The organism is Nostoc sp. (assembly GCF_036919675.1).
Taxonomy (GTDB): domain Bacteria; phylum Cyanobacteriota; class Cyanobacteriia; order Cyanobacteriales; family Nostocaceae; genus Nostoc.
On the sequence record NZ_JBALCP010000129.1, the window covers coordinates 57672 to 115342 of the forward strand.

General features: G+C 41.4%; 58 protein-coding genes, 2 tRNA genes and 1 pseudogene (2 of these 61 cut by a window edge). 29 read left to right on the forward strand and 32 right to left on the reverse strand.

Annotation, left to right across the window (positions count from 1 at the left end):
* Together V7K49_RS28490 and V7K49_RS28495 are read left to right on the forward strand one after the other, a co-directional pair.
* Window positions 1-308, forward strand: partial view of a PQQ-dependent sugar dehydrogenase gene (locus tag V7K49_RS28490; protein WP_335208615.1) — the end only. The gene continues 1036 nt to the left of window position 1, outside the view; 308 of the gene's 1344 nt are visible here — the last part of the coding sequence; its start codon lies beyond the left edge, outside the window; it ends in the stop codon at window positions 306-308.
* 170 nt (window positions 309-478) lie between these two features.
* On the forward strand, window positions 479-886 hold the full coding sequence (locus V7K49_RS28495) for a phosphomannose isomerase type II C-terminal cupin domain (protein WP_442948702.1): 408 nt from the start codon (window positions 479-481) through the stop codon (window positions 884-886).
* A 233-nt stretch (window positions 887-1119) separates the two neighbouring features.
* Here V7K49_RS28495 and V7K49_RS28500 read toward each other — a convergent pair whose 3' ends face one another.
* From V7K49_RS28500 to dndE, 7 genes are all read right to left on the reverse strand, one after another.
* Entirely contained in the window at window positions 1120-1878 is a 759-nt protein-coding gene (locus V7K49_RS28500; RefSeq protein WP_334725331.1) for a HEAT repeat domain-containing protein, read from the reverse strand.
* Between the two features lie 174 nt (window positions 1879-2052).
* Window positions 2053-2580 (reverse strand): GNAT family N-acetyltransferase, encoded by a 528-nt coding sequence (locus tag V7K49_RS28505; protein WP_335208616.1) that lies wholly within the window; start codon window positions 2578-2580, stop codon window positions 2053-2055.
* Between the two features lie 120 nt (window positions 2581-2700).
* Entirely contained in the window at window positions 2701-2892 is a 192-nt protein-coding gene (locus V7K49_RS28510) for a hypothetical protein (RefSeq protein ID WP_273769310.1), read from the reverse strand.
* Between the two features lie 105 nt (window positions 2893-2997).
* Window positions 2998-3405 carry an ABC transporter permease gene (locus tag V7K49_RS28515; protein WP_335208617.1) on the reverse strand — a complete coding sequence of 136 codons (408 nt, stop codon included), beginning with the start codon at window positions 3403-3405 and terminating at the stop codon, window positions 2998-3000.
* Window positions 3406-3409: 4 nt separating this feature from the next.
* Window positions 3410-4690: an AmpG family muropeptide MFS transporter gene (locus V7K49_RS28520; RefSeq protein ID WP_334872269.1), complete on the reverse strand. Its 1281-nt coding sequence runs from the start codon at window positions 4688-4690 to the stop codon at window positions 3410-3412.
* A 143-nt stretch (window positions 4691-4833) separates the two neighbouring features.
* Entirely contained in the window at window positions 4834-6291 is a 1458-nt protein-coding gene (locus V7K49_RS28525; RefSeq protein ID WP_335208618.1) for a DNA phosphorothioation-associated putative methyltransferase, read from the reverse strand.
* A 51-nt stretch (window positions 6292-6342) separates the two neighbouring features.
* Window positions 6343-6729 carry a DNA sulfur modification protein DndE gene (gene dndE / locus V7K49_RS28530; protein ID WP_334872271.1) on the reverse strand — a complete coding sequence of 129 codons (387 nt, stop codon included), beginning with the start codon at window positions 6727-6729 and terminating at the stop codon, window positions 6343-6345.
* Between the two features lie 447 nt (window positions 6730-7176).
* Here dndE and V7K49_RS28535 point away from each other — a divergent pair, with 447 nt between their 5' ends.
* From V7K49_RS28535 to brxL, 6 genes are read left to right on the forward strand one after another with little or no spacing between them, the layout of a single operon-like run.
* Window positions 7177-8001, forward strand: a complete 825-nt coding sequence (locus tag V7K49_RS28535) for a DUF4007 family protein (protein ID WP_335208619.1) — start codon at window positions 7177-7179, stop codon at window positions 7999-8001.
* Window positions 7991-8431: a hypothetical protein gene (locus tag V7K49_RS28540; RefSeq protein ID WP_335208620.1), complete on the forward strand. Its 441-nt coding sequence runs from the start codon at window positions 7991-7993 to the stop codon at window positions 8429-8431. Before V7K49_RS28535 ends, V7K49_RS28540 begins: the two co-directional genes overlap by 11 nt.
* A 32-nt stretch (window positions 8432-8463) precedes the next feature.
* Window positions 8464-10587: a hypothetical protein gene (locus tag V7K49_RS28545; RefSeq protein ID WP_335208621.1), complete on the forward strand. Its 2124-nt coding sequence runs from the start codon at window positions 8464-8466 to the stop codon at window positions 10585-10587.
* A 21-nt stretch (window positions 10588-10608) separates the two neighbouring features.
* Entirely contained in the window at window positions 10609-11355 is a 747-nt protein-coding gene (locus V7K49_RS28550; RefSeq protein WP_335208623.1) for a hypothetical protein, read from the forward strand.
* A complete protein-coding gene (locus tag V7K49_RS28555) occupies window positions 11356-13074 on the forward strand; it encodes a hypothetical protein (RefSeq protein WP_335208625.1) in 1719 nt (572 codons plus the stop codon).
* On the forward strand, window positions 13046-14494 hold the full coding sequence (brxL, locus tag V7K49_RS28560) for a BREX system Lon protease-like protein BrxL (protein ID WP_335208626.1): 1449 nt from the start codon (window positions 13046-13048) through the stop codon (window positions 14492-14494). The genes V7K49_RS28555 and brxL overlap by 29 nt, the downstream gene beginning before the upstream one ends.
* 22 nt (window positions 14495-14516) lie before the next feature.
* Here brxL and dndD read toward each other — a convergent pair whose 3' ends face one another.
* The 3 genes from dndD to dndC all read right to left on the reverse strand — a co-directional run bounded on the left by dndD (window position 14517) and on the right by dndC (window position 18859).
* Window positions 14517-16505 carry a DNA sulfur modification protein DndD gene (dndD, locus tag V7K49_RS28565; RefSeq protein ID WP_335208627.1) on the reverse strand — a complete coding sequence of 663 codons (1989 nt, stop codon included), beginning with the start codon at window positions 16503-16505 and terminating at the stop codon, window positions 14517-14519.
* 145 nt (window positions 16506-16650) lie between these two features.
* Window positions 16651-17064, reverse strand: coding sequence for an IS200/IS605 family transposase (tnpA, locus tag V7K49_RS28570; RefSeq protein ID WP_335208629.1), 414 nt, complete (start codon window positions 17062-17064; stop codon window positions 16651-16653).
* A gap of 169 nt (window positions 17065-17233) precedes the next feature.
* Window positions 17234-18859: a DNA phosphorothioation system sulfurtransferase DndC gene (gene dndC / locus V7K49_RS28575; RefSeq protein WP_335208631.1), complete on the reverse strand. Its 1626-nt coding sequence runs from the start codon at window positions 18857-18859 to the stop codon at window positions 17234-17236.
* 246 nt (window positions 18860-19105) lie between these two features.
* Here dndC and V7K49_RS28580 point away from each other — a divergent pair, with 246 nt between their 5' ends.
* Together V7K49_RS28580 and V7K49_RS28585 are read left to right on the forward strand one after the other, a co-directional pair.
* Window positions 19106-20707, forward strand: coding sequence for a DGQHR domain-containing protein (locus V7K49_RS28580; RefSeq protein ID WP_335208633.1), 1602 nt, complete (start codon window positions 19106-19108; stop codon window positions 20705-20707).
* Window positions 20708-20812: 105 nt separating this feature from the next.
* Complete coding sequence (locus tag V7K49_RS28585) at window positions 20813-22003, forward strand: DNA sulfur modification protein DndB (protein WP_335208634.1); 1191 nt, start codon at window positions 20813-20815, stop codon at window positions 22001-22003.
* A gap of 29 nt (window positions 22004-22032) precedes the next feature.
* Here the strand turns inward: V7K49_RS28585 and V7K49_RS28590 are convergent, their stop codons facing one another.
* The 8 genes and pseudogenes from V7K49_RS28590 to argF all read right to left on the reverse strand — a co-directional run bounded on the left by V7K49_RS28590 (window position 22033) and on the right by argF (window position 29097).
* A complete protein-coding gene (locus V7K49_RS28590; RefSeq protein ID WP_334971661.1) occupies window positions 22033-22494 on the reverse strand; it encodes a DNA phosphorothioation-associated protein 4 in 462 nt (153 codons plus the stop codon).
* Between the two features lie 98 nt (window positions 22495-22592).
* Complete coding sequence (locus V7K49_RS28595; protein WP_335208636.1) at window positions 22593-22847, reverse strand: hypothetical protein; 255 nt, start codon at window positions 22845-22847, stop codon at window positions 22593-22595.
* A gap of 46 nt (window positions 22848-22893) precedes the next feature.
* Window positions 22894-23136, reverse strand: a pseudogene (locus V7K49_RS28600) (Uma2 family endonuclease); the annotation flags it as partial.
* A gap of 11 nt (window positions 23137-23147) precedes the next feature.
* A complete protein-coding gene (locus tag V7K49_RS28605; RefSeq protein WP_335208638.1) occupies window positions 23148-25220 on the reverse strand; it encodes an AAA family ATPase in 2073 nt (690 codons plus the stop codon).
* Window positions 25217-25390, reverse strand: a complete 174-nt coding sequence (locus V7K49_RS28610; protein ID WP_194198769.1) for a hypothetical protein — start codon at window positions 25388-25390, stop codon at window positions 25217-25219. The genes V7K49_RS28605 and V7K49_RS28610 overlap by 4 nt, the downstream gene beginning before the upstream one ends.
* Before the next feature lie 308 nt (window positions 25391-25698).
* A complete protein-coding gene (locus tag V7K49_RS28615) occupies window positions 25699-27219 on the reverse strand; it encodes a DNA phosphorothioation system restriction enzyme (protein WP_334873858.1) in 1521 nt (506 codons plus the stop codon).
* A 128-nt stretch (window positions 27220-27347) separates the two neighbouring features.
* Window positions 27348-27953, reverse strand: a complete 606-nt coding sequence (gene lexA / locus V7K49_RS28620) for a transcriptional repressor LexA (protein WP_335208640.1) — start codon at window positions 27951-27953, stop codon at window positions 27348-27350.
* A 223-nt stretch (window positions 27954-28176) separates the two neighbouring features.
* Entirely contained in the window at window positions 28177-29097 is a 921-nt protein-coding gene (argF, locus tag V7K49_RS28625) for an ornithine carbamoyltransferase (protein ID WP_334873866.1), read from the reverse strand.
* Window positions 29098-29464: 367 nt separating this feature from the next.
* On the opposite strand from argF, the gene V7K49_RS28630 reads away from it, so the two are divergent.
* Window positions 29465-29536, forward strand: a tRNA-Thr gene (locus V7K49_RS28630).
* A 485-nt stretch (window positions 29537-30021) separates the two neighbouring features.
* Here the strand turns inward: V7K49_RS28630 and pyrE are convergent.
* On the reverse strand, window positions 30022-30642 hold the full coding sequence (gene pyrE / locus V7K49_RS28635; RefSeq protein ID WP_335208641.1) for an orotate phosphoribosyltransferase: 621 nt from the start codon (window positions 30640-30642) through the stop codon (window positions 30022-30024).
* A gap of 106 nt (window positions 30643-30748) precedes the next feature.
* Here pyrE and V7K49_RS28640 point away from each other — a divergent pair, with 106 nt between their 5' ends.
* Window positions 30749-31183 carry a hypothetical protein gene (locus V7K49_RS28640; RefSeq protein WP_335208643.1) on the forward strand — a complete coding sequence of 145 codons (435 nt, stop codon included), beginning with the start codon at window positions 30749-30751 and terminating at the stop codon, window positions 31181-31183.
* A 245-nt stretch (window positions 31184-31428) separates the two neighbouring features.
* On the opposite strand, the gene V7K49_RS28645 is transcribed toward V7K49_RS28640, so the two are convergent.
* Window positions 31429-31501 (reverse strand) — tRNA-Ile (locus tag V7K49_RS28645).
* A gap of 293 nt (window positions 31502-31794) precedes the next feature.
* On the opposite strand from V7K49_RS28645, the gene V7K49_RS28650 reads away from it, so the two are divergent.
* Both V7K49_RS28650 and V7K49_RS28655 read left to right on the forward strand, forming a co-directional pair.
* A complete protein-coding gene (locus tag V7K49_RS28650; RefSeq protein WP_334873849.1) occupies window positions 31795-32496 on the forward strand; it encodes a hypothetical protein in 702 nt (233 codons plus the stop codon).
* A 185-nt stretch (window positions 32497-32681) separates the two neighbouring features.
* Window positions 32682-34076 (forward strand): hemolysin family protein, encoded by a 1395-nt coding sequence (locus tag V7K49_RS28655; RefSeq protein WP_335208645.1) that lies wholly within the window; start codon window positions 32682-32684, stop codon window positions 34074-34076.
* Window positions 34077-34100: 24 nt separating this feature from the next.
* On the opposite strand, the gene queC is transcribed toward V7K49_RS28655, so the two are convergent.
* Complete coding sequence (gene queC, locus V7K49_RS28660) at window positions 34101-34778, reverse strand: 7-cyano-7-deazaguanine synthase QueC (RefSeq protein ID WP_334873847.1); 678 nt, start codon at window positions 34776-34778, stop codon at window positions 34101-34103.
* Between the two features lie 339 nt (window positions 34779-35117).
* On the opposite strand from queC, the gene V7K49_RS28665 reads away from it, so the two are divergent.
* The 5 genes from V7K49_RS28665 to V7K49_RS28685 all read left to right on the forward strand — a co-directional run bounded on the left by V7K49_RS28665 (window position 35118) and on the right by V7K49_RS28685 (window position 40014).
* Window positions 35118-36200, forward strand: a complete 1083-nt coding sequence (locus tag V7K49_RS28665) for a Gfo/Idh/MocA family oxidoreductase (RefSeq protein WP_334722757.1) — start codon at window positions 35118-35120, stop codon at window positions 36198-36200.
* 303 nt (window positions 36201-36503) lie between these two features.
* Window positions 36504-37127, forward strand: coding sequence for a DedA family protein (locus V7K49_RS28670; RefSeq protein ID WP_335208647.1), 624 nt, complete (start codon window positions 36504-36506; stop codon window positions 37125-37127).
* A gap of 239 nt (window positions 37128-37366) precedes the next feature.
* Window positions 37367-38536 carry a ParM/StbA family protein gene (locus V7K49_RS28675; protein WP_335208648.1) on the forward strand — a complete coding sequence of 390 codons (1170 nt, stop codon included), beginning with the start codon at window positions 37367-37369 and terminating at the stop codon, window positions 38534-38536.
* Between the two features lie 5 nt (window positions 38537-38541).
* Window positions 38542-39021, forward strand: a complete 480-nt coding sequence (locus V7K49_RS28680; protein WP_335208650.1) for a plasmid segregation centromere-binding protein ParR — start codon at window positions 38542-38544, stop codon at window positions 39019-39021.
* A 258-nt stretch (window positions 39022-39279) separates the two neighbouring features.
* Window positions 39280-40014, forward strand: coding sequence for a SinI family restriction endonuclease (locus V7K49_RS28685; protein ID WP_335208651.1), 735 nt, complete (start codon window positions 39280-39282; stop codon window positions 40012-40014).
* 33 nt (window positions 40015-40047) lie between these two features.
* Here V7K49_RS28685 and V7K49_RS28690 read toward each other — a convergent pair whose 3' ends face one another.
* A complete protein-coding gene (locus V7K49_RS28690) occupies window positions 40048-41220 on the reverse strand; it encodes a DNA cytosine methyltransferase (RefSeq protein ID WP_335208653.1) in 1173 nt (390 codons plus the stop codon).
* Between the two features lie 443 nt (window positions 41221-41663).
* On the opposite strand from V7K49_RS28690, the gene V7K49_RS28695 reads away from it, so the two are divergent.
* From V7K49_RS28695 to rdgB, 4 genes are all read left to right on the forward strand, one after another.
* Window positions 41664-42059, forward strand: a complete 396-nt coding sequence (locus V7K49_RS28695; protein WP_335208655.1) for a transposase — start codon at window positions 41664-41666, stop codon at window positions 42057-42059.
* A 38-nt stretch (window positions 42060-42097) separates the two neighbouring features.
* Window positions 42098-42622, forward strand: coding sequence for an IS630 family transposase (locus V7K49_RS28700; protein ID WP_335208657.1), 525 nt, complete (start codon window positions 42098-42100; stop codon window positions 42620-42622).
* 129 nt (window positions 42623-42751) lie between these two features.
* Window positions 42752-44188 (forward strand): phosphoglucomutase/phosphomannomutase family protein, encoded by a 1437-nt coding sequence (locus V7K49_RS28705; RefSeq protein WP_335208659.1) that lies wholly within the window; start codon window positions 42752-42754, stop codon window positions 44186-44188.
* Window positions 44189-44267: 79 nt separating this feature from the next.
* Window positions 44268-44852 (forward strand): RdgB/HAM1 family non-canonical purine NTP pyrophosphatase, encoded by a 585-nt coding sequence (gene rdgB / locus V7K49_RS28710; protein WP_334873483.1) that lies wholly within the window; start codon window positions 44268-44270, stop codon window positions 44850-44852.
* 304 nt (window positions 44853-45156) lie between these two features.
* Here the strand turns inward: rdgB and V7K49_RS28715 are convergent, their stop codons facing one another.
* The 6 genes from V7K49_RS28715 to V7K49_RS28740 form a co-directional block, all read right to left on the reverse strand.
* Complete coding sequence (locus tag V7K49_RS28715; RefSeq protein ID WP_334873486.1) at window positions 45157-45351, reverse strand: hypothetical protein; 195 nt, start codon at window positions 45349-45351, stop codon at window positions 45157-45159.
* A gap of 180 nt (window positions 45352-45531) precedes the next feature.
* Entirely contained in the window at window positions 45532-45741 is a 210-nt protein-coding gene (locus tag V7K49_RS28720; protein ID WP_335208660.1) for a ribbon-helix-helix protein, CopG family, read from the reverse strand.
* Between the two features lie 179 nt (window positions 45742-45920).
* Complete coding sequence (locus tag V7K49_RS28725) at window positions 45921-46259, reverse strand: P-II family nitrogen regulator (RefSeq protein WP_012410794.1); 339 nt, start codon at window positions 46257-46259, stop codon at window positions 45921-45923.
* 357 nt (window positions 46260-46616) lie between these two features.
* Window positions 46617-47225, reverse strand: coding sequence for a hypothetical protein (locus tag V7K49_RS28730; RefSeq protein ID WP_335208661.1), 609 nt, complete (start codon window positions 47223-47225; stop codon window positions 46617-46619).
* A gap of 190 nt (window positions 47226-47415) precedes the next feature.
* Window positions 47416-48237, reverse strand: a complete 822-nt coding sequence (thiD, locus tag V7K49_RS28735; protein WP_335208777.1) for a bifunctional hydroxymethylpyrimidine kinase/phosphomethylpyrimidine kinase — start codon at window positions 48235-48237, stop codon at window positions 47416-47418.
* 91 nt (window positions 48238-48328) lie between these two features.
* Window positions 48329-48559 carry a hypothetical protein gene (locus tag V7K49_RS28740; RefSeq protein ID WP_334873492.1) on the reverse strand — a complete coding sequence of 77 codons (231 nt, stop codon included), beginning with the start codon at window positions 48557-48559 and terminating at the stop codon, window positions 48329-48331.
* Between the two features lie 428 nt (window positions 48560-48987).
* Between V7K49_RS28740 and V7K49_RS28745 the strand changes: the two genes are divergently transcribed.
* The 3 genes from V7K49_RS28745 (at window position 48988) to V7K49_RS28755 (ending at window position 52373) form a co-directional block, all read left to right on the forward strand.
* Entirely contained in the window at window positions 48988-49209 is a 222-nt protein-coding gene (locus tag V7K49_RS28745; protein WP_335208662.1) for a hypothetical protein, read from the forward strand.
* 186 nt (window positions 49210-49395) lie between these two features.
* Window positions 49396-51801, forward strand: coding sequence for a choice-of-anchor D domain-containing protein (locus V7K49_RS28750; RefSeq protein ID WP_335208663.1), 2406 nt, complete (start codon window positions 49396-49398; stop codon window positions 51799-51801).
* A gap of 395 nt (window positions 51802-52196) precedes the next feature.
* Window positions 52197-52373, forward strand: coding sequence for a hypothetical protein (locus tag V7K49_RS28755; protein ID WP_335065954.1), 177 nt, complete (start codon window positions 52197-52199; stop codon window positions 52371-52373).
* Between the two features lie 11 nt (window positions 52374-52384).
* Here V7K49_RS28755 and V7K49_RS28760 read toward each other — a convergent pair whose 3' ends face one another.
* Entirely contained in the window at window positions 52385-52819 is a 435-nt protein-coding gene (locus V7K49_RS28760; protein ID WP_335208665.1) for a hypothetical protein, read from the reverse strand.
* 120 nt (window positions 52820-52939) lie between these two features.
* On the opposite strand from V7K49_RS28760, the gene V7K49_RS28765 reads away from it, so the two are divergent.
* Together V7K49_RS28765 and V7K49_RS28770 are read left to right on the forward strand one after the other, a co-directional pair.
* A complete protein-coding gene (locus V7K49_RS28765; protein WP_335208666.1) occupies window positions 52940-54790 on the forward strand; it encodes a S8 family peptidase in 1851 nt (616 codons plus the stop codon).
* A 187-nt stretch (window positions 54791-54977) separates the two neighbouring features.
* Window positions 54978-55211 (forward strand): hypothetical protein, encoded by a 234-nt coding sequence (locus V7K49_RS28770; protein ID WP_334873531.1) that lies wholly within the window; start codon window positions 54978-54980, stop codon window positions 55209-55211.
* Here the strand turns inward: V7K49_RS28770 and V7K49_RS28775 are convergent.
* The 3 genes from V7K49_RS28775 to V7K49_RS28785 form a co-directional block, all read right to left on the reverse strand.
* Window positions 55198-55521 (reverse strand): thioredoxin family protein, encoded by a 324-nt coding sequence (locus V7K49_RS28775; RefSeq protein ID WP_273769266.1) that lies wholly within the window; start codon window positions 55519-55521, stop codon window positions 55198-55200. The two genes, V7K49_RS28770 and V7K49_RS28775, sit on opposite strands and share 14 nt — an antisense overlap.
* A gap of 275 nt (window positions 55522-55796) precedes the next feature.
* Entirely contained in the window at window positions 55797-56318 is a 522-nt protein-coding gene (locus V7K49_RS28780; RefSeq protein WP_335208667.1) for a hypothetical protein, read from the reverse strand.
* Window positions 56319-56417: 99 nt separating this feature from the next.
* A complete protein-coding gene (locus V7K49_RS28785; protein WP_335208668.1) occupies window positions 56418-57155 on the reverse strand; it encodes a group II intron reverse transcriptase in 738 nt (245 codons plus the stop codon).
* 233 nt (window positions 57156-57388) lie between these two features.
* On the opposite strand from V7K49_RS28785, the gene tnpA (V7K49_RS28790) reads away from it, so the two are divergent.
* Window positions 57389-57671, forward strand: partial view of an IS200/IS605 family transposase gene (tnpA, locus tag V7K49_RS28790; RefSeq protein ID WP_335208778.1) — the 5' portion only. 125 nt of this gene lie beyond the right edge of the window; 283 of the gene's 408 nt are visible here — the first part of the coding sequence; its start codon is at window positions 57389-57391; the stop codon falls past the right edge of the window.

Genomic DNA, 57671 nt, shown 5'->3' on the forward strand with positions numbered 1-57671 from the left:
CATTGGGTTTGCAGTTTTATGATGGTAAAACATTTCCAAAAAAATACCGCAACGGTGCCTTTGCTGCTTTTCGTGGTTCTTGGAACCGCGATCGCGGCACCGGTTATAAAATTGTATTTGTTCCTTTCGATGCTAAAGGGCGATCGCAAGGCTACTACGAAGATTTTCTCACAGGATTTTTGCTAAATCCTTCTGTACCAACCACTTGGGGACGACCTGTAGGTTTACTCGTGTTGCCAGATGGCAGTCTACTACTAACAGAAGAAACCAATAATCGGATTTATAGAATTCAGTATACGGGGAGTTAAACAATTCAAAATTCACGCATTCAAAAATTCAGGAGTAAAATCTATTCCCTGGGGGCAACTTAGAGCAGTTGTGATCAATAGAGATGCTGTGACCATTTCCTTCGCAGGTTTATTGCCTTTACGCTAGATTACTTAAAAATACTCATAATCATCTGGTTGAGAAATTAGTTATGATTCAGAATGAAAATAATACTCAGTCAAATATCAACGAATTCTCTCCCCATTCAGGTACACGATACTGGGGTGAGGTGGAGCTGATCGAAGAGGGAGAAACCTATAGAATTAGTCGTGTTGAAATCAAGCCCAGGCACGGCATTAAACCACAAATCCATTATCACCGCAATGAACATTGGGTTGTAGTCTCCGGTGTAGCCAAGGTGACTTGTGGCGATGCGGAAATATTACTGAATCGAAATGAGTCAACTTATGTCCCCGCAGCAACACTACATAAAGTAGAAAATCCTGGACATATTCCGCTAGTTATTCTGGAAATTCAAAATGGTGAGTATTTGGGTGAGGATGATACTGAGCGTCCTTATGACTTAAATTTGGTCAAACCTGGAGCTGAAGGTCAGTAAGAATTTTAGATTTTAGACTTCGGCTCCTTTACCTCGGGTTCTCTACGAGACGCTACGCGTAGCTTGCTTCCCCGAAGGGGTACGCTCGGCACAAGTCGGCAATTCTTAGAGACGCTCTTGCTAGCTTGCTTCCCCGCAGGGGTACGCTCAAGGCAAGTCGCTCAGTCGAACGACTTTGGATTAAAGAATTGAAATTTAATCCAAAATCCAAAATCCAAAATTGAATTGCCCAATCAAAACCACCCTTCTTGTTCCAGGGTTTCAATCAGCTGCAAGCCACGGGGATCACCCACTCCTAACAGTGAGGCTTTCGCGTCTTCCCGGACTCCTAAATCTTGATCTTCAGCAAAGGCTTGAATTAGGGCATCGATCGCTGTGGCATAAACTACATTAGAAGGGAGTTCGCGGCACAGTTGACCAATTGCCCAAGCACTGTTACTCCGCACTGCTGCCACGGGGTCTTGGACTAAGGCTTCAATTAATGGTGGCATTGCCCCTATAACTGCTTCATAACCCACTTCTGCCATCTGTGCTAAGGCGCTAGCAGCCCACAAACGTACTGCGGAAATGTCAGTTCTTAAGGCGTCTGCTAGGGGCGCTAAAGAACGGCGATCGCGACAGTTTCCTAAAGCCCAAACAACGCCTTTACGCACATAGCCATTCCAATCATTGTTTAGTTGAGCAATTAACGGACTCACTGCTTCTGAACTAGGATTGCGTCCAAGGCCGTAGGCTGCACTCACCCGCACTAAGGGACAGGTATCAGTTAACAGGCGAATCAGATGGGGGATAGCCCGCGCATCTTCAATATCAGAAAAAGCACGCGCCGCTAACATTCGTTGCTGGGGCTGGGGATTTGTCAGCAGGGCTAGTATCACTTCTGGATCAGGCTTCGCCACAACTGATTCGGTAGTTAGCGGCTCTATTTTATCTAAGGGGCTTTCTAGTTCCTGCTCAATATCAAGTAGGCTTAGATCGTCTTCGTCATACATAATTTCATTTGAATCCCTTTTTGGGATTAACACATAACGCGATGTGCCAAGAAGTTAAAGCCTTATATATATTAGTTGCGTTATTATCCACTTTCCATTCTCCCTCGTTAAGCTTTATCCAAACGAGAACCGTTATAACTCAGACGCTAAAGTATATTATTGCTATCCTCTAGTTTATTTTTCTGCACTCAGGAATTTTACCATCCACAGGGATTGGGTTTGATAACCTAACTGATTGTAAAGATTTAATGCGGGTTTGTTTGATTGAAACACTTGCAAGCCAATCTGGCGATCGCCTCTTTGAATAGCCCAATTTTCTACATATCGCATTAAGGCTGTACCAATACCTCGCCGCCGATGTTCTGGCACAACGTAGAGGATAAAGATATGAGCATGACGATTACCCTGCACTTGATCTATGGCATTGCCCACCCAAAGGCAGGCTATAGGGGAAGTGGGGGAGTGGGATGAAGGGGACAAGGTAGATGCTCCCTCATTTCCCTTCACTCCCTCACCCAAAAAATCGACCCACCACAAGGGCGTATCACTAGAAAAGTATTGCCTAACTGTTTGTTCTAGGTGAGAAAAATCCTCTTTGGGAAAAAGATCCTGGTAAGTTCGCTGCATAAATTTAAGCAGCAGCGCCCGATCCAAAGCGGAGCCACGGCGAATAATATACCCCGGTAGTAGTTGCTCAGACACTGCTGATGTTTATTGTACTTAGGGACTGACAAAAAATAAATTATCCAAAATTATTTGTACATTTGTAGGGGCGCAAGGCCAAGCGCCCCTACAATGGGATGTTTTTTTACTAGAAGTCCCTTAGCTAGCTGAGTTATATGCTGCTGGTGGCAAATTAGCAGGAGTCGGTTGAGAACTTATCCCCACCTCTTCAATTGGTGCAGGTGCTGCCATATCAGAGGGTAAAAAGATCCGGGCGCTGACTGCCACTAGGGCAAAGAAAAATACTAATACTGCTAGCAAGGGGGCGATGTACTGACGAAATATAGCCATATTTAGATTGCAAACAAGCTCGGCACTTTTATGAGAACCTAGCTGAAGATTTGTGAAGTATTCTTGATTTATTTTAGCGATTTTCCGGGCATGGAAAATAACAGATTATCGGCTATCGCGCTCCAAGTCATCAAGAACTCTTTCGCAATACCAATTCTCCGGCATCCCAGGATAAGTCTCCTTTGCCTGTTCAATTAACCTTTCGGCAGCGACGGTATCACCGGATAACTTAGCGATTAGCCTGTTTTTGAGATAGCTATCAGATGAACCCTCCTCTACCTGGCTTGGTATCCTTTCATTTATAGTTGATGGCCGGGACTGCTCTCTCCGCAACTGCCAAAATAAAACGTAATAAAGTGTACCAAAAATTAAAATTAGGCTGAGTGTTCCGAAAAAAGTTAGGAGGTTAAATGCCAGAAATCCCAGAACTAACTGCGAGAGAACATAGCCAAGTAATAAACCAGTGAGTAAGAGAATAAATGTGCCGACAGCAATAACTACTTGATTCCCCATATATCTATTCTTCTTCCTCAAATCCTGGTCTGGATAATACTACCACTGGCTTTTGATTCCAAGGGGCAAAGAATGGCAATAATAGTAATCCCGGCAAAGCAGCTATTGCTGTCAGTAGAAAGAATGTAGACCAGCCGGTGGCTTGTGCCCATGTACCTGCTGGAGCCGTGAGAATATCTCTACTAAAAGCCTGCAAGCTGGAAAGTAAGGCGTACTGTGTAGCTGAAAAGCTTTGATTACAAAGACTCATCAAAAACGCTACAAAAGCAGCAGTTTCTAGACCAGCACAGAATTGTTCTATATTAACGGCAGCTAACATTAGATAGAAGTTTTTACCTACTACTGCCAACGCAAAGAAAGCCAAGTTGCCGACAGCTTGCAGGATGGCGAATATCCAGAGCGAGCGATTAACACCAATTTTGGTCATTATTGCTCCTGCTGCCAAGGTGCCAACAATAGTGGCGAAAATTCCCAATGCACCAGGAAATGCTATGTCGGTTTGAGTGAAATGTAAGCCTTTATCTAACAAAAATGGGGTGGATACATTCTTTAGTAAAGAATCCCCCAACTTGTAGATCACAATGAATATTAGGATTAAAAGCCCTTGGAGCCAGCCATGACGCTGAAAAAATTCAATGAAGGGTAATTGGACAGCGGCAGATAAAGTCTGAGGCGGGCGATCGCGTAGGACTGGTTCTGGTGCAAAAATAGAACTTACCACGCCTACGACCATCAACAGCGACATCAACAAGTAAACAGCTTGCCAAGGCATTCTGTCTGCCAAAAATAGGGTAACGTAACCGGTTACTAGAATCGCAATGCGATAACCCAATAAGTAAATAGATGCTCCCGCACCTCTTTCTTGTACTTCCACTACATCAGTGCGGTAAGCATCAACTAAAATGTCTTGGCTGGCGCTAAAAAAAGCAACGGCCACAGCAGCAATTATTAAAGGTTGTAGCCCTTGGGATGGGTTTTGTAGAGCCATTGCAGCTATACTTAACAGTAATGCTACTTGTATAATTACTAACCAACCTCGACGCCGCCCCAAAAAGGGTGGTACAAATCTATCTAGTAAAGGCGACCAGAGAAATTTTAAAGAATAGGGGAGCTTTACTAAACTAAAAGCAGCGATCGCTGCCAAGCTAATTCCTTCTTTGGTTAACCATGCTTGTAATGTCTGACTGGTTAAATACAACGGCAACCCTGATGAAAAGCCAAGAAATAACAAAGCTCCCATCTTCGGGCTGCCAAAAATTCGTAGCAGCGATTTATTTACTTCCACAATCTTGAAGATTCCTTTTTATCTAATTGAATTGCAGTTATCTTGCCATAGCTGCTGTGTAATTTCGTGTAAGCACACAAACCTGCTAAGATTTTCTTTATTTAAGATACATATCAGCAATGCTCTAACAGTGTGATTATTTCTTAATTTTCCTTAATTGAATAAACCTGATGCCCCCTAATTTCTACCCCTTGTGCAGCAAGGCATTTTTCCCAACCTTCTCGCGTACCGATATCGCTTTTGTGATTGAGCAATCCTAATTGCTGTTCTTGTTGGGTGAGTTGAGCAAATTCTTCATAACCAGGGTAGTAGCTGGTAACAAATGTTTCTTTCCGGTGCAAAATCGGCGGATTTGCTCTAGTTGCATAGTCTCGGTGAGTGACGACTAGGGTTTTTAAGTCAATAGTTATACTAGCTTTTAATGCTGGATGAGGGTCAGTATCGAAATCAGGGTAACACAGATATGATATTTGCGGCTGATCAGTGTGATATTTTATCAATGTGGCTCCATCTACACGCCCAATGGTGCGGCTAGCGCAACCTTCACAAATTCGCAGCACGGGATCAAGTGCAGCAAGTGCCGAAACATGGATGTAAAGCGCACCGCGCGTATGTTTACCAATTTTGCTTTTTTCGCACGCAGTTTGAATTACCCCAGATTTGCCTAAACTGAAAAGTTTTTGGTCGGCTACTTGACAAGCTTCCTCGTAGCTACTAAAAAAGGCTTTGATATCGTGACGCATTTCTGGCGCTAGCTTCTGCCATGCAGGGCGTTGATCAAAGTGAGTGAGGGCGAGATAAACTTGGATATCCAAAGAACGACGGTAAGCGATCGCATCCCATTCTGCTTCGTCGGTAGCTTGTAAAACTACACCAAAAGCGCGGCGGAAGTTACTAAATTCACTCAGTAATTCCTGTTCATTTTCCAATTCACCTTTGGCAGGTAGTCTACCGCGCTTGGTAAAAAAAGCCATGAGTGGTTGCAGCTGTTCTTGATAGTCTTCAAACCGCTTAGTGGGGATGCGGACTCGCGGTGTAGAAGTAGTAGAAAAGAAGCGGATAGCTTTGTAACTCTCTTTTTCGCCTTCATCACGAAAAACAAAGTAAACGCCTAGCGCTATCGGTACTGCATCTACATTTAGCACCTGATCAATATAAGTTTTGAGTTCTTCTTGTTCGTAATATTTCTGAAAAGTATTGCGGCGTGTCACAATGCCATCGTTGTAAGCAAGCTGGGTTTTGCTGGGAGCGTTAATCAGTATTTGAGCAGCGACAATTAAAACTTTCCCCGTGAGTTCCCAGGCTTGGCGAAGGCTTTGACGGCGTTCCTCTGAATCTTCAATAACGTTGAGGACGTAACCCAAATTGACCACATCAGCGGGGGTGCATGGTATATCGGGATGGTAGTAAGGGTCCCAGCCTGCACTGGTGTAGCCTAAATTTTTTACTCGCTGGACATCACCACCGTAGCCGCAACCGTAGTCAAAAAAAGTGGTGTCTTGATTCAGGATTGCCCATTCTATTGCCAATCGCACAGGGCGAGATAAATCAGTGCGAGCGATCGCAGCTCTATGACGCTCGATTTCTAGCGCTTCAGGCATAATATTAGTTGTCAGTTAACAGTGAACAGTTAACAATCAACTAATATCCTTTCAATTTTTAATGGCCAGTTCAATTAAATCTTCAATTTTCTTGATATTTGGATCACCTGCTAAATAACCAATACCGCGATGCAAATGTAAGCGAAATTGGGTGGCGAGAGTTTCTTTGTCGGTGGGATAACCGTCATTGTGACAGCGTTGCTTGAGGGCGAGGAGGAGAATATCGGACATTTCACCGCCAAAGACGCGCCAAGTCATTTCGACGTTGCTATCTTGGGGAATTGGGACGGGGGAGGGTGCGGTTGATTCTGCGAGGGAGCGACAAAACGCCCAACGACATAAGATATTCCATTGGTCGATTTTTGTGCTGCGTCTGAGTTTGAGCAGTTGGTCTTTGGCTGTTTGGGATAGACGAATACGTTCGATTAGTGATTCCATAACTAAAGGTAAAAGGGAAAGAATAAAAGGAATCCTATACATTATCCTTTCACATAATTAACAATACTTAACAGCCGATTGATTAATTTTAGCTACTTAATTCTTCCTTTTTTTATAACTTAGAGGAAGAAATAATCATGTTTAGATAATTAGCGATGTTTAGCAGCTTGCTGTAGTGAGTCTACGCACACTAATATCAACATTTAAAGTGGCATATATACTAGTTAATAATATACAATTTAATAGTTGTCTAGATGCTGGGAGTAAACATCTTATAGATATTTTGTAAATTTAACTAATAAACTAATGTACGTTTAATTTGCATAACCAGGGCGGGCAAGATGCCCACCCTACAAGAGTTTTTCTTCGAGGTAAATGCTTTTTTAAATGTCCAACAGCTTACCAAAAAAATGGATTTAATTAAACTTCGCATTGAGAAAATATATTATGGCTAGATTGCAATTACATTTTAATGGGTCTTTTGCCTTTAAAAAAGACGAAATAAATAGACTTCTTCATGCATCTGCCCAAGAAAAAGGCTTAAATGATAGCTTGCCTAATTTGATGGAGAAAACAAGTTTAGGTAATGGCAAAGTAGGACGAGTAAAAAGTTGGGCAGTACGTGCAGGGTTAATTAAGAATAATCGCCCTAGTCGGGAAGGGGAAATTATCTTGCGACTAGATTCCGCCTTAGAGTCAAATATTACAGACTGGTTGATGCACTTTTATTTAAGTTTTGGTGATAAAGGACTACAACAAACGCCAGAAAATCCTGCTGATTGGGGTGGATGGTCTTACTTGATATATACGTTCTTGCCTCGTTATAGTAAATTTACTAGCGAGGAATTATTGTATCATATTGCTTCAGAGTTTGAAGAAGAAAGCAAAGTGATTGCTGACAGAATCAAATTTATCTTGCGGGCATACACTGAGTTTCAAGCTTTAGCATCCTGCAAGTTTATCACTCAAGAACAGGAGAAATATGTTGCTGGAAATGCCCACTTACCTAACTCTTACCTGGTGGGATATTTCCTAGCAAAGCTGTGGGAACGTGACTTTAAAGGCGAAGGTTCTATTCTTACAGAGTCTATTTTGAACCAGAAAATGGGAATTGCTGCTGTACTGGGGATCAAAGCAGACGCACTACAAGAACAGCTAAATGCACTAGAAGCTTACGGTATCATCGAACAGCGACGGGCAGTACCTCCTTTCCAAGTGATTCCGCGCTGGGATGAACCCTTGGCACTGCTGGAAAAAGCCTATGATGGATAAAGCTGATTTCCGCCTGCGAGATGCCAGGCCCGATGACAGAATTCACTTGCTACTGTGGGACACACCTGACGAAAACGAACTAGTCCGTATCGCTTTTGACAATAATGCTCAACGGGTCAACTACCGAAAAAATTTGTTACAAAGGATTCATCCGGGAGAAAACTTTCTCACGCTTCATCATGATCTGGATCTGGAATTGGATGCTATCAAGTCAATGTGTTCTGGGGTTAGCAAGCAGGTTGTTTTACTGGAAGGGTTAGATTGTCTGATTACTTATCTACAGGTTACATCTGGGAGTCACATTACCCTTTTTTGGAAGCAACTGGAAGAGACTCGCAAGCTAGAAAAACTTTTGTGGATACTGCTACCCCAGCAATTAGCACCCAAAAATTGGTCGTCAGAGCGAATTAAGCTTATTCCTTCAGGATAATTATCAGTTTGCATTTACTATTTTAATTGATTGTGCTCCTCAACCAACTTGTCGAAATCAACGAAAAGGGTAGTATTGCCAGTTCTGTGAACTTTGGCATGTTGGATGATTTAGAGAAGAATTTGCCTCTGTGTGAGAGTTTTATCTTTAACTACGACTCAACAAAACCTGAGTTATCGACGGTTGGTATTTTGGATGCGGTGCGCCGTAGCTATCATAGTCCAAATCAGCCGAATATCCATTTGATGATTCAACAATATGGTAAGGGGAAGTCTCATTTTACGATCGCTATAGCCAACTTTTTCAAAAAACCCTTCCACAGTCAGGAAGTACAAGAGATTTTGTCACAAGTAGAAAAGGCGACATCTGCCAAAAATCAGGCTATCTCTGAAGGATTGAAGCTTTTTAAACAAAACCAACGTCACCAACATTTGGTTATCTGTCTTAGTGGAGATCAAGGCGGTGACATTAGGAAGCAATTCTTGCAACAACTAGTCAAAAATCTAGAAGAAGCAGGTATTCAGGATTCTTTAGCACAAGATATATGCAGCGAACCCCTAAGCTACTTAGAAAAGTTGAATATAGAGAATAGGGCAAAAGCAGAGAAATATCTAAAAAGCATTGGTAATCCTGATGGTGATTTAAATTCTCTCATTCGCTTACTCAGAGAAAATAACTCTGGCGTTCTATCGTCTGTTAAAAAACTTGCCTTTCAAATCACGGGATTTACTCCTGATTTTAGTGCTGATGTAAATCTTCAACTAATTCTAGAAGACCTATTAAAAAATTATTGTACTGGACAAAATGCCCACTTCCAAGGGATTTTAATTTTATTTGATGAGCTAAATTACTATCTGAAATCTTGGGCAGCAGATGACATAGGTGCTGGAGGTACCGCACTGCAAAATATTACTAACATTTGTGAAAACTACAAAGGGAAAATTGCTTTACTAAGTTTCACCCAAATTCATCCTGGTAGGGCATTGGGGATTTCTGCAAATGCCATACCAGAGTACCAAAAGATAGCAACTCGCCTTGCACCAAAAGATGGCACTACCTACGATAACCCTACCTCTAGCTTAGAACTAGTAATAGAAAACTTATTGTTGCCAAAAAATGACTCTACTTGGCAAGTATTTCGTTCTCAATGGCATAACACGCTGACAAGAGAAGCTGAAACAGCTTACGAGGGAAGAATTAAAATTTATAAAAACAAAGGCTGGTCTTTCCAAGAGTTTTATACCCACTTGTCTGAGGGTTGTTTTCCCCTCCATCCTCTGACGGCATATCTGCTGTGCAACCTTGACTTTACCCAAGATCGAACTGCTATCCAATTTATAAAAGGCTATGTCAAAAACTTTATCGCAATTCAGCCTGTAGAAAATGCTGGAAAACTTAATTACATTTATCCAATTGCTTTAGTAGATACCTTTATTAAAAACTTTTCTAATTCCTCGGTTTATAATCACTATAAAAAAGCTGTGGATTTGGTTGCAGGTGCCGAAAATGGCGATGAATTAATGGTTATTAAAGCTTTATTTTTATATAAAGCTAGTGGAGAAAAACTTACCAAAGCAGACCAAGAAGAACATCAAGAGATTTTAGTAGTTTTAACAGGTTTAACTAAATTGAGACTCCAGACAGCACTAGATAAACTAGAAAAGGAAAGAGACTTAATTTACCACCGACCAGAAATTAAGCTTTATCGTTTCTGGGAAGGAATTAATCCTAAAGTTATTCAAGAAGAAATTGAAGAAAAAATCAGATTCCGAACAACCTCTATTAATGATGTTGTCGCCTATTGTGAAAAAATTAATATTCTTAGAGAACATCCATCTAATAATATAATTACTGCTACACAGTTTGTCAAAGATAATAAATTAGTGAGTGAAGACTGGCGGTTTGAACGTAAGATATATAGTATTGATAAATTCATTAAAGCTCTAGAGAACAATCGTATTCTGAGAGATATCAAAGAGAAGGGGATTTTAGCTTATGTTCTGACAGAGACTCAAGAGGAGTTACAAGAGTTTCGTAATACTGTAGCTAATTATTTATCTAAATCGCCAATTCAAAATTACATTGCCGTTGCTATTCCTAGAGAAGAAACCGGAAATTTAGCCCGTGTAATTTTACAGATAAAAACTCTTGAATAGACGGACGCTGCTGATAAAAGATTGTCGGCAAAAGCTTATCAAGAACAGCTTCAGCGTTGGCAAGAAGAAGCAAACACACGGTTAACGAGGTTATTAAATAATTGCACTTATCATTGTGTGGAAATCGAGAAAATTCCATCTGCTGAACAACGCAAAGCGCAACGGGTAATCAGTTTACTTTTACAAGATTTATATCCCTTGGTTCCTCCTGTGGATGAAATCGATAAAATGCGTTCAGGCCATCTCACAGGTAAAAAAATTGTCGGCTGGACTGCCAAACAAATCTTTATAGAAGATAATCTCAGTCAACAGACACTGCCTGACCGTTCTTACAGTACTGTTATTGACCAGATTTTTGTCAAGTTATGGGGTCTATTGAAGAAAACATCTGATAAATATATCGTTCAAGAACCAACTAATGAAAAAATCCGCGCTGCCTGGGATAAAATTTCTGAAATAACTGACTTAGAAGGATTACCACAAAATATTTTTGGTCTAGAAACAATTTGGCAAGTACTTTCTGGGCCACCTTTTGGTTATAGCGAGTATAACTTTACCATGTTGCTAGCAGGATGGCTGGCAATCCACCGCAAAGAAGTATCTCTCAGGGGTTATATCGAACTTGGTTCTAAAAAGTTAAATATGACGTTGAAAACACAATCCTTGAAAGACTGGGGTAATACTGATATTCTCCAAAACCCCACCGCATTTGTTGACGACTGGATTATTAAACAAAAGTCCAAACTAATTCGCCGCCAACAAGCATAAATGCCGATTTCGGCATCGCTAATAAACTATTATGATCAGGCGCAAGAGTATCTAGAGGTCGTTGCTGCTTTTTTAGAGTTTAATGAACCAGATGAGTTAGAAAAAGAAGAGTTAACTAAGAATAGAAAGCAGATTAGTGCTACGGTTGCTGAAATTGACAAGTGGTTACAACCAGTACAAGCTGTGGAAAAATTACCTCATGAGGCACAATTGGCAGCACTATTACCACTTTACCCCCAACTGCGATCGCGATCGCCAAATATCTCGATTCTACCAACACAACAACAACGCGATCGCTTCTCTCAAGCATTTCAAACTGTCAGTAATAAAATTGACCAACTTGTAGCAGCAGAAAACAAGCGTGTTGAGTCACTATCTACTGAACAAGCTTGCAATACTTATAAAATTGAGATTCAAGGAATTATTGACCAGATTACCCAAATTGCAGACTTGCCTACCCACTTAATTGAGAGTTTGCAAAATGCCCTCTGTACCAGCAATATCAGATTAACAGACATTAGGCAGGAGGCAGAAGAAGGGCAAAAGCAAGTCGAAGATACACAAATTATGCAGAATATTCGCAATTCTGCAACAAAAATCAAAACTATTTATCTTTCTCAAGCAGCGCTTCAAGAACTTGAAAATTTACAATCTCGCTTCAATTACCCTGATAAATTTCAGCATGAAGTTGCTGAAATTGTGCAGTCAATTAAAAACAAAATCACTAGCGATCGTTCTAGTCTGGTAAATCTCCGTACTCAACTACAGTCAGTAAACAATCTCACAGAATTAGATGTTATTAATACAGAATATGCCAAGCTTGATGTTGTCTTTCAAGATTCGGCGGATTACCAAGACTATCAAGAACTACAACCACAAATCCAGAGTTTAAAGCATGACCTAGAGCAGATACAAAGTCTGGAAATTCGCTATCAACAAAGTGATTCTATTGCCAGTTATAATCATATTTTGGCAATAATTGCTAGTCGGGAGTTAAATATTTATAATGCTGACCGCTTTCAAGGGAGAATTTATCAGTTAGAAGTAAATTTTAGGAATAAAATACAAGAATATGAACAAAAAGAATCACAAATTCTCCAGCAGAAACAAGAATTAAGTTTTAACCAACATCCACCTCAACCCCTGGCTTTAGATGCTACTCCTCAGCAAGCTTTAGCTTGGGCAACAAAAGATTACCTGCCCTTCCGTCGCTGGGAGGTTATTAAGCAACCTTGCTCTGCATCAAGAATAAGTGATAGTTTGGCGGATAGCTTTGTCGAGTGGATGCTCCAGCACTACCCCCAGATGCAGGTAGAATCAGTAGAAAATTCCTACCTCAACTACAGTGTTGCATCAAGAGTGCAAAATCTTTGTCAAGAAAGTCCTATTTTTTGGGTTGTGGTTGATGGCTTAGGATGGTTAGATCATCTAGAACTTTTATCTTTACTAACGAATAATTACAAACTGGCGGTAGAAACTGCCATTGAGCCTCGGTTTAGTATCCTGCCCACTAAAACAGAGTATGCCAAATGGAGCCTATATGCTCAATTGTTCCCCAATGATTCTGCTTGGGTTGCTGATGCTGGCAAATTAACTTTTCGATTTGCCTGTGCTGAAATTCAAAGCACTGCCCTGACTCCTGACTCCAAAATTATTATTAACCAAATATATAGTAGTGGATTTGATATAGATGAATTCTTGGGAAGCAACAACCTATAATAACGATTTGGTTCGTGAGGTTTTCGGAAATCTCTGTATTGATAAAACTAGACTACCATCTAGTGGACTAAGTTCTATTGGCGTGCCTAGTTTTGTGGCTGAATGGTTGTTAGATAAAATAGTGCCTGGTTCAGGAACACTTACATCAATAGAAGTAGAAAAAATAAATAGCTTTATTAAAAAAGCCTTTCCACGTAAAGATGACCGGAATGAAATTATTTTTGATCTCACTCAAGGGGAAATCCGAAAACTCATTGCTTTAATGCAGGTACGGATTAAATTAGAACCGGGAGGAAGAGTAATTCCTGAACCATTGGCACAAATTCCTGTATTAAATTTGACTGAATGTAGGATTGCGACTGATATTGTCGAACGTTATAAAATACTGCTACGCCAAGGAATATGGGGCAAAATTACTCTGGCTATGCTTGCCGATGGCAAAGTGGAAGTGATGGATTTTGAACCATTTCAATGTTCACAAGTTGATTTACAAGGCTATGCCGAATGTCGGGCAAAATTCAATACACAACAATGGCGGGATTTAATATTTTGCTCAATGGGTTTTAACCCCCAGCATCCCAATTATTACCAGGAAGCTAAAACATGGATATTGGCTAGGTTATTACCATTAGTTGAAGCTAATTATCATATGATAGAACTAGCTCCTAAAGGTACTGGTAAAAGCTTCTTTTTTGAAAATATCAGTAGTAAAGTTACTTTAATTAGTGGTGGTAAAGTTACTCCAGCCCAATTGTTTATCAACGGCAGAACTAAAGAAGTTGGTTTACTCGGTCGTCATGAAGTTGTGGTTCTAGATGAAGTTCAAAGTTTAACCTTCGATAATCCTGAAGAGGTTATTGGGCCACTCAAAAATTATCTTGCTAGCGGTCGTTATAATCGCTCTGGTTTTGCAGATATTTCTAGTGACTGCGGGTTAGTGATGCTAGCTAATATTGAATTAGATGAACAATTAGAACCACGCAATGAAGATAATTTAATTGCTAACCTCCCCAAGTTTTTTGCTGAGACTGCATTATTAGACCGATTATCTGGTATTGTCCCTGGTTGGAAAATTCCGAAGTTTCAAAGAGAAATGGTAGCTTCTCAAGTTGGTTTAAAAATGGATTTCTTTGGTGAAGTATTGCTATCTCTACGCCAAGACAATCGTTTCATGTTCTATGTAGAACAGCATACTCAATTTGCCAAAAATGTGACTATTCGTGACCAAAATGCTATTCTCAAATCAGCATCAGGTTTTTTAAAAATTCTCTATCCTCATTTAGAATTAACATTAATGGACTACGAGCGTGATTGCCTGGAACCTGCTTGTAAACTACGCCAAGCAATCCGAAATTCGCTATATTATCTCGATGATGAATTCAGGCAGTTTGGTAGAGAAATTTATGTGGAGACAAAGTAAATACTATATCCTACCAAAAGAATCACCAAAAATATTGATTTTCTACTACTGTTGTTTGGCGGGTGGAGGAGTCATATTTGAGCAGGTATTCACGAGCGATCGCTTCGTTTTCTCGCAGTGTTTCTACTTCTTTCTTTCCAATCTCGGTATCGGTAGATAGCAGAATTACTTGGTGGCTGGCGGATGGAAAGTAACGTTCAACTAAGTTGCTGCGGTGGGAAGAGTCTAGCCTCCCTAGTGGCGTATCAATGGCTACTGGTAGGCGGTGTCCAGAGACTTTTGCTAAACCCCAGAGGAAGGCGATCGCAAGTAGTTGTTTTTCGCCAGCAGAGAGGCGATGTTTAGGGACAGGTTTACCATTTAAATCGTAAAGTGAAAGGCTGAAAGTCTTGGTATCAATGGTGATGCGATGCACTAAATCTGATTTATGGAGGAGATAAAGGAAGCAATTTTTAACTTCTTCCTCTAATTTATTGAGTTTTCGCAGAGTTAATTTTTCACGAAAAATCTTGAGTGTGTCTTGAACTTTTGCTGCTGAGGTAATAATATGTTCGCTATTTTTATGTTTAATATTTTCTACTGTATATTCACTTAATTCTTTTTTGGACTTGGCAATAATAGTTTCTAATTCAGCTAAACGGCGGCGGATTGTTTCGTAATTTGCTTTAGCTTCAACAACTTGATTTTGTGCCGCTTCTAGTGCTTGACGCAGCTTGGTATAATCTTCAGGTGCTGCTGCTGTCTGCACTTGTCTTTCTAGAGTATGAATTTCTTCTTCTTTATTTTTGAGAATAGCTAATTTTTCTTTTGCAGAAGTTTTAGAATTTTGTAAGTGATATATGAGATTATCTAGCTGACTTAAAGTTTCATCATCAGCTAATAGCCAAGGTGCTTCTATCTGGATAGTCTTTGCATATAAACTATCTACATCTTGGACTAGGAATGATTGAATTTTTTCAACTTGTATCGGAGAAATTTCCCCTTGATTTAGCCAAGTGAGTAAGCGCTGATCTCGCTCAATTAACAAATCTTTAGAAATTTGTACCTGTTGATGGCGAAATTCTTTTTCTCCCTGTGCTTGCATCTGAGTAAGCAAATTGGGAATTAATGCTAGGGGTAAAACTTCAGCCGCCAATTCACACATGGACTGTCGTACTTGTTCGATTTTCGTAGTTTTTGTATTTTGTTGTAGTTCTAATTGATTGCGTTCTGCTGCAATTTTACCGCCTTCAGAAATAAATTTATCAAAGGCTTCTTGCTGCTTTTGTTCTAACTCTTCTACCTGATTTTTGAGAGTTTCTAATTTTTCTCCTGTTGTTTGATAATCTTCTTGCTGTTGGGTTAACCTAGTTTCAATTTCCTCTAGGTTTGCTAAATCTTTACTATTACCAACTTCTTTAAGTTTACGGTTAACTAAAATATCTAAATCAACTGCTAAACGGTCTGCTAATTCTAGTCCTAAAAGTCCGCGAATTGCATCTACTACAAGTGGTGGTGGTGTTTCCTGTTCTGCAAGTTCTTTAACCTGTTCACCATCAAAGAGAAATAAGTTAGAAATACCCAATGGCAGGAGATTTTCAATATATTCATCCCAGATATTAACTAAAGCATCAGGCCATGTATCACTGTCACCTAAAATACCTAATGTATCTTTACCGTCTTTAGGATTTTTTGTCCAACTACGCACAACACGGTATTTTATTGGCTTATCGTTTTCAATATGTTCAAAAAGTAATTCAATACGGGTGTCTGCAACGGGATCTATTTTGTTATTAACACATTGATTGAGAAAATCGTTATAACTTAAATTACCACGGGTGGAACATTGGGCGCGGGGGCCATAAAGGGCGAGACGAATGGCATCCATAAGGGTAGTTTTTCCGCCGCCATTCATCCCACCTAAGAGGATAATTGGGTGTGAGTTTTCCTCATCAATTTTTGGGTTAAGATTGATTACCTGTTTCCCACTGTAGGGGCCAAAGTTTTGTAAAACGAGTTCAAGAAATATCATTTATCTAATTGCAAGTTTATTAAGACATCGGGCAAATTAAATTCGAGGTTACGCAGCAAAGTTTATCAAATACCGGGCGAATGGAATTCGCGGCTACACAGGCAAAGTCCGCCTCCGCGGACTAAATTAACACATAGTTGTTGGTTTACTTGGGAGTTAGTTCCCAGGTGGGAATAATTGATTTTTGGCTATGGTGGGTAGATTGGTTTCTGATGTAATTGGCTACATTATCAATGGCATCATGGCTAACTGTAAAAGCTGCGTAGCTACCTTGCCATTTGAAAAACTCACCCGGTTTGATTTCGTGGGTGATGAAATGGGAAGAACTTCCCTTAATTTGTTTAACCAATTCAGAGACACTGATGGTTGATGGAAAACCTGTTAAAAAATGTACATGATCTTCAATACCACCAATTGCAATTACAGTACATTTTAACTCTTCAGATTCCCGGATAATTGCCCCGTAAACTTCCTTTTGAATATCAGGCGTAATTAAGGGTAATCTATCCCAGGTTGCCCAAACATAATGTAGATACAATTGCGTAAAACTTGCTCTCATTTCTCTTTAACCCACGAAGGTGGGTTTCGTCTGTGTAGCTGCGATTTCCAATCGCCCAGTATTGAATTATTGAATTATTGTGTAAAACTTGCTCTCATTTTTCTTCAACCCACGCAGGTGCGTTTCGTCTGTGTAGCCGCGAATTCCATTCGCCCGGTCTTCTATTATTCTATTCTTTTGAATTTCTCTTTGAAAATTTCATACTTGCCCAAGTTACCTGTTCATCACTTTCACTTTCACCTTCATCTACTTCATTAATTGCTGCAACATCGCCCAAAGTCATCTGCTTGACTTTTGCAACATCACCTTGACTAACTGCTTCGCTTAATTCGCGTTTCAAACGAGCATTTTTAATCGCATCTTCTGGAGAACGGGAACTTGTATTAAAACATTTTTCTAGGGTTTCATATATTCCCACGCGACGAGTCTTTTTGCGATACTGGCGTTCTGTGTCTAACAATTTCGCCATAAGTTCTAAGTGCATCGCGTCACCTTCACAGATTTCTTCTAATACTATCCATTCATCACGACCTAGTAAGCTATAGTCAGCGCCAGGACGTGGGTCTTGAAATTCTTCGCCAGTCACTTCTTGATAAATCCGGGGTAAGCTATCATCAAATTCGTGTTTGTCTTCTAGCCAAATGCGGCGAATTTCGCTCATTTCTTCTAGAGTAATTAGGGTGATGTCGCGCATATTTTCTGGTGCTGTACGACGGGTTTTTGTTTGCGCTTCTAATAATCGTCTTAGCCAATGTTCCCGCCAATGTTTAGTATAGGGGCCAGGTATTGGTTCAACAGAGATTTCCCCGTTCTTATTGCGTTCAAATAGTTGAACATCTCCCCAGATTCTTCTAAAGTCTCTTTTGTCTCGGTCATCTTTAATATCTAGTTCGTTACGGATATCTAATAATGGCTGCATCCATTCTTTTTCTTCATCATTTTGGATCATCGCCTCCATTGATTTATCCTTATTCACTAGTGTGCAAACCCAGCAGCCAAATCGGGAATCACCACAGCTAGGAGTAGAAGTATCAACAACTAGTGGACATTCATTATCGGCTGTTGCACCTCGATACATAGCAAATAATTCTTTATTGCTTTGTCCCCAAGGATTATCACACTGATTTAGGTATATCCAGACATCATTATTACTCCAATCTTCAATGGGAGTATAGATTAGAGAGTTAGGTAGGCTGGCATTAGGACTCAGGCGATCTCGTACTCTATCAATTTGATGTTTTTTCATTGTGGCAGCACGTTTGGAGCTTTCTGCTTTGCGAGTACCCAATACGAGAATTGTTTCACCGTTAGCTCTAACTATTTCACGGATGAATTGATTAGCAGGATTAATTTTCAAACGTGGTGTACACCAGCGAAACTGGTTACGAGGTGCTGGATATCCCTTACCAATAAGATTTACCCAAAATGTATCTTCAATTACTGGTTGTAGTAGATGTGGATCAATTGGCATCCCCTGTTTTTTAGCAGCTACCTTGAGATTCTGCAAGGATTTGCGAACCCAAGCAGACACTACAGGATTTTCTACTTGAGTATCTGTTGTAATTACATAGACCGTTTTAGTTCTTTTTTCTGGAGGAAGACCAGCGATCGCATTCCACACAAGCTGCAATACTGTACTAGAATCTTTTCCCCAAGACACGCCCAAAACCCAAGGAATCTCATCTAAACAATACAATTCTTGAATTTCAATGGTGAGAGCTTGGATATAGTCCACTAACTCTGCTACAGTACGTGCTTGCTGAACTTTATTTTCTGGTTGTTGTGCTGTAGTCATTTCTCCTTATCTCTGGAAACACTGGCGTAATATCCGGGCGAATAGGGCGAATGGAATTCGCGGCTACACATACAAAGCCCACTTCTGTGGATTGAAGAAAAGCGAATAGGGCGAATAGAATTCGCGGCTACACAGACAAAACCCACATCCGTGGGTTGAAAAAACAGTTTTTAAAAACTTTACTACTAATATCCAATTTTTTGGATAATTGAACTACATAATACTATTCTGTTTTTAAAATTTAACATGAAAGATAGTGCATCTGACCCAACTGCTGACATCACTAGAGAATATCTGGAACGAGAAAACAAGGAAAAACAGGTACTAGCTTTACTCTTGGAGAAGTTTTTAGGGAGAAAAGATCAGATTCTCGTTCAAAAAACCGAGATGGGTGGTACAGAGGCTTATGTTAGCTCTGTTACACTGGAATGGTTTGCAGGTCGGGTTCACTTTGCCTCTGGCTTACCTCTGTTTCAAAAAAAGTATAATCCAGAGACTGATAATGTCGAGATTGACGCGGATAGTATTGATGAAATTCAGCAGCGTCCCCTTGATTGGTCACGTCAAGCACCGCTAGTCCAGTATTTAGCGGCTCGACACAACCATAAGTTTCCGCCGGTGTTGGTGGTGATTAATCAACCGTGGGTGGATAATCCTAAAGCTGCTGAGTGGGATAGTGAAGGACGCGCCACCAAGTCTACGACTGATTTTATACCCCTAGATAAAGACGGTAAGGTAGGTGTGCTAAATATTTCTGAGGATGATGTAACCATTTATGCGCTAGATGGACAACACCGATTAATGGGGGTTCAGGGGTTGATGGAGTTAATTAAAACTCGTAAACTCCAGCGCTATAAAAAAGATAAAGGTGTTGATGACAGTTTTATTACAGTTAATGATTTGATAGAAAAGTACCAAGTAGACCTTGCTTATTTACAAAATTTACCCAAGGAAAAAATTGGTATTGAGTTCATCTGTGCGGTAGCGGCTGGGGAAACTCGCACCCAAGCGAGGCGGAGGGTGAGATCGATTTTTGTTCATGTCAACCTGATGGCTGCACCCTTGACTAAAGGGCAACTAACACAGTTGAATGAAGATGATGGTTTTGCGATCGTTGCTAGAAAAATTGCAGTTACACATCCACTATTAGAACAACGACAAGAGCGCAATCCCCGCGTCAATTGGAATAGTGCAACAGTGGCTTCCAATTCTACAGTTTTAACGACTTTGCAAGCTCTGCAAGATATGTCTGAGCGATATTTGGGTCAAAAGTTCCCTCACTGGAAACCCTTGGAGAAAGGTCTAATTCCCATGCGTCCAGAGGATGAAGAACTTGAGCAGGGAATTAAGGAATTCAGCAAGCTATTTGATTCTTTAGCTAGTCTTTCTAGTTATAAAATTTTAGAACACGAGGATACACCAGCTTTACGACGCTTCAGCTTTGAAAAGGATGGAGGTGAAGGAAATATGCTTTTCCGTCCGGTTGCTCAGGTTGCATTAGCGCAAGCTTTGGGAATTTTGGTTTTTAAAAAAGGTTTTTCCCTAGCAGATATTTTTAAGAAACTGCGGAAGTTTGACCAGCAAGGTGGTTTTAGTGGTATGGAATATCCCCAATCTCTCTGGTATGGGGTTTTGTATGACCCAAATAAAAAGCGGGTGCAGGTTGCTGGACGAGATTTGGCGGCGAAGTTATTAGTTTACATCCTCGGTGGAATTCAGGAACAGATGGAACGTGCTGAACTTCGTAAGGCTTTAGCGGATGCTAGGACTGTGGAAGATAAAACTATAGGTTTTGATGGCAAGTTTGTTGAACTCAAGGAGGTAGGACTACCACATATTTTGAACTAGCATAATTAGATAGATATTTTGCACTGTGGTTTTTACCGATGCTATAGTCCATAAGGGTTGCATATCATGTTTGCTAACATCTACTAATTTATATTAGGTATTTATATGGCTCAACCAATTGAGGATAGTAATAATAGCATTTCTCCTCAGATGAAAGCTCAGTTTAGCTCCTTTATTGAGCCATTTTTCTCACAATATCATCGCGATCGCTGCTATCCAGGGCTAATTTTTCAGCAGGGAAAGCGGACAATGCTGCAAATTAATGTACCTGCAAGTGACTTTTCTGGTCTTCTCCAAGCTAAACCATCCACTGGGAATGATCCTGATTCTGGTAAAAATCGCCCAGTGGTTAAAGGTCATGCTGATGAAATTAAAAAATATATTGTTGACCGTTCTCGAAAAGAAAAACCTTGGATTGTAGGAAGTTTGACTGCTAATGTAGCCCCAAAAGACATAACAATTCTTGAATTGGGGAGGGGCATTTGTCTGGTTGTAATTCCTCGTAGAGTCAAGTTAGATATAACCGATGGACAACATCGTGAACGTGCAATTCACGAATTAATAGAAAGTGGTGAAAGCAACTTAATCAGCGATGATGATTTTGGGATCACTCTAGTTTTAGAGGGTGACTTTCAACAGTGTCAGGCAGATTTCAGAGATATGGCTCAAACCAAACAACTAGATAAATCATTATTATTATCATTTGGTGAGTTCTCTGGCCGAGTTGGTATTACTAAAGAATTAATAAAACGAGTACCAATGTTTCTGGATAAGACAGAAAAGATTAAAGCAAGTCCTGCAACTAAAGATAGGCTGATTTACACAACTAATTTTATAGCTAGGTTTGTAAGTTGCGCTTTTACTAACGATCCAAGCAATCAGCTTCGAGATTATGATGTTTATCAAGCATCTGATGCTTTGGTTGTTTGTCTTAATCGATTTTTCTCAGAATGCAGTAACACTGAGTATATTGCTGATACAACTGTTGAAGAACTAACAATAGATGAAGTAGCTGCATTTAAAGAAGATTGTATTCTAGGTGTAAGTGTGGGGCTGGAAGTTTTAGGGCGTTTATTGCACTATATATACCATCCAGAAAACAATTATTTTAATGAAGAAAAAATTTCACAATTAGCACAGCTAGATTGGTCAAGAGAAAACCAACTTTGGAAGGATAATGTAGTTAGAATAGATACCCAACCTAAAAATCCAGACAAGCCTTATAAAATATCTGCTACTGTTAGTGCAGTAACAAATGCAGTCAAAACAGTAAAAATTACACTGGGGTGGATGTAACGTTTTTGATTTTAAGCATTACTTCAAGACTAAGAGAGGAATTTTGTTAGGTCAAATTCCTCATCTTTTTGCTCTGTATTCGTTTTTTCATAACTAAGAAATAAGAAAAGTCGCTCTGAATAGTCTACTGCCCCACGCAGTTCATTTTGTATAATTTCTAAACCACCATTAGCATACTCTTCAAAAATGTGAATACGTTGCTCATCAGCTACATTATCATCATCTAGAATCTTAATGTTCTCTGTTTCGGTGATAGCTAACAAATTAATTAACAGAGTGAAGCTGCTAGTAAAATAATCTTGTCGCAGTGGGGATAAATCTTTAGAAATTACGTCTAAAGGAATGCGCTTTTTATATTTAACGCCCAATGCTGCTGCAAATACCATAACTTCTACATAAGTCTGAAAAGGCCCAGTTGTGTCTTTTGATGCTACTAGAGATTTCACAAACTCAGCCTTATCTTTAGCAACCCTGATTCTATTTGCAGCCATTATATTAATATCTACATTGTTGCTATATTACCCGAAAGCCAAAAGCGATGCCTACGCACTTTACAAGGTATTATTTTATAATAGTATGTAGGCGATCGCTAAACAAACAAATTATCCACTAACATAGTCCATCCTGGCACTGCGGGTTCAGCCTCCGCCACCTCACCACGGCGATATACTTGCAGTTGTTCAGGGTTACTAGCGCGATATACTCTGATAACTTCCTCTTTGAGTACATCCACATCCCAAACTACCAAAGTACCCGCTGCAAAAGAATCACGGCGTTTGCTAGCCATATCTTTCTCTGCTGTCTCACCATAATCATTTTCACTTCTCACCTCAGCAGCAAACACAGGCGCACCATTAAGGAACTTCCCACCTGTAGGTTTGCCAGTATAAAAAGTGAAATGGCCCGTTTTCAGATACACCTACTTTTGCATCCGCCATAAAAGCGCGACACGAACCCCCTCGTAAGTGGCTTTTTAACGCCGAAGCCAAATTGAGAGCAATAGTAGTATAGGGAATAGTACCCCCAGTCATCGCGAAAACTTCACCATTGATATATTCGTATTTAATATCTTGGTGTTCTTCCCATTCCAAGTATTCCTGGGGAGTCATATACTTTCCGGGACTCGCAACCATAACTTCATCCTTTAAACATTACGTTCAACTGCGATAATTTCAGTATATTCATACTCATTCGGACTTTGTTTCACCAAAGGATATCTTTCCCCAGCCAACTCAATATAATCTTGTTCGCAATCCGGCTTAGATGAATAATACGTAAGCACATATTCTCTACCGATTCTGTCTGCCATTTCTACTTCTACTTCACCCCGCCACTGAGTCTTAGTAACTAAAACTATCAACTGATTCGCTAATTGGGGAATTGTTTTAGCAATATGTCGCCGCGAACTTTCATCCAAACTACCGAAGGGTGAATCCATGACAATTGGAAAAGTGCTACTATCGGGAATCATCATCATTTTTCGCTTCTCACTCCATTCCCGTACTTTGTCAATGATGCTGGCAATAAAAGATAAACTGAGAATCTGATTTTCCCCAGTGGATGCTGCAACTGGTGCTTCTACACCTGTGGTATTTTCTACTAATGTCAGTTCATATTTATCGCTAATTCTAGGAATGTATGGAGTTATAGAAATCTCTGTGAATATTTCTTGGACTCGCTTTTCTAGTTGTAGGCGAAATTGTTGCTCTTGACGATTTCGGACTTCTGTTAAGCGTTCGATTGCATCTTGAGTGGCGTTAATTCGTCGCTGTGCTAAAGTTTGCTTGTCTTCATTCAGCTTTTGTTTGGCGATTTGTTTATTTAAACCTTCAATTTCAGTTGTGAGTTGAGCAATTTGCTGCTGATTTGCACCCTGTTCTCGATTCAATTCATCAATTTTACTTTCAATTTCATCTAACCGTTTTTGTAAACTGCTAATTTCTTCATTAGCATCTTTTCGTAACCGTTCTTGAATATTGTCTAAATCGCCTTCAATTTGAGATATACTTTGCCTTAACTGATTAATCCTAGTTTGTTCTCTATCAACTTCTTCCCAAAATCCTATCGCTTGCTTATCAATTTCATCTACTTGTGCGCTCATGCGAATTGCAGTTTCTTCCACCGCTGAGGAACCTGCTCTATTTAACCAAGTAGTCACATGAGTATAAGAATGATTACCCTCGTGTAATTCTGCGCCACAAATACAGCGCTGAGAATTGAGTAAATCATTCACAAATTCCCGCGATATTCCTGATGTTAACTCGCCGCGCTGCTTCAAATCATTGATAATTTCTCGGAACTGTGCTGTAGTTTCTGAGAGTAAAACGGTATAACCCCGCGCGGAAATAACTTTTTTCAGCGCTTCCTTGGTTTTTTTATATTCTTCTTGATTCGCCGCTTTCTGTGATTCTAAATCCTGCCATCTTTCTTGCAATTGCTTAGCAGCACTCAATTCTCGTAAACGGTTACTTGTCTCTTTTTTAAAAGTTTGTTGATATTCTAACTCTTCTTTAATTTCCGTTTGCCGTTTGGTAATGTGTTCACGCTCTCGCTCTATTTTTTCTTGCTGTCGTAACAGTTGTTTAGTTTCAGAATCACCAATAGCTTTTAACTCATTTTCTAGAGTTTTTTTAGCATCTCCCAAATGTCTGATGGAACGGTTGATTACTTCCACACCCAAGAAAATTTTTGTAGCTTCGGCAATTTCAGCTTTTTTGTCAGAACGGACTATTTCTTCAATTCGTTCGCCGTCAAAGAAAAAATATTGATGTAAAGTAGCCGGTAAAATTTGATTGATTATATCGTCTGGTTGCTGATTTGGTATATTCCATTTACCATCATCCCCACTAACCCACATAGTTAATTGAGTTTTGCCTGCATCAAAGTCACTTTCATTTTTGTAACCCCGACAGGCGCGTTTAACTCGATAGCGTTTACCTTCATGTTCCCAGCCAATTTCTACCCAACATTCTACAGCTTGACCTTTTTGATTTTCTGCGATCGCTCGCTTATTTACCAACTGCTCTATCGATGCAAACGCTGCACTAAATTTATCATACAGTACCCACGTAAAGGCATTCAGCAAGCTAGTTTTACCAGATCCATTATTGCCATGAATAATTGTCGTATTCTGAGCATCTCCCCCAGCCAGCATCATCTCTGGTGTCGTACCATAAAAGGAGCGAAAGTTGCATAGCTTGATTGAAGTCAGCTTCATCGCACCTCTTCCTTAATAATGTCCAAAATATTATCATTTATATGGGTGTTAATCTTCTTATCTAGCCTGCCTTTTTCCAGCTTCCATACCCGCTCAATAATTTGCCGTACTTCTGGTGGAGCGCTGGTTATTGGCTCCTGTACATCGTCGATATTCGCCTCTTGTGACATATTAAATTTTGAAATATACTGTTTTCTATATTTTAACTTTCTCTAGTGCTGCCTTCGCCTCTGTAAAGCCACTGTTTGCGTTATCTTTAAAATCCTAATTTTCTTTGAAAAAACACTTTATTGTTTAATCGTTTTCTGTTATTATCAATGTTAATAATCTATATAATAATGGGATGCAAGCAGAAATTTAAAAAGCACTTACATCCCATTATTATCAAACTCATAATTTTATTATTTCATACTTCATGCTTCTTTTTTCAAAACTCGAAAGATTTTACAACAAAATATAACTCTTCTCTGCTTCATCATCAAATATCTAATAAACCATATCGCTTTTGTAAATCAAGTAACTTCATTCTTGCTTCACCAGCATTATCAGCTAGATCAGCAAACTCTACAAAGCGACGCAATTCCTTTTTCAAAAGATTACGCTCAACTTCTATAGTTTCTCTATCTAAATCTGGTGGCAAAACAATCATGTCAAATATTGTCGCGCGTTCTTTAGCGGGATGAGGACGCAAAACTCGCCCCCGTCGCTGAATAAACTGGCGAGGATTACCAGAACTTGATAAAATCACCGCAGTTTGAATTGCCGGAATATCAACACCTTCATCTAAACAACGAATTGCTACCAAACCCTGCAACTCGCCACTTTCAAATTGATGGCGTAATGTTTCCCTTTCTTGTAAAGTTGTTTGAGCCGTATAAGTGCTTACCTTGTACCCTAAATCCACTCCCAAAATTTTAGCAACAGCTTTAACTTGGCGTAGAGATGAACGTTGTCCTGCCTCTTGTGAACCATCACTGCAATAAAAAAGAGTGTGAGTAGTTTCGCGGCGAGTTGCCATTAATTCATGCAAGGCGGTTAATTTATTTTCCGCTGTACCAATTAATCTTGCTCTTTGCATCAACAACGGCTTTAAATCTTCATTGTCTTCAAAGTTTCCTGGTACGCCATTTTCTCGATCCCGATAAAGCAGCGATCGCCCAATTCTTTTAGTTAACTTTAAATAGGCAATGCTTTCTGCTTCAGTTAATTCCACCAACACCGGATAATACAGATAATGTACCAAAGCACCTTGAGTGATCGCATCCCTCAAAGTAAACTCTGGCTGGAGAACTGGGCCAAAATAATCAAATAGAGATTGCGTACCAAAATCATCAAAATATCTCTCCGGTGTGGCAGATAAAGCCAGTCTCAACCCAACGCGACGCGGTAAACTTTCTTCTAACTTGGGTGCGCCTAAATTATGCGCCTCATCCCCAATAATTAAAGTTTTAGCGGGAAAATATTTGAGTTGAGACTGAAAACCATCTCCAATTAATGTGGAGTTCGTAGTAATCACAGTCACAAAGCGTTGAGAACCAGAACGCAGATTATAAATTTGCGTGGAAAGTTGACTTTGCCAAGCGCGTAAATTCTCAAAAGCTAAAATGGGTTGCAAATTAAATTTTTCGCATTCTCGCGCCCATTGGGTGACGAGATGGCGGTAGGGACATACCACCAACAACACTTGTAAATTAATCTGCTGATATAATTCACAAGCGATCGCTAGTGCAGTAATCGTTTTACCACTACCAGTAGCCATTTTCAGCGTCCCTCTGCCATTGTTGGTAAACCAGCTAGCGATCGCTTCTCGCTGATATTGCCGCAATTGCAGAGATGGAGGCATTTTTGGGCATCCTGGTAATGGTTGCGAAGTGTGATAACTGCCCTTACTTTCCCTTGCAAATGGTAATTTTAATCGAAATGCGCCACGGGGAGTATCCCCGTGGTCACTTTCGCGGAAAGTGGGCAGTTGCTGCACTGGATTTTGCGTCAGGTACATATGTTAAGCACAAACGTGGTGATGAACCCAAGTAATAAGTTAGGAGTTAGGAGTTAGGAGTTAGGAGTTGGGAGTTGGGAGTTGGGAGTTAGTAATTTAAAACTCATAACTCATCACTTTCTTATTACTCAGTTGTAACCGCGCCAAACACCAATGAGAGAACCTTGCACCTGCACTTGTATAGCGCGGACTTCAATGGGATTGTACTTAGGATTTGCTGGTTTGAGGGTAACGTGATCGCCTTGGCGATAAAAACGTTTTAAAGTGGTACCGAATCCATCAACTCTGGCGGCGACGATGGTACCATTTTTCAAATGATTTGGTTCTGCTACTGGACGCAGGAATACTACATCGCCATCAGCGATTAAATCTTCAATCATGCTATCGCCAGCTACGCGCAAAGCGTAGGTTTGGGGAGGTAACTCAAAATTAGAAAAGTCTAAATGATCTACAGCATCAGTAAATGGTTCTATTAAACCACCAGCAGCGATCGTCCCTAAAATTGGTACACCTTGCTTTACAGGACGCAAAATCCGAATCGTTCGCGCTTGGCCTTCAGTCCATTCTATATATCCCTTAGTACGTAAATGTTCCAAGCGACTTTGAATTGGTGCTGGTGACTTCAAGTTCATCCCTTGCATCATTTGCCGAATTGAAGGCGAATGCTGGTGCGATCGGATGTATTCTGCCAACCATTCGTAAAGTTCTTGTTGAGCTTCCGTTAGACGTTCCATAAATTTGCGCGAAGTAATTATAAATGTCTCTAGAACATTAGTACTACAAAAAACTCCTCATAACAAGAGAAAAGTAAAAATATGAAAGGCAAAAGAAACAATATTCTCTTTTCTTTTACCCATTTATTTGGGATTTTTTACCAAGATAGTAGTCAGGAGCCAATCGCACACTAGCTATTCTGACTCCTAACTCCTGTACAGACGCGATTAATCGCGTCTCTTTTCATTCTGCCCCTAAGATACTGGCAAGTAAAGCTTTTTGGGCGTGAAGGCGATTTTCTGCCTGTTCCCAAACTCGTGATTGGGAACCTTCAATAACTGCTTCGGTAATTTCTTCACCACGATGGGCTGGTAAGCAGTGTAAAACAATTGCCTCTGGATCAGCAAGGCTCAATAGCTGCTCCGAAATTTGGTAAGGCTGGAAAATTGGCAGACGATCGCCTGCTTCTGCTTCTTGCCCCATACTCGCCCAAACATCAGTATAAAGTACAGCAGCTCCCTTAGCGGCTAATTCTGGATCATGAGTGAGGAGGACTTCAGTTTTGTGATTAGCGATCGCTCTTGCTTGTTCTACAATCCTAGAATCTGGCTCATATCCGCTAGGGGTAGCAATTTTAACATTCATCCCCACCAAAGCACAGCCCAACATCAGAGAATTAGCCACATTATTTCCATCACCCACGTAGGTTAAAGTTAACCCGGCAAGGGTGCCAAAGCCTTCTTGAATCGTCAATAAATCCGCTAATACTTGACAAGGATGTTCTGCATCGGTAAGCGCATTAATTACCGGAATCTTGGCATAGTGAGCAAAAGTTTCCAATTCCTGCTGTGCAAAAGTGCGAATTGCCAAAATATCCAAATATCGATCTAACACCCGCGCCGTATCCTGCAAAGGTTCCCCGCGACTAACTTGAGTGACATTGGGGTTGAGATCGATTACCTGTCCACCCAGTTGGTACATCGCCACAGTAAAACTTACCCGCGTGCGAGTTGAGGCTTTGGAGAACAACAACCCCAAAACTTTATTACACTGCAACTTCAGCTGTTGTGATTTAAGTTGAGTTGCCAATTGCAGGAGTTCTTGAAGTTCCGTTGGACTGATGTCCGCCAGACTTAATAAATCTCGTCCGATCAACACTGCCATGCTTCCGATGTGTAAAGAACAATTATATATTTCTGTTGCTTTACCAGCCGGATCAAAAAAATACAGTTTTAAAACTGTACCAGATATTTTTGCGTCCAGCCCAGAATTTGAGTTAGCTTTTGCTATGAATATTAATTTACCAACTTTATCAGTGATTCTGATCACTGATTTTTTTCTGTTTGATCACAATTGCTACGCAGCTTAAACCATCTAGGGGGCACAAAAGCAGTGATATTCCCAAAATCTCTGGTCTTTTAGCCTAATTTAGGAAGAAGGAGATATTTTTTAGGAATTACAGCTAGACAAATAAGTTGATTATGGTACAATTAGAAATTGTGGTTGCTATTTGAGAGCGATCGCTAAATCCGCCAGCATAGCACAGTGGTAGTGCATCCGACTTGTAATCGGAAGGTCGCGAGTTCAAATCCCGCTGCTGGCCTTCACAAATGTCGAGTCATTATTTGTCAGCACAAACGATAAATACTGATTTTTTTGTTTGTGCATAAACGAGATTTTTGTCAAGTCTAATTTAGATGCGCTTACCCTGCCTCTAAGAGTAAGAGATTGCGATCGCATCCTTAAACGAAGTTAAAAGAATTTATTTCCGTGTGATTAGACAAAAATTACCAAGGTTAAAATCATAATCTTACTAAGTAAGCCAATAAGTATCCTATTAAAGCTTGACTGCGGCGAGCGATCGCAGCCAGGATATAGGGAAATATTTTTTACCGGAGAATAAGTATTTTGTTGAGTGAGGAATACACCGAAAACGGTAAACTTAATGAAGCAGAAACCATCGCTACACTGATTAATGCAGCACTCCACAAAAAAGGCTTGGTATTAGCTGACACCGATTGTTTCATATTAAGGACTTCTACTAATTCGTAATTAAGAATTACAAATTAGTAGAAGTCCTATTGTTCATCAATTCGCAAGTTGTCGGTAGCGTTCCTGAACTTCCTGAATCGAAAACAAAGTTTCAAACTTCAACCCAGCTGACTGGTACAACTCACCTCCTCCCTGTTGTCGGTCTACCAGTGAAATTACTTTATTCACAGTATAACCTGCATCTTTAAGACGCTCAACCGCTTTCAGAGCAGATTGCCCAGTTGTTACCACATCTTCCAAAACTACTACTTTTGCACCTTCTGGTAAACTGGGGCCTTCTATATAAGCTTTCGTTCCATAACCCTTGGCTTCCTTGCGAATAATCAGCGCTGGTATCGGTCGGTTTTCATAAACAGAAACTACACTTACTGCTGTCACAATTGGGTCAGCCCCCAATGTTAAACCACCCACAGCCTGTGTATCTACGGGTAGCAAAGGAAACAGCAAGCGTCCGACTGCCAAAGCGCCTTGAGGATGGAGTGTTACCTGTGTCTTGTTGACGTAATAAGAACTACGTAGCCCAGAAGAGAGGAGAAAATCACCCTCTTGATAAGCAAGTTGGCAAAATAAATCTAGTAGCTTGTGGCGCAAGGTGGTCAAATCAGCAGTGGTTGCCCAAATATCTGAGTGGGTAAGAGTTTCAGTAGGATACGTCATTACAAAACATTAAAAGTTGTGCTACACCAAAGGTTGAACTCATCAGAGTTCTGAACTTAAGCATAAATTAAGATTCACCCAAAACAAAAATTTAGGAGTCAGAAACGTGCCTATAAAATTAAAAACCTTTGGTGGTTTATTGGTGCTGCTTACTGCTTGTATTGCTTTTCCCTGTGTTGCATCTGCCCAAACGGCAACACCCAATTATCAAACTACCAATGATGTATTTGAAAGAGCTTTTTTTCGTCACGATCGCAATTTCTATGAAAATGGCAGCCTCAAGCGTCAGCTAGACTCATTTCTAGGATCTGGTTCCAGTTTCGGTGGTTCCTTCCCAGAAAATGAAATTGCCCACGATGCTGAGTTGGTTAACACTTTATATCATGATGTCCTGACTCAGCAAGTTGGTAACGATCCTTATATTCGTACTCTTGATTTACCAAATCCTTACGACACGTCGCTGATGATGTCTCCTCGTTTGAATAGCAACAAACTCCAAGTAGGAACTGAATTCCGGTTTGAAACTTTACCACCTCGGTAACAGTGCTGAGTGCTGAGAGGAGAGTTAAAAATTAAAAGTGAGGTTAGCCTAAAGTTTTAAGGATGAGAAAAAGTGAGGAGTTAATTAAGACTCATAACTCATAACTCATGACTCAGCACTCATTAAATCCTGACTGGAGGAGTTGAACCAGGATATCAATGCTCAAGATAATTTAGTATTACTGATCTCCCAATCATCATAGAGTATCTGGTAATACAACACATTACTGCTTTTTACTGATTCAGTGCGCCCTGCTGGAATCGAACCAGCCTGAAGGCGAATTATGAGTTCGCTGCCTCCCCAATCGGCCAAAGGCGCGTGTTTCCTTGGGTTTCGGCTTCCTCTGAGTCAATTACTTCAACTCTTAGGTCAACCTGATTTGCTAATTAGAGTGAGGAAAATTCCTCATACATTGAGTTTAGCCAATTGCGTAATAATAGCACAGATTTACCACCTGTGAATACTCAACAATAGTTTACCAGATTTTTATACTACATAATTAGATCATGAAATAGTGCAAACTAATATTGATTAAGTTCCTTTAAGGATTGACGTCAAAAGCTTCACTATCCTTAAATAGACCAGCATTCTTTTGTGATAGCTTGTCAGCGATGAAGATAAATTCTACTGTACTTCTTACTTTGATTTTGTTAATCCTGATGATGGGAGCAGGTTCTGTGAGCGCGTTTTTGGGGTTTGAACTGGGGAGTTCAGCACTTAAAGGCGTTACCACACCAGATGGGCGTCCCACAACCAAATTTGCCAGCAATAAGACAAATAGCTCCCAACAGGGAGGGCTAGTGCTATTAAAAGAGGAAGAGATCCTGAAAATTGTCAAGGCACGAATTGACGGTAAGACTAAGGCTGCTAAATCGGAAAAGCTAGAGGAAGATGATGAAGAAACCAATAGCAGCAAGCAGAAGCCAGAGGAAAAACCCCCACAAGTAGTTGAAGAAAAACCCCAGCCAGGTTTTCCCGTTACTGCCCAGAGTGAAGGTGTAACTATGGCTGTGCAATCTGTCCGCTACTCTGGTGGTGATTTGCTACTGAAAGTTAAAATGCAGAACAAAGGTAAGGATTCTGTACGCTTCCTGTATAGTTTTTTAGATGTTACCGATGATAAAGGACGAACCCTGAGTGCTAGTACAGAGGGTTTACCAACAGAATTGCCTGCAAATGGACCAGCATTTTCCGGTACAGTGAGCATTCCTACAGCTTTACTTGATGATGTCAAGAAGATATCACTCGCTCTGACTGATTATCCCGCTCAAAAATTGAAGCTAGAAGCATCGAATATTCCTGTAGAAAGGTAGGAGAGACAATTTTAGATTTTAGATTTTAGATTTTAGATTTTAGATTTTAGATTGGGCACATGGTACTAGACAATTTGCCTAATCCCTAATCCCCAAAACCTAATTCAAAATCCGTCTTGAAAAGTTCTAATCGCCGGAAACCGGCGCTCAGACTTTCCGCAAAATCCAAAATCCAAAATCCCAGAATGGAGGGCGTGAGTTTTACACGAGCTTTGGCAGTGAGTGGTTTTCCTAATTTAATTTGGACAGACGTGGCGCTGCGGTTGTTGTCAGTGCTACTACTGATTGCCATAAATGCCTTTTTTGTGACGGCGGAATTTTCGATGGTAAGTGTGCGGCGATCGCGTATTCACCAGCTAGTTAAGGCTGGGGATATTCCAGCGATCGCTGTGGAGATGCTACAACGTAGTATTGACCGACTACTATCTACCACCCAGTTAGGTATTACCCTTTCTAGTTTGGCACTGGGATGGATTGGAGAAAGTACGATTGTCGTGCTAGTGAATGCATGGTTAAAATCCTGGCCTTTACCCAGTGGGATAACTACCTTCCTGGCGCATTCTCTATCAATTCCCATTGCCTTTTTCTTGATTGCCTATTTGCAAATTGTGATCGGAGAACTATGTCCTAAATCCTTAGCCATGCTGTACTCAGAACAGCTAGCTAGGTTTTTAGGACCTTCGGTAAAAGCGATCGTGCGTTTTTTTGGTCCCTTCATCTGGATTCTCAATCAATCAACTCGTTGCTTTTTGCGGATTTTTGGCATCCAATACACAGGTCAAGGCTGGAGGCCACCTGTGACTCCCGAAGAATTGCAACTGATTATCTCTACAGAATGGGGGTCTACTGGTTTACAGCGTGCGGAGCGAGAACTGCTCAATAATGTCTTTGAGTTTGGGGATGTAATGGCCCAAGATGTGATGATCCCCCGCACCAGTATTATCGCGCTGCCAAAAGATGCTACCTTCCAGACATTACTCAGAGAAATGGCTTCTACTGGTTACTCTCGCTATCCTGTGATTGGTGAATCTTTGGACGATGTTCGCGGCATTGTTTATTTTAAAGACTTGGCACAACCTTTGGCTATAGGAAAGCTCAGTTTAGAGACACAGATCCAACCTTGGATGCGTCCCGCCCGGTTTGTTCCAGAACACACGCCCTTGAGTGAACTTTTGCCACTGATGCAGCAAGAGAAACCAGCTATGGTCATGGTAGTGAATGAATTTGGCTCTACTGTGGGAATAGTGACAATCAAAGATGTCATTGCCGAAATCATTGGCGACGCCAGCGAACCTGAAAGCAGCGACGACTTACTGATTCAGATGTTAGATGAGCAGAAATTTTTGGTGCAGGCACAAATCAACCTCGAAGACCTGAACGAGGTTTTGCATCTCAATTTGCCCTTGACAAGAGAATACCAAACACTAGGGGGCTTTTTGCTGTATCAGTTACAAAAAATTCCTGCCAAAGGCGAAACCTTCTGTTATCAAAATCTCGAATTCACCGTGGTATCAATTGTTGGTCCACGCCTGCATCAAATTCAACTGCAACGGTTAGAAGAGTTAGGAGTTGAGAGTTAAGAGTTAGGAATTAAAACTCCTAACTCAAGAAGCATACACCAGTGGATCAACGAGTCCCAATTCGGTAAATGCTGCTAGCCGCAAGCGACAAGAATCACACACGCCGCAGGCGACATCTCCACCGACATAGCAAGACCAAGTTAGCTCCCAAGGAACTCCCAATTGGTTACCCAGTTGGATGATTTCGGTTTTTTTCAAGTTGATTAGGGGTGCAACAATATTAATTGGTTGTCCCTCACGCCCTTGTTTGGTTCCCAGGCGAAAAACTTCCTGCATTGCCTGGATATAGTCGGGGCGACAGTCAGGATATCCTGAGTAATCTAAGGCGTTGACGCCGATATAGACACGTTCTGCTGCGATCGCTTCGGCGTAACCAAGAGCAAAGCTTAAGAATATGGTATTACGAGCCGGAACATAGGTGACAGGAATATTTTGAGACATTTCATCCAGGGAACGTTCCTGGGGTAAATCAATAGCGTCGTCCGTAAGTGCTGAACCGCCCCATTGTCGTAAGTCAAAATTAACCACCTGATGTTTCACGATCCCAGCTTTTTGAGCAACAAAAAAGGCTGACTGTAACTCTCGTCGGTGTCGCTGCTGGTAATCAAAGGAAATGGCATGACATTCACAGCCATCAGCCTTAGCTTTGTACAAAATTGTGGAAGAGTCTAATCCCCCAGATAACAAAATTACAGCTTTCATCTCGGTTGCAAATTTTGGATTTCAAATCGCCAAATTACACCTTAACAAGATGCCAGGAAGCAATGTCAAGGAGAATTTAGACTTCGGTCTGATTGAATTTTTTAAAGTTAATAAAAAGACATATATTTTTTGTCGAAAGTGCAAAATACAAAGTAAACCCGAACTATCTATACAAAAGATATCCGGATTACGGGAACCGATCACAAACTTTGAAATTCTTCATAAACATAGGCTCTATGTTACCATCTGGATGGTTTTAGACGGATCGTAACTGGCTTTCGAGTATAAACGCCAACGGCCGTAGCGTCTCTAAATTTGGTGGTTGAGGAGATAATAATAGTGCAAGATAGCATGTCAGTGGCAGAACCGAATCCATATACACAGCGCAACCAGCCACGACCGATCCGCATAGGCGTGATTGGAGTGGGTAACATGGGACAACACCATGCTCGCGTGCTGAGTTCAATGAAAGATGTTGAACTAGTCGGAGTGGCAGATATTAACGTTGAGCGAGGGTTAGAAACTGCCAGCAACTACAAGGTGCGTTTTTTTGAAGATTACTGTGACCTGCTACCCCTTGTGGAAGCAGTTTGTGTAGCTGTTCCCACCCGTCTGCACTATGCCGTGGGCATCAACTGTCTGTTAGCGGGAATTCATGTTTTGATTGAAAAACCGATCGCAGCCAGTATTTCTGAGGCAGAGTCTTTAGTAAATGCCGCAGCTGAGTCTGGGTGTATCCTGCAAGTAGGTCATATTGAGCGTTTTAACCCAGCTTTTAAAGAACTGAGCCAAGTGCTGAAAACTGAGGCATTGCTGGCGCTAGAAGCCCACAGGATGAGTCCTTACTCAGATCGGGCAAACGATGTTTCGGTTGTGCTGGATTTAATGATCCATGACATCGACCTACTTTTGGAATTAGCTGCTTCCCCAGTAACGAAATTGACTGCTAGCGGTACTCGTGCCCTGGACTCTGGTTATTTAGATTACGTAACTGCCACCTTGGGGTTTGCCAATGGTATTGTTGCTACTCTGACTGCTAGTAAAGTCACCCACCGAAAAATTCGCCGGATTGTCGCGCATTGCAAAAATTCATTTACTGAGGCAGATTTTCTCAAGAATGAAATTTTGATTCACCGACAAACTAGTGCCAATTCTCTCACCGACCACCGACAAGTACTTTATAGGCAAGATGGTGTGATTGAAAAAGTCTACACCAGCAATATTCAACCCTTAAGTGCAGAATTAGAACATTTTGTCAACTGTGTACATGGTGGCAATCAACCCTCAGTAGGTGGTGAACAAGCTCTCAAAGCCTTGAGACTGGCAAGTTTGATTGAGCAGATGGCGCTGGAAGATCGAGTTTGGAATCCATTAGACTGGCAATCGGAACCAAGAGTACAATCGTTGACCCCGACAGCCTAGAACAAGAAGAGGGGCAGAGGAGGATGAGGGGGACAAGGTAAAATTTTCTCCCTTGTCTTTTTTTTTTGCCTCATCTCCACTACAGCCCCAACCTGAGAAAAAAACCCTAAAGTATGTTTTTAAATTTGCTATCAAATCTTTAGATCCTCCCTAGTCCTTTTAAAAAACTGACAAAGGGGGATCTAAAAAATTAGAAAACAAAACCTAGTGGTTCGTTTCATTAATTTTGTGAGGTTCCTAGTGAGCGATTTCTCCCTCAATTTCAAGGGCTAGAGCAGTGCAGCAATTTCAGGAATTGACTCAATGCTTGAATGGATAACTAATACTATCAACTATTTTGGCTATTGGGGAATTGCCCTACTAATGTTTCTAGAGAACCTTTTTCCCCCCATTCCTTCAGAATTGATCATGCCACTGGCTGGATTTACAGCAAGTCCATATCAACCAGAAGGGGCAAAGCTGAATATCATTGGTGTATTTTTTGCAGGACTTTTGGGTTCTGTATTGGGCGCACTTATTTGGTATTATCCGGGTAAGCTTTTTGGCGAAACCCGTTTGAAAGCTTGGGCTGATAAGTATCGTAAATGGCTGGCTATATCCAGTAAAGATATCACCAAAGCCAAAGAGTGGTTTGACCGACAAGGTAAAAAAGCAGTATTAATTGGTCGCCTTGTACCGGGAATCCGCACCTTGATTTCTGTTCCTGCAGGGATCAGCAATATGCCCTTGCTACCATTTCTGTTTTACACAACAGTAGGTAGCGCGGCTTGGGTGGGTTTGCTAACATACTCAGGATACGCCTTGGGTAGTCAGTATGAACTTGTGGATAAGTACCTTGCTCGTGTATCCAAAATCGTACTTGGAGGTTTTGTTTTGGCATTTGTTTTTTGGATATTCAAGCGCCAGTTAAAACGTACTAGAAGATGAAACACGGACGCTTTTGGTTTGAAAGCAGTGAAAGCAGGGGTTACATCTGGCCAAAATTCGCCTACACTATGCCAAATAATACTAGATGTGCGTTGGCAGAGCTTATCGGAGGTATCGCCGGAATTAATTTTTGGCATATTTCTAGCTACACTTGACGCAACCTAGAATTTCTGGTTGCTCGCATTTTTGTAAGATGAGCATGACAACTTTTTACAGTTAAGTTTGAACTAGGAGCTTTCATGACAGACCAACCTTCCGCCGCTAACCCGATGAATAGTGCTGCTATACCCATGAATAGGCAGCCGTTAGCATCGACGACTCCCATAAATGCTGTTAATAATAATCCTCCCCCTAATGCCAAGCTAGGTGCTGGTCCTGGGAAAACTATTCTCAGTGTTGATTTAGGCAGAACTTCCACAAAAACTTGTGTGAGTCGTGAACCAAACAATGTGGTGTTCGTACCTGCCAACGTGAAGCAGATGTCAATAGAACAGGTACGCGGCGGTGTTTTTGAAGCCAGGGCTACTGACCCCTTAATGGATTTGTGGCTGGAGTATCAAGGAAATGGATATGCTGTTGGTCAACTGGCAGCAGATTTTGGGGCGAATTTAGGAGTCGGACAATCTAAGGTAGAAGCTGCACTGGTAAAAGTGTTAGCAAGTGCTGGCTACTTCAAACTCAGAGACGATATCTCAGTTGTACTAGGTCTGCCTTTTCTTTCCTTAGAGCAATTTGAAAAGGAAAAAGCACAGTTGATTAGCCAAGTAGGTGGTCCTCATGTGTTGAATTTCCGAGGCGAATCTGTGTCGCTGAACGTCAGTAAGGTATGGGTAATGCCAGAGGGTTATGGCAGTCTGTTGTGGTCTGAAGCTCAACCGAAAAAAAGCCCTGGCAGTCCCGATTTTACAAAAATATCGGTAGCGATCGTCGATATTGGACATCAAACCGTCGATCTTTTGATGGTAGATAACTTCCGTTTTGCCAGAGGTGCTTCTAAGAGCGAAGACTTCGGGATGAATAAGTTTTATGAATTGGTGTCCGCCGAAATCGAGGGAGCAGATAGTCAATCTCTAGCGCTGATTTCCACTGTTAACAAACCCAGAGGTGAACGCTATTACCGTCCTAAAGGTGCTAGCAAGCCCACCAACCTAGACGATTTTCTTCCCAACCTCACAGAGATGTTTTCACGCGAAATCTGTAGCCGTGTGCTAGCCTGGTTGCCAGAACGCGTCACCGATGTGATTCTCACTGGCGGGGGTGGTGAGTTCTTCTGGGACGACGTTCAACGTCTGCTCAAGGAAGCAAAGATTAATGCTCATTTAGCAGCACCTTCACGACAAGCGAATGCTTTGGGGCAGTATATTTATGGAGAGGCCCAATTATCCTCCAATCGCGCTGCTAGGGCATAAAGCTGATGTTCCAATGGTCAAAAAAGGTAGTTAAATCCGTCACGTTCAACCCAGAGCTTGCTGATGAAAGCTTGTTAGCACAAGTAGAAAGTTTTTTGGAAAAACAACCAGACAAGACTTTCAGTGACCTCTGTAAAGAAGCCTTATGGCAATCTTTATGTGTACCGGAATCTGTACAACCTGCTCCACAAACAGCAGTAGCAACACCGATTGAACAACAAATTGGTGAACTGCAACGTCAAGTGGCTGGACTTGAGGAACGTTTTTTTGCCAAGGGATCTAATCGTTTGGAGGCGATGGAACATCATCTACTGCAACTTTCTCAACAAGTTGCACAATTGGCGCTCATAGTCAATGATCGATCGTTCATTCCGTCTCCAACTCAATTAGAAGTAGTAAATAATATTTCTCATACTGTTGCTACCCCTCCTCAAGAGGTTGACCCCGTAATCAGTCGCCTTAGTCAGTTTCTCGATGATTTTTAAGGAACAATCAGCTTTGTGAGCAGTTTTTGCTCCTCTCAACAATCCTTAATAGTGTTAACTATTAAGGATTATTAATGTTTATATATAGAAATAGTAGAATTATTTAGATTTGTGTATCTATAAATATGAGCGTGACAAACGAAGTTTGGACGTGGTGAAGTTTTTGGAGGTATATAAGACTTTGGGTATTACTACTTGTGAATTATTGGGAAAACTAGAACCAGTAACTGAAACAGCAGATTTTACCCAATAGTAACTGTGAGTACAAAAAAAATATCAGATTTCGATAGCAAAGAAATAATTTTTTATGCTGAAAGAATAGCTACAAATATGACTGAGATGTCATGGAATGATTCCGTCAAAACAGTTTTGTCCGTTTGTTGTGATTCGCCTACTCTATTTCCAGAAATAAAAAGCTGGAGTTCAAATGAAGATTACATTACCAAGTGGTTAAAAAAGTATTTTGGCGGTTATAATAACCGACCCTCAAAGCGAATTAGTAAGAAGATAGGCACTGTTTCCGACGAAATTATTGACACGATTCTTTCAGATCGTCTACCGACTCTCAGCACTGACGGCATTAATCACATAAAGGATGCTCATCGTCTTTCCATGTCGGCAGAAAACATATTAGGTCTTCTTTTAGAAGAATATCTTGCTGAAAAGTTGTCGTCTTATGGTTGGCATTGCGCTTGGGGTGCGACTATGAATAAAATAGATTTTTGCACCGAGAAAGGTGATTTGTTACAAATTAAATCCGGCAGTGGCACTGAAAACAGTTCAAGTAGCACTGTACGAAAGGATACTACAATTAAGAAATGGCATAGATTCAATGCTAAGAATGGAACACACTATTGGTCAAAACTGAATAAATTAATAAGATGCTCGGATCTTTCTGAAGAAGACTATGCTATTTTTGTTAGAAAAATTATAGCTAACAATCCCCCAGCATTCTATGTAGAAGATAGTAATTATTGGCAACAAATTCATTAGTAAAAGTCTTAAAATAATCAACAGGCTAGGAATTTAGTGATTAAATAGTGAAAGCTGTTCAAAGACTGATATCCCTTTAGGTTTCTGCTGTCTAATTAAACTATGTAAATAGTCACCAATAGCTTGAGCTAAGAGTACAGGTACAGCATTACCTATCTGTCGGTACTTAGAGGATGTCGAACCATAGAAAATCCATGAGTCTGGAAAGGTTTGAATCCTGGCACACTCTCGAACACTTAGAGGACGCAGTTCCTCTGGATGACACATATCTGTAGCCTTTTGGTAAGGACTTGTAGTAACAGTAGGAGATGGCTTATCCCAACATAACCTTCTGTAAAACCCTACTTTCCCGCCTCCAGATTTGTATGCCCCTCCCATTGCTTCTTTTATCAAGTCGTTAGGTAAATTTCTCCAGTTCTGACCACTTTTTAAAAGCTTTAAATATTGAAGACGGTTTGTTGAGTAGGAAGTATACTCTGGTTGCGGATCTTCTAAATTTATCAGGGCATCTTTAAGAGTGCGCCATTGAGGTAATAAAGAGCCATTTTTACTATGAGTAGGTAAAGGCAATGTAGCTGATTCACCATCTCTTGAACCGATAAAGATTACTCGCGCTCTGTTTTGCGGAACACCGTAATCTGCTGCTTCTATTACTTTATAAATAACTTGATAACCAAAGCGCTTAATTTCTTCTATAACAATCTCAAGAGCGCTTCCTTGCATTTCATCTAGTTCCAGAGGAAGAAAACCCATTCCTCGTTCCAGATGAGGTCTATGACGAATGGGAGCTGAGAGTAAACCTTTAACATTCTCCATGACAAAAAAGCGTGGTTGCACTTGTTCAACAATCCGGATGAAGTCCATAAACAAGCTGCCACGCGGGTCCATAACTGAACCACGTTTTCCTGCTGTGCTGAAGGGTTGACAAGGGGGACCGCCAGTTACTAAATCTATTTCTCCAATACGTAGGGGTCTACCAAGGTTAATAACATATCCCCCTTCTTCCAAAAGATTTTGAGCAGTGATATTCTGTATATCTCTTGCCACAGCACTATTTAGGTGAGGTCGGTTGAAAGCTATAGTCTTTGCAGCATCAGGATCTTGCTCAACAACACTTACTACCTGAAAACCTGCCTTTTCTATCCCAATATCTAGTCCACCTGCTCCTGTAAATAAACTGATTGATATTGCCCGATTGTTTATCACTGCTTTTATCCTTACAGCCTTGATCAAATTTACGATTGGAACCCTCAAGTCTGCTTAATGCTAACGATAGATATCTACAATTTTAATAGTGTAAGCCTTTTGAAACAGTATCAGGACTTACGCACTGTACAAATTAACCATAATATGAGTTTTGGTTTTTGGTTATTCCAGGCGCTTTGTATAACCCCGGTTTATTCCCATATTTGCGTAGACGTAGCCCGTCGTGTAGACATCGCTGGGTGCTAAACACAGGTGAAATACCAAAATTGCGTGTAGTACTTATGTACGACATGTAAGTTTTATATGTTACAAAGGCGCTATTCTCTTTTAAATGTGGTAGGCGTAGACGGGCTTATCGTTAGACATTGCATCTGTACAATATAGCGGTTATGAGTCTACTTCAGTACAATAGGAGAGAGCAATTCTACTGATAACTGGTGGCGATGAAAGCCTACTCTCTCGACTTGCGTCAGAAAATTGTTGATGCTTATGCCTGCGGTGACATTTCCCAACGAAAACTGGCGAAAAATTTTGGCGTCACCTTAAGTTTTGTCCAAAATTTACTCAAACGCGATCGTGAATTGGGCACGATCAGCCCCAAGGTGCGGACTAAGCAGACGCCAACAAAATTGAATGCCGAACAGCTAGAAATCCTGCGCCAACTCGTCACAGCACAGCCCGATGCGAGGTTAAGCGAATTGCGCGAACGACTTTATGAGAAAACAGAGGTGTTAATTGGGGTGGCCACGGGGAATCGGATGGTTCGCTGGAAACTCAACCTAAACCTCAAAAAAAAAGTCTCCACCCCACGAAAAAAGGCACTTATCAAGTCGAATTAGCCCGATTTGAGTACTGGAAACTCTTGAGGGGCATACCCGTGGAAAATCTGATTTTTTTAGATGAATCGGGGGTTAATCTGTCCTTCATTCGCAAATGTGCCCGTGCCTTATCAGGAGAACGGGTTTATGCTCCAAAGCCAAATCGCAAAGGGAGAAATGTCTCGGTGATTGGTGCCATTAGCTTGAAAGGATTGCTCACCCAGTGGAGTGGTTTAGGTTCCATCGATGCCTTGACCTTTGATGCCTTCATCGCTCAAAAGCTTGTACCCCAACTTTGGCCTGGTGCAGTGGTGATCATGGATAACTGCTCGATCCATAAAAGTGATGAACTTGAAGCTTTGCTCATCGCTGCTGGCGCTCACCTCATTTATCTCCCCCCCTACTCTCCCGATTTTTCACCGATTGAGAATTGTTGGTCCAAGATTAAGAACATTCTCCGTCGCATCGGTGCAAGGACATACCCTGATTTACTCCAGGCATTAGATGCGGCATTCGCACAAGTGACAATAGAGAATTTGCTGGGTTGGTTTACTCACTGCTGCTACTGTACTTCACAAGACTGATAAACGCTATACATAAATTTACTTACTTTTGTATTAAATATTATTAGTGCATATTATTACTAGATTCTTTTTTTACTTTATACACTGTATAAATGCTAAAATCCTCAAGTAGACAGTTAGGATACCTAGATGCCAGTTGTAGCTAACTCAATCAAGTTTGGTACAGACGGCTGGCGGGGCGTTATTGGTGACGAGTTCACCTTTGAACGCCTAGCCCTGGTCGCGCCAGTCGCCGCAAAAGTATTATATGATACATATTTTTCTAGGGTGGATAGCCGGACAATAATTGTCGGTTACGATCGCCGATTCATGGCCGAAGATTTTGCTCGTGCTGTTGCCGATACTGTCACCGCTGTCGGCTTTGATGTCCTACTGAGCGAAACCTTTGCCCCAACCCCAGCTTATAGTTGGGCAGCAAAACAACTCAATGCTTTAGGAGCGTTGGTAATTACAGCCAGCCATAATCCTGGTGCATATTTGGGCTTAAAAGTCAAGGGTTATTTTGGGGGATCGGTGCCGCCAGAAGTCACAAAAGAGATAGAAGCGCAGTTGTCGGTGGGAGTCCCACTAGCAGCTACCCCAGGTAAGCAAGAGAAATTCGATCCCTGGCCCAGTTATACAGAAGCACTAGAAGGTAAAGTTGATATCGCCAAACTTCGAGAAGCGATCGCATCTGGTAAATTGACGTTATTTGCGGATGTTATGCATGGCGCTGCTGCTGGCGGATTGGCGAAACTACTAGGCAATCAGGTTAAAGAAATTAACAGCGAACGCGATCCCCTATTTGGTGGTGGTGCGCCGGAACCCTTGCCTAAATACCTTTCACGGCTATTTGAAGTCATCCAAACTCACCGAGAAACCGATAAATCAGGTTTAACCGTGGGGTTGGTATTTGATGGAGACTGCGATCGCATTGCAGCGGTGGATGGAGAAGCTAACTTCTTAAGTTCCCAAGTATTAATCCCGATATTAATCGACCATTTAACCTTAAGGCGCGGCTTTACTGGTGAAATAGTCAAAACTGTTAGTGGTTCTGACTTGATGCCCCTTGTAGCAGCACTACATAACCTGTCAGTATTTGAGACAGCAGTTGGTTATAAATACATCGCTGACAGAATGTTAGCAGCAAAAGTGTTGCTGGGCGGCGAAGAGTCAGGAGGAATCGGCTATGGCAGCCATATTCCCGAACGCGATGCATTGCTGTCAGCATTATACGTACTAGAAGCGATCGTAGAATCTGGTTTGGATTTAGGTGAATATTATCGCCACTTGCAGAAACAAACAGGGTTTAGTTCAGCATACGATCGCATTGATTTACCCTTAGCAAGTATGGATGTGCGATCGCGTCTTTTGCAACAACTACAAACCCAACCTTTAACAGAAATTGCCGGGTTAGCAGTGATTGATTGCCAAACAATTGACGGCTACAAATATCGCCTAGCTGATAAAAGCTGGTTAATGATTCGGTTTAGCGGTACTGAGCCAGTTTTACGCCTTTACTGCGAAGCCCCGACAATTGAGCAAGTGCATCAAACTCTTGCTTGGGCGAAACAGTGGGCGGAGTAAAAATAGTGAGGAGTTGAGAGTTAGGAGTTATTAATTCCTAGCTCCTAACTGATCACTCCTAACTAATAATTCGTAATTCATGACATTACTTGTAGTCGCCACCGGAAATCCCGGTAAGTTGCGAGAAATGCAAGCTTACTTGGAAAATTCTGGTTGGGAATTAACCCTAAAACCTGAAGAATTGGAAATTGAAGAGACAGGCGAAACCTTTGCCGCCAACGCTTGTCTGAAAGCCTCACAAATTGCTAAAGCCACAGGAAACTGGGCAATTGCTGATGATTCGGGCTTGCAAGTAGATGCCCTAAATGGCGCACCAGGAGTGTATTCTGCACGTTATGCCAAAACCGACTTAGAACGCATTGCTAGGGTATTGAGGGAATTAGGCAACGAGGTAAATCGGCAAGCTCAGTTTGTTTGTGCAATAGCGATCGCTCGTCCTGATGGTGCGATCGTATTACAATCTGAAGGTATTTGTCGTGGCGAAATTCTCCATACACCGCGTGGTGATGATGGTTTTGGCTACGATCCAATTTTTTATGTGCAAGAGTTGCAATTGACCTTTGCTGAGATGACACGGGAATTGAAAGGGTCAATTAGCCATCGAGGCAAGGCTTTTGCTGCTTTACTCCCCCAACTAGACATATTGTTTAGTCCTGAGTCCTGAGTTAAGATAAAAAACTGATTTAAGAAATGAAAAGCTATCTGAGAATTAGTAGTTTTGGCGTTATTGAATAGTCAGACTAAATATAGCAATCAGGGAAAATATAACAAAGGCTTGTGGTATCAAAGTTAAAAGTGATTTACCACAAGTTTTTAAAGTGTAAATGCTGTTTACCTTTATTGTGCGGTTAAGCAATTATCTCCCTAAGTTTTTGAAGAGTCGCTTCAGACCATTTATTTAGGGACTGACAAAAAATAAATTATCCAAAATTATTTGTACATTTGTAGGGGATCTTGGCCTTGCGCCCCTACGATGGGATGTTTTTTTTAACTGGAAGTCCCTTATAGAGATGGTTTTTCCAGCAGCAATTATGAGCTTGAGTTTTAGCCAAATATTTAGCTAAATTTTGACCTAAATCTAGCCCCGCAGCCACATCACAATCTACTTCATCTTCAAGTTTAACTGCCCACTGCAACCAAGAATTACTCGATAAATACTGCATTGCCCTACCCCTTCCTGACTATCCACAACCAAGTTAAACAGCTAACTAGGTTGGCTAGTCTGAAATATGTTTAGAAGATAGATTATATAATTCTGCTTCAACTAAGGCTGAGTCTTTAACACGGAATAAGGGTAGCTTAACAATCGCATTCAAGGCAACAACTCACAAGTTTGAATTAAACTAGACAAGTATAAGTTCACATTTCTTCTCGTCTACAGTTTCAAAGTAAAATTTTTCACCTTGCTCTATACGTTGCTCAATCAGCCCCATCATCCGTAAAGCTTGCCGTAACACCGCTGACTTATTCATGTCCTTTTTTTCACTAAGACGATTTAGTAGCTCAAGTTCAGCGTCCGACAAGTTAAGTGTGATTAAAGTTTTTTTGCTCAAAACATCTTTACCTCTGTTTTTATATATAGATTATATATCAAATTTACATAGTACATACGTTCTATGTCAAGAGTAAAACTAGTTTTTGTCGTAGCCTCTAGCCAGTAGGACGTGAGAATATGCCTATATGTGACTTATTGAGTCATATATAGGCATATAGTTCAGAAGCTTATCAGCACTCAAACTGCTTCTGTGTTCTTTTCCCCGGTACGAATCCGAATCACTTGTTCAACAGGCGAGATGAAAATTTTACCATCGCCGATTTCACCAGTGCGGGCAGCGGCAATAATTTTGTCCACTACCATATCAACCTGATTGTCGTCAACTACGATTTCCACTTTGAGTTTTTGGAGAAACTCAACGGTGTACTCAGAACCGCGATATCGTTCAGTTTGGCCTTTCTGCCGTCCGAACCCTCGGACTTCAGAAACAGTCATGCCAACGATACCAGCGTTAACTAAGGCAATTTTCACCTCATCTAGCTTAAATGGGCGGATAATAGCTTCTACTTTTTTCATCTTCTTGACTCCTGACTTCTACTAGCTTCGTTTATATATCTAACCAGATCCGCTGTCTGAAGCTGTAACTAGCAGTGCTTTTCCTAAAACATATGTAATAATTACCACTTTTTTAAAGTGTAGATGCTCTGCCTGAGGGTTTGGGACATGAGAAGCGGCAAGGATTTATAAATTGGATAATCTTTGAGGTTTTAACATAAAGAAGTTGCTGTCAAGTTAGCATTTTTTATAGCTTTTATAATCTAAAAATAAATAAATTCCGTCATTTAGCAGATATATTCAGATATTTAGAGAGTGATTGCAGAGAAATTGCTCCGTAGCCCGAAACCATGCTGCTGTTAACTGTGGGAGTGTCAACTAACGTTTCTGATGTTCAAACAAGGGACGCACAACGAAATATCCAGCACTAAAGGCAGTAAGCATAATTAACAAGATGGTGATAATTAACCACCAGCCATTAAGTCTCTTGGCATCTGGCTCAGTAGTGGAATAATAACTTACTTGTTGCTCTTCTATAAAAATTGGTTCTGGTATCGGGAAATTTCTTTCCATTACAGGTGGAGAAAAGTTTTGGCGGCGGCTTTTTTTGGGTGGGGCTTTGGGGACAACAGGTGGAGATGGGCGAGAAACCTGCTGAGGTGGACGCGCTTGGGTTACTGGCTGTTTGGCACCACTTTTCACGTAGCCAGGAGCTTGGGGGACTTGGTGATAACTAGGCGTAGCATGGGAATCCACAAACTTTTGCAGGTGAGAAAAAGACTCAACAACTTTGGCAATTTCTTGGCGTAGTAATTGATTTTCTTGTACTAATTGCTGATTTTTGGTGGTGAGTGCATCTAGCCTCGCCTGTGTTGCTTGCAACTCTGTTGACAATTCCCTGTATACAGATAATGGTACAGAGGCAGGGTAGGCTTGAGTAGTCGGTGTTGGCGAATTTCTGTGAACAGAACCTATGGTTGTTCGCATCGGGGGCTTGGTATTAAAAATCAAGGTAATTAGATCGTACAGAGATGCTAACAGAGATAGTCAGCCCTGAAACTATGCCCAAGAATAATAGAAAAATGCCGAAAGGGCAAAGATTTCTTATTTACATTTTGGATATGGTCAGTAGTCAGTAGTCAATAGTCAGTCAACAGCTTGATAACTAACCACGAGGTTAATTTCGCAACAATGGGAAGAAATGTCCTACAGGGCCTTGCCCTTCGCCAATATCTAGGGCGTAAGTGAGTGCAGTAGTGACATACTCCTTTGCCTGTTGCACCGCTTGCCACAAGTCTTTTCCCTTAGCCAGATTAGCAGCGATCGCAGCCGATAGGGTACAACCAGTGCCGTGGGTATTTTTTGTCTCTACTTGCTGGCAAGTCAAAACTTCCAACTTCTCCCCATTAAACCAGATATCAACACCACGCATATCTCCCTGCATACCTCCGCCCTTGACTAAAACAGCCTTCGTCCGTAAAGTCTTGTGGATAATTTCAGCAGCGGCTTGCATATCCTCCAAAGAATTAATTTGTAAACCGCTCAAAATCTGGGCTTCATAGCGATTGGGCGTGATGATAACTGCCTTGGGAATCAGGGCATGGCAAAGAGTCTTCACAGCATCATCATCAATCAATTGTGCCCCCTTACGTGACACCATTACTGGATCAACTACTAGATTATCGATTTGTAAAGCTTCCACCTGCTGGGCAACAGCAAAGATAATTTCCTGATTGAGCAACATTCCGGTTTTGGCAGCTTGTACGCCAATATCCTCAACTACTGCCTGAATTTGCGCCACAACAGCCTCTCTTGGCATGGCATCAACCCTGGTCACTCCTAGAGTATTTTGTGCCGTGACGCAGGTTATAGCGCTAGTACCGTGGACACAGTGAAAAGCAAAGGTGCGTAAATCAGCTTGAATTCCTGCGCCGCCACCGCTATCTGAGCCAGCAATGGTTAAAGCAACAGGTACCCTGGAGTTTATTTCAGCGTTCATATTATGAAGATTACTGGTGAGATGGTAGTTGCTTGGCGATCGCTTGTTTAAATCGGTTGTGAGTTTTGCAATATCTTGACGACAAGCTGCTTTACCTCTGTGCTCTTGCGGCACAACCGTTAATGTAAGGTTGAGGCTCCGCTTCATCAATCCAGTCAGAGTAATATTTTACGCAACTAGATTTGAGAGAAAGCTGAAGTAACTCTAAATTGCCATGAATGGCATTCCAATTGATTCTAGCGTCTGGTGCGACTTGATTATAAGCAATGCCTTGTGGACTAACACCGACCATATTGAGAGAAACTTCATTAAATCCTTGCACAAAGCGCTCTCCATCCCCATATTACCCTGATATTTGACAAGACTTTACCACCCTATTACCGTAGCTTTTTAGCTTATTTTGTAAAAAAAGTAACAAAGAGCAGGGTATTCACTGATATCAATTGCTGTTTGTGAAGGTTAGTTTTAACTAAGTTCACAAAGCTCAATTACACAGCTTAGAACAGCTTCGATTAAGTTATTACATTAGTCTCCTTAACTTAAGGGGTCAACCTACTAAAGTTTCAACCAATTAAGCTTTGACTACTGTAACTTTAAGTCCCCCGTTATCAGCTAGGGGTGCATTTTACCATGTCGAATTAGCAACCTCCTGACTTTAGACAACGGATAAAGTTCAGAGAAATTAACATCCCAAATACGATTACCGTATCGAATATAGCAGATAGCAAAGCTGTTTTGCAAAGAGCAGCGATGTCTACGACGGGCTACGCTTACGCCGCTGCTACAGATGAAGATCCGATTCAATTCGACTTCATCTGTGGCAATCATCAGATGTCTAACAATAAGCTCAAAGAAGACAGGAAACTTCTCCGGCTCCACATTGATTGTCTACATACTAATCCTCCGATTACCCTCAACAAAACCCTGACGATTGACGGTATCGATACCCCTGGTTTAACCATCAACGGTTGACAGGATAAAAATTTTTCAGTTTGACAACAGCGTTTCTAAGACCGGCGCGATTTCAAATCGTGATTGGACATCTGAGACTGTCCTGAACACTCCAGACAGATAACCCATTCAAATAACTACTTAGCAACTGAGTTTGTTGCTGAGAATGTACTACCAATTCCCCTTACATATATTCGGAGTAAACCTATGGCTGGCAAAACATACTACGTTTCTGGAACAGGCGATGATAAAAAAAATAATGGCTTGAAGGAAGGAGCCGCATTTCGCACCCTCCAAAAAGCCGCAGACTTGGTGCAGGCAGGTGATACCGTCTACGTCATGAATGGTACTTACACCTCATCTTCTGCTAATATCCTGAGTATTGGAAATAAGCAGGGTAGGGCTGATGCGCCGATCACATTTATTGCATATCCTGGACACACACCTGTTATACAAGCACACAGCAACAATTGGAATGCTATATCAATTACAGGCTCTTCATACGTAGTAATTGATGGCTTAACATTGGTAGGAGCACGAGATGAAATTACATTAGAATATGCGCTCCAACATAAAGACAAGACGGATAACTCAGCAACAGCTGGAAATGGTATTAGCGTTAGCAAGAGTAGTCCAACTCAACGGTCACACCATATCACACTTAATAATAACAAGGTTTCTAAGTTTCCAGGAGGCGGGATTAGTGCAGGAGAAGCTGATTATATTACAATAAAAAACAATATTGTTTCTGGAAACTCTTGGTATTCACCCTACGGAACTCAAGGAATCACATTAGGGCATCTTTGGAACTCAGATAATAACGTAAAAGATTACAAAGTAATTGTCGAAGGCAATACTTCTTTTGATAATAAAGAATTAGTCCCTTGGTATCAAACAGGAAAAATAACTGAGGGTCATGGAATAATGCTTGACACTTCTTATATTGGAAATGTTGCATACCAGGGGAAAGCCTTAATCAACAACAACTTAATTTACAACAATGGTGGGGCAGCTATTCAGATTTTCAAAGGAGAAAACCCTGTAGATATTGTAAATAATACAACTTACCACAACTCACGAATAATCCCAGACGGAGAAATTTTTCTTAACGATGCTAAGAATGTTCGGGTCTATAACAATATTATGTATGCAAGCACAGGAGGGTCTACCGCTTCCATCAATTCTTCTAGTAATGTTTCATTTGACAATAACCTTGCTTACAACGGAGCATTTGTTGCCCCAGGATCAGGAAATATTTTAAACAAAGACCCGTTGTTTGTTGATGCAGCAAATGGTGACTTTCATCTCAAACTTGGAAGTCCTGCGATCGATACTGGTTCCAATATGTTCAATAGCATCACTGAAATTATTCCCCAGGATGGCGATGGTAATGGCATTGCAGGGACTGATATTGGTGCATATGAAGCCCCCCGCAGCACCATCCCTACTCCAGAAATTCAAGTTTTCAATGGCACAGTTGATATTGCAGATGAGAGCACCAACGCCATTGACTTTGGTGACACCACTGTTGGTAACACCCTGACCAAAACCTTTACTATTAAGAACACCGGTGTAGCCACACTCAACCTGAGTAATCTCAACCTTCCCAACGGATTTAGTTTGGTCGGAACTCTTCCAACTAGCGTGGCTGTTAATGCTTCCACTGCCATATCGGTGGCACTCAATAGCACTACACCCGGCAGCTATAGTGGCAACTTCAGTTTAAACAACAACGATAGTAACGAAAGCCCCTTTGACTTTGCTATTAGTGGCACAATTAAACCCGCTCCTGCTCCAGAAATTCAAGTTCTCAATGGCATATTTAACATTGCAGATGGCAACACCAGCGCCATTAACTTTGGCTACACCACTGCTGGTAAGACCCTGACCAAAACCTTTACTATTAAGAACATCGGTACAGCCGCACTCAACTTGAGTAATCTCAAACTTCCCGACGGATTTAGTTTGGTGGGAACTCTTGCACCTAGCGTGGCTGTTAATGCTTCCACCACCATATCGGTGGCACTCAATACCATTAAAGTCGGTAGCTATGGTGGTAGCCTCAGTTTAAACAACAACGATAGTAACGAAAGCCCCTTTGACTTTGCTATTAAGGGTACAGTTGGACCCGCTGCTGCCATAAACGGTACTTCAGGAAATGACCAACTTTCCGGAGGCGACCCAGACGATCATATCTGGGGACAAAATGGTAATGACCGGCTTTACGGCAATGGTGGCAATGACCTGCTTTACGGCGATAACGGTAACGATACCCTATTCGGCGGTCTTGGCGATGACCAACTTTACGGGCGTGCAGGCAACGACTGGCTTTACGGTGGTAAAGGCAACGATGTGCTGACTGGGGGCTATGATAATGACACCTTTGTATTAGCTTCTGGTGAGGGCACGGACTCCATTACTGACTTTGAACTGGGTAAGGACAAGATTGCGTTGTCAGGTGGTCTCCAGTTTGGTCAATTGTTGATACAAAAACAAGGAAGTCAAGCTTTCATTGTGGATAGTTCTGACAATCAAGTGTTGGCGAAGTTGGATGGGGTTAGTGCGACAACGCTCTTAGCTCAGGCTTCTACAACTTTTATAACTGTAAGTTAATTGTGTTTTCCAATGACCAAGCCTCGTCACAGCGGGTATAAGTGTGTAGGGAAATAACTAGAGAGAAAAGATTTGGTATTGAGCACCTAAATTCATTTTATGGGGTTTCTCTTCACTTAATCCTTGTCAAGGTGACCGCAACTTTTATTTACTTAGGGAGACAGATTTATCTCTCGATATCGCAGATATGACGACAGTGACAGCCACTCAAACTACCACCATCCATGACCGCACACATGGACTCCAAACAATACAAGTTCTTCATCAATGATCGCTCCACTGGAAACGCTCATTTCCCTTGAAGCCTTTTAGCAAGAATAGTAGAAGCCCCACACCCCGTCTAGTGAGTGTGGGGATGCCAGACGAGAACGACTGTTACCCGTCTACAGCCCAGAATGAATATCGGTCATGGCTCGATATTCATTGCTGGGCTGTTTTGGTTGTTGATATATTCCTTAAGCTTTGATATTGTCACACCACCGCAACTAGCGACACAAACAAATAAAAAACATCCTATTGCAAAGGGACAAGGTGCAAAAGGGGAAGAAGTTGCGATAATTTATTTTTTGTAGTTGCCAAATAACTATTGATTTTGTTGCGATTGCAAGTCTTGTAATACCCCCTGTAAAAACTTACCCCATTCTGCCGCCAAAGGGATTTCTGTAAATGGAACGCGCACTGAGTTAGTAGATTCGGAAAATAGAAATTCTAACTCTATAGAACGACCTTTATTGGGTATATTTTCCACATCTACTGATTTGTCATCGACTAAAAGGTGGATTTGTTTGACATCAAGCAAAGAGAATGTTTCTAGTTTAATAGGCCCTTTAGGCGTGGGTTTTCCCCAAGTTAGATTGTTGCCTTTTTGACCTAATACAGCATAAATATCGTACTTAGCCCGTTCAAATTGCTCTGCCCAAGTGCGATAGGCTTCAACTTTTTGATACTCTTTCGAGCCTTGCCATGTCAACCAGAAAAACATTACTAATAGGGGCAACCACAAAAGACCACGTTCCATCGGTTAAAAAAGTCCTGAGTAATAAGTGAAACTTGTAACTAAAAGAGCAAAATCCACCCATAAAGGATGGAGATAAGTTATGGTAGTGAGCAAACTGGCAAAAAGCGGTGATGAGTTAATATGAGAAAACTTATATTATTGTGCTTGTTTGTCATTGGGCTGGGATCTGCCATATTTGGTTTCCTGAATTTCCAGGGAATGGCAACTAAAGGAGAGTTTGAGACGATTTTGCTTGATTTTCGGGAAGATATTTCATCACTTGTGGTGGAACAGAATCTGCAAGCGATCGCCAAACAATACAACGTTACACCCCAATTAGACAACAAGTTTTCCAAAAAAGATAATGTGTATATTGTCAAAGGCGATCGCCAGCGACTCCAAGAACTGAAAAAATCTCAATTTGCCCAAGCTACAGAATTTATTGAGCCAAATTACATTTACAGAAAGATTCCCCAACCAGGTAAAGCCGCTTGGTTAGGAGAATTTTTGAGACCCCAAGATGATGATGAGACAAGCCCCTCATTAACTGGCCCCAATGACCAATATTACAGCAAGCAGTGGAACTTGCACCAAATCGGCATTGAAGGCGCATGGAGTCAAACCAAAGGCAGTGGCATCACAGTTGCAGTAATTGACACCGGGATTACTAAGGTGCGGGACTTATATGAGACAAAATTCGTCAAAGGCTATGATTTTGTTAACGACCGAGAAGAAGCCAAAGACGATAACGGCCACGGTACTCATGTTGCCGGGACTATTGCCCAAGCCACAAATAACAAATATGGCGTAGCTGGAATTGCCTATGAAGCCAGTCTGATGCCGCTAAAGGTGCTGAGTTCATATGGTGGCGGTACTGTTGCCGATATTGCCGAAGCAATTAAATTTGCTGCTGATAAAGGCGCAGATGTGATTAATATGAGCTTGGGTGGTGGCGGTGAAAGCAAGTTGATGAAAGAAGCGATCGAGTATGCCCATAGAAAAGGTGTAGTTATCATTGCCGCAGCCGGGAATGAAAATACCAATGGGGCAAGTTATCCAGCCCGCTATCCCTACGTCATCGGCGTTTCGGCAATTGGCCCAGATGGCGAAAGAGCACCCTATTCTAACTTTGGTGCTGGGGTAGATATCTCTGCTCCTGGTGGTAGTGAAGCTGGTAAGATTCTGCAAGAAACTATCGACGAAAACGGTGAAGGCGTATTTCTGGGCTTCCAGGGTACAAGCATGGCTTCTCCCCACGTTGCTGGTGTTGCAGCATTAATCAAAGCTGCTGGCATCAAAGAACCAGATGAAGTGTTAAAAGTCCTCAAGCAGTCGGCGCGAGTTATCCAGGATGATGGTTTGAACTATTATGGCGCTGGACAACTCAATGCAGAAGCAGCAGTCAAACTAGCCTTTGCGGGGCAAATCAGTTTCCCAGATTTCTTCCGGTGGTTACGCGATAACGGCTATCTTAACCCCGGCTTTTGGATTGATGGTGGCGCGATCGCACTCTTACCCAAGATTTTAATGGTAGTTGGTTCCTATTTACTGGCTTGGTTTTTACGGGTTTACTTCCCCTTCACTTGGAGTTGGTCTTTATCTAGTGGACTAATTGCCGGCAGTTCGGGGTTATTCTTCCTCAAGGGAATCTATATTTTTGACCTTCCCCAGTGGCCTTTCCGGGTTTTGGGCAGTTCAATTCCCGAACTAGGCAATACTCTCCAGGGAACTAATACGTTCAATCCCCTGTTTGCCAGCGTACTGATTCCCATTGTCTTAATGGCATTGCTGCTGGGACATCCAAGTTGGAAATGGTTTGCCATTGGTTCAACCTTAGGTGTCGCAGCCTGCTTGACGGTAAGTGCGTTTTTCGATCCAGCTGTTTGGGGTTTGGGAAGTGGTCACTTAGCACGTCTTTTCCTGATCACCAATGCCCTAATCTGTTATGGACTTGCTCGTTTAGCATTGAAAAACGAAGAAAAAATAGCATAGAAGGGGAGTGAGGAGTGGAGAATGGAGAATGGAGGAAAAATTGTTAATAACTCCTGTACAGACGCGATTAATCGCGTCTCTCCTAACTCCTGTAGACGCGATTAATCGCGTCTCTACTCCTAACTCCTGTACAGACGCGATTAATCGCGTCTCTCCTAATTTCCTATTCCCCCACTCAGCACCGTTTATGAGCATTACACTTACAGGTAAAATTGAACGCCGTGATATTGGTACAGGCGCATGGGCGTTAGTCACAGAAGAGGGCGTTACTTACGAAATCCTTAAAGGGGCTGACAAAGACTTACTCAAAGCCGGACAAAAAGCAAAAGTTAAAGGACAGGTGCGTGAAGATATCATGACAACTGCCATGATTGGCCCTGCCCTGGAGGTCAAATCTTTTGAGGTAATTAGTTCTGATTAGCTGTGGAATTCAGAACCTCTTGAAGACGGCTTCTAAACTCTCCTTTGGGATGACCTCCTTTTACCTCACCCACAATCAGAAATTCTCCTTCTGGAGAATTGCAGATGATGTAAGTAGGCCATCCCATTTCTGATTTATCGGGATACTGAGTTAATAAAATCTTGCGATACTTGCGGTAAGCAGTTGTATCCTGCATTTTCACATCGATAAATTCTAAACCCAGTTCTTCAGCCACCTTTTTGTCATAAAAAGACATTTTGTGGCAAATGCCGCACTCTTCTGAAGAGAACTTAATTACAGCTAAACTCATGGGTTGGCGACTCTTTGATTTTAGGCAAGCTATTTTAGCATAATGCTATGAAATATTACCATATAGCTGGTCATTAGTGTCAACTTAAGGCTGAAATCCTGATTTAATATCTTTTCTTCCTTCCCTGCTTCTAATAGGGAAGGCAATTTTTTGGGAGGCAGAGCCTCCAGTACCGTATTCCCAGGCGGAACCTGGGAACGAGAAATATACAAATGTAGTCGGCGATGAAGCTCTGATTCTGAAGTTGAAAGCAGTGATTGCTGGCAGACAAACAGTTAAACGGTGACATCTCCTACACTTACCGCTTGCGGTAAGTGTAGGCTTCCAGCAGCCCAATGAAGGGTATGCAGGATTTCCTTCGTGGTACTATCATCCATAGTTCCAACTATGTCTATCTTCCCACTACGGCGTTTTATACTAGGGAAAATGCCCAACCCTAGTCTCTTCAGGTTCACCGCAGCATTAATGTCACGGTCAACCATCAAAGTATTTTGCTCATCCCAATATTCTCTGATACCGCAATCAGTAAAAATAATTTCATTACGGTAACTTAGAATCATTGAGGTATATTGTGGTTTTTTGGAAATTGCAACAGCACCAGCATTCCCGGCTATGCGCTCTAATATTTCAAAGAATTGCCCAAAACCCCCATCATTCCAAGACTTGTTTAGTCCTGATTTTGCAGACTGTCCATTTTGTTGATAGTTGCCCTCCTCACCCTGTTTAGCTTTGTTACGTTGAGTTAACCCTTTGAGGTTCAAGTTCTCATAGAAGAAAAACTTCCTCCCAGTTCTCACAAGTTTGTGAGCAGTTTTGCAGTTTTGTCGGGTAAGGTTCGAGCGTCACCGCTCTCCCCTCCCCTAAGAACCGGACTTGACAGTTTCCCATCATCCGGCTCAAGCCTTATTTCGAGCATTAAACTTGGGTTTTGAGTGTTCCTGTTTGTGACACGCTAGGTGAAGATGCTGAAGGTTTTCTACCGAATCTAGTCCGCCTTGAGCTACAGGAATTATGTGATGGGTTTCTATTTCCTCTCCATTGAATAATGGTTCGCCACAGATTGGACATTTCCAGTTTTGGTTTTGAGCTACTTCATAGTTGCGTGATTTACGCTCCCAGTAGTTCTTACCATGTCTTTGGTGGCGTTTTTCCCAGTATTCCCTGAGAGAGGGGTCATCTGGAGATACGTCCCCCTTGACCTTTACATGTCGTTCGATGGGCGTGTACGCTCTCGGGTATAGGATAAAATCCTTGTTTTTCCCTCGGCGGTCGCTAGTTATAGTAGCGAACGTCCATTTATTGCCATTTATGGTCTTGAAGTAGCGTTTCTGTACCCATTTTGTGTTTTTGTTAGGGTGTCTACGTTTAGCCCAACACCAAAGGTATTGCCACACTCGATGTGCGATGTAGCTGAAAGTTTCTTTGCTAACTACTCCTTTGTAATAGTTGGCAAAACCTCGGAGAATTGGATTTAGTTTTCTGATTATTACTTCTTGTTCTTCCCCATTGAGAACCCTTATTTCTTTTCCTATCCTTTTACAAAAGTCTAGGACTTTCTTTTTGGATGGTTTGATTAAGAGCTTGCCACTGTAGTGACGATGGTTAAATCCAAGGAAATCGAAACCATCTTCCATTGACGTTATTAGTGTCTTCTCCGTGCTGAGTTCTAGTCCTCTTTCTGACAACCATTGTTTTATCTGGGGTTGGATATTTTCAAGACTCTCTTTGTCTTTTGAGGCTCCTCGTGCTAATCGACCAGTTCAGGTCGCGCATAGTGGAAATCTTTGCGACTTCTAGCAATACCTAGATGCTGTTTGGCTTCGCGTTTTGCCAACTTCCGCCGAGATTTAGAGCCACGCTTGCGTTTATTCCTGATTTTGTATTTAAAGGTCGGTCGGTCAGTGATTTAAAGGTTCACTTAGTTCTTACGACCAAGTATAGGCGCAAGGTCTTCACGGCAGAGATGTTAAAACGATTAGAAGATATCTTAGTTAACTTGCTCGAAAAGTGGGATTGCAAGTTAGTGGAGTTCAATGGAGAAGAAGATCATGTGCATCTGCTATTTCAATACCATCCAGACTTACAGATTAGTAAACTTGTCAACAACGTTAAATCAGTAACTTCGCGCAGGTTGCGTCAAGAATATGCAG

What these genes read in the sequence shown, in the direction of transcription:
- V7K49_RS28770 (WP_334873531.1), top strand. Translation starts at nt 54,978, where the DNA reads ATGAGCATTACACTTACAGGTAAAATTGAACGCCGTGATATTGGTACA.
- V7K49_RS28785 (WP_335208668.1), bottom strand. Translation starts at nt 57,155, where the DNA reads ATGGAAGATGGTTTCGATTTCCTTGGATTTAACCATCGTCACTACAGT.
- V7K49_RS28680 (WP_335208650.1), top strand. Translation starts at nt 38,542, where the DNA reads ATGTTCCAATGGTCAAAAAAGGTAGTTAAATCCGTCACGTTCAACCCA.
- V7K49_RS28555 (WP_335208625.1), top strand. Translation starts at nt 11,356, where the DNA reads ATGCCGATTTCGGCATCGCTAATAAACTATTATGATCAGGCGCAAGAG.
- V7K49_RS28510 (WP_273769310.1), bottom strand. Translation starts at nt 2,892, where the DNA reads ATGGCTATATTTCGTCAGTACATCGCCCCCTTGCTAGCAGTATTAGTA.
- V7K49_RS28675 (WP_335208648.1), top strand. Translation starts at nt 37,367, where the DNA reads ATGACAGACCAACCTTCCGCCGCTAACCCGATGAATAGTGCTGCTATA.
- V7K49_RS28650 (WP_334873849.1), top strand. Translation starts at nt 31,795, where the DNA reads ATGAAGATAAATTCTACTGTACTTCTTACTTTGATTTTGTTAATCCTG.
- V7K49_RS28525 (WP_335208618.1), bottom strand. Translation starts at nt 6,291, where the DNA reads ATGCCTGAAGCGCTAGAAATCGAGCGTCATAGAGCTGCGATCGCTCGC.
- dndC (WP_335208631.1), bottom strand. Translation starts at nt 18,859, where the DNA reads ATGACTACAGCACAACAACCAGAAAATAAAGTTCAGCAAGCACGTACT.
- queC (WP_334873847.1), bottom strand. Translation starts at nt 34,778, where the DNA reads ATGAAAGCTGTAATTTTGTTATCTGGGGGATTAGACTCTTCCACAATT.
- V7K49_RS28775 (WP_273769266.1), bottom strand. Translation starts at nt 55,521, where the DNA reads ATGAGTTTAGCTGTAATTAAGTTCTCTTCAGAAGAGTGCGGCATTTGC.
- V7K49_RS28610 (WP_194198769.1), bottom strand. Translation starts at nt 25,390, where the DNA reads ATGTCACAAGAGGCGAATATCGACGATGTACAGGAGCCAATAACCAGC.
- tnpA (WP_335208629.1), bottom strand. Translation starts at nt 17,064, where the DNA reads ATGAGAGCAAGTTTTACGCAATTGTATCTACATTATGTTTGGGCAACC.
- V7K49_RS28745 (WP_335208662.1), top strand. Translation starts at nt 48,988, where the DNA reads ATGTCTACGACGGGCTACGCTTACGCCGCTGCTACAGATGAAGATCCG.
- thiD (WP_335208777.1), bottom strand. Translation starts at nt 48,237, where the DNA reads ATGAACGCTGAAATAAACTCCAGGGTACCTGTTGCTTTAACCATTGCT.
- pyrE (WP_335208641.1), bottom strand. Translation starts at nt 30,642, where the DNA reads ATGACGTATCCTACTGAAACTCTTACCCACTCAGATATTTGGGCAACC.
- V7K49_RS28540 (WP_335208620.1), top strand. Translation starts at nt 7,991, where the DNA reads ATGATGGATAAAGCTGATTTCCGCCTGCGAGATGCCAGGCCCGATGAC.
- V7K49_RS28580 (WP_335208633.1), top strand. Translation starts at nt 19,106, where the DNA reads ATGAAAGATAGTGCATCTGACCCAACTGCTGACATCACTAGAGAATAT.
- V7K49_RS28715 (WP_334873486.1), bottom strand. Translation starts at nt 45,351, where the DNA reads ATGCAGTATTTATCGAGTAATTCTTGGTTGCAGTGGGCAGTTAAACTT.
- lexA (WP_335208640.1), bottom strand. Translation starts at nt 27,953, where the DNA reads ATGGAACGTCTAACGGAAGCTCAACAAGAACTTTACGAATGGTTGGCA.
- V7K49_RS28750 (WP_335208663.1), top strand. Translation starts at nt 49,396, where the DNA reads ATGGCTGGCAAAACATACTACGTTTCTGGAACAGGCGATGATAAAAAA.
- V7K49_RS28755 (WP_335065954.1), top strand. Translation starts at nt 52,197, where the DNA reads ATGAATATCGGTCATGGCTCGATATTCATTGCTGGGCTGTTTTGGTTG.
- V7K49_RS28605 (WP_335208638.1), bottom strand. Translation starts at nt 25,220, where the DNA reads ATGAAGCTGACTTCAATCAAGCTATGCAACTTTCGCTCCTTTTATGGT.
- V7K49_RS28725 (WP_012410794.1), bottom strand. Translation starts at nt 46,259, where the DNA reads ATGAAAAAAGTAGAAGCTATTATCCGCCCATTTAAGCTAGATGAGGTG.
- V7K49_RS28590 (WP_334971661.1), bottom strand. Translation starts at nt 22,494, where the DNA reads ATGGCTGCAAATAGAATCAGGGTTGCTAAAGATAAGGCTGAGTTTGTG.
- dndD (WP_335208627.1), bottom strand. Translation starts at nt 16,505, where the DNA reads ATGATATTTCTTGAACTCGTTTTACAAAACTTTGGCCCCTACAGTGGG.
- V7K49_RS28760 (WP_335208665.1), bottom strand. Translation starts at nt 52,819, where the DNA reads ATGGAACGTGGTCTTTTGTGGTTGCCCCTATTAGTAATGTTTTTCTGG.
- V7K49_RS28500 (WP_334725331.1), bottom strand. Translation starts at nt 1,878, where the DNA reads ATGTATGACGAAGACGATCTAAGCCTACTTGATATTGAGCAGGAACTA.
- V7K49_RS28615 (WP_334873858.1), bottom strand. Translation starts at nt 27,219, where the DNA reads ATGTACCTGACGCAAAATCCAGTGCAGCAACTGCCCACTTTCCGCGAA.
- V7K49_RS28670 (WP_335208647.1), top strand. Translation starts at nt 36,504, where the DNA reads ATGCTTGAATGGATAACTAATACTATCAACTATTTTGGCTATTGGGGA.
- argF (WP_334873866.1), bottom strand. Translation starts at nt 29,097, where the DNA reads ATGGCAGTGTTGATCGGACGAGATTTATTAAGTCTGGCGGACATCAGT.
- V7K49_RS28655 (WP_335208645.1), top strand. Translation starts at nt 32,682, where the DNA reads ATGGAGGGCGTGAGTTTTACACGAGCTTTGGCAGTGAGTGGTTTTCCT.
- dndE (WP_334872271.1), bottom strand. Translation starts at nt 6,729, where the DNA reads ATGGAATCACTAATCGAACGTATTCGTCTATCCCAAACAGCCAAAGAC.
- V7K49_RS28535 (WP_335208619.1), top strand. Translation starts at nt 7,177, where the DNA reads ATGGCTAGATTGCAATTACATTTTAATGGGTCTTTTGCCTTTAAAAAA.
- rdgB (WP_334873483.1), top strand. Translation starts at nt 44,268, where the DNA reads ATGACATTACTTGTAGTCGCCACCGGAAATCCCGGTAAGTTGCGAGAA.
- V7K49_RS28695 (WP_335208655.1), top strand. Translation starts at nt 41,664, where the DNA reads ATGAAAGCCTACTCTCTCGACTTGCGTCAGAAAATTGTTGATGCTTAT.
- V7K49_RS28515 (WP_335208617.1), bottom strand. Translation starts at nt 3,405, where the DNA reads ATGGGGAATCAAGTAGTTATTGCTGTCGGCACATTTATTCTCTTACTC.
- V7K49_RS28765 (WP_335208666.1), top strand. Translation starts at nt 52,940, where the DNA reads ATGAGAAAACTTATATTATTGTGCTTGTTTGTCATTGGGCTGGGATCT.
- V7K49_RS28730 (WP_335208661.1), bottom strand. Translation starts at nt 47,225, where the DNA reads ATGCGAACAACCATAGGTTCTGTTCACAGAAATTCGCCAACACCGACT.
- V7K49_RS28495 (WP_442948702.1), top strand. Translation starts at nt 479, where the DNA reads ATGATTCAGAATGAAAATAATACTCAGTCAAATATCAACGAATTCTCT.
- brxL (WP_335208626.1), top strand. Translation starts at nt 13,046, where the DNA reads ATGAATTCTTGGGAAGCAACAACCTATAATAACGATTTGGTTCGTGAG.
- V7K49_RS28585 (WP_335208634.1), top strand. Translation starts at nt 20,813, where the DNA reads ATGGCTCAACCAATTGAGGATAGTAATAATAGCATTTCTCCTCAGATG.
- V7K49_RS28705 (WP_335208659.1), top strand. Translation starts at nt 42,752, where the DNA reads ATGCCAGTTGTAGCTAACTCAATCAAGTTTGGTACAGACGGCTGGCGG.